Below are 46,532 nucleotides of genomic sequence, written 5' to 3' on the forward strand. Positions count from 1 at the left end.
CGGTGGTGGGGCGGGGCGGCGAGCGGGGCGGCCAGGCCCCAGCGGCGGTACGCCTGGCTGACGGCGGGGCTGGAATGTCGTACGCCCTGGGCCGCCCGTTTGCCGAGGCGTTCGATGGGGTCGACCGACTGGGCGCAGCCCGTGAGGAGGAGGGCCGACGCGAGGACGACGGCCGGCCCGGACCGTGCTCCTCCCGGGCCGCGCCCCGGTCTCCCCCGGCGCCTCACAGGTAGTCCTCCAGGCGTGCCACGGCGTACCCCTCGCGCGTGACCTTGTTCAGGAACCGGCGCATGTCGTCGACCATCGTGCCGTCCCAGTCGTCGCGGCCCCGGAAGTGGGTGAGCACGATGTCGCCGGGGTGCAGGCTCTTGTCGTCCTCGCGGTACTCCCAGTGGTCGACGAAGACCTCCTCGTCCCAGATCGGCGCGTACTTGATCCCGCAGGACTTGGCGGCGCGCAGGGTGTCGCCGTTGTAGTTGCCGTAGGGCGGGCGGAAGACGGTCGGCGCCTTTCCGAACTGCCGCTTCATGACGGCCTGCATGCCGCAGATCTCGTCCTTCTGCTCCTCGTAGGACAGTCCGGGCAGGTAAGGGTGGGTGAGGGTGTGGTTGTTGAGGGTGTGCCCCTCGGACTGCATCCGGCGGAAGTAGCCGTAGTCGTCCTTGACGAGGTAGTTGCTGAGGAAGGCCGTGTAGGGGATCTTCAGGTCGCTCATCATGCGCAGGAACGCCGGGTCCTTCTCGGCGCCGTCGTCGAGGGTGAGGAAGACGACCTTCTGCCTGGTGGGGACGGTGGTGAAGACCGGTGGGAGGTTCTCCTCCTCCTGGCCGTCCACCTCGAAGCCCGCGCGCGCGGTGATCTTCGGTTTCACGGTCGGTGGTGCCGGGGGTCTCAGGGGGACCTCGTCGAGGTTCCAGTGCCGGGCGGCGGCGACCAGGCGGGCGTGTTCGGCGGCGAGGCGGGCCTGCGCGTCCGCCGGGCCGCCGTGGCCGGGGGCGGGCCGGGCCGCGGAGTCCGAACCGAGGGCGGAGCAGCCGGCGACGAGGGCGGTCGAGGCCAGCGCGGCCGCCGCGCAGCGGAGGGCGGCCTTCGGGATCCGCGCCCGACTTTTGTCATTTTGTACTACTACTCGCATGGCGTCGGATCCTTCCAGCCCCGGGCCCCGAACCCGGGCCGACACCGCCGCCGGAGGCGCACCGTCCACCGACTGGCCCACAATGACCCGGTGAACGACCTCGCCCTTCTCCTCACCCCCGAAGGCCGCGCCCTCCTCGACGAGGTACGCGACACCGACCCCGCACAGGAGCTGGCCGTGGCCACCCGGCTGCGCCGCGAGCACCCCGCCGAGCTGGTGTCGGCAGCGCTGGGCCAGGCACGGTTGCGGCAGCGGGCGGTGGCGAAGTTCGGGGCCGAGGACGCCCGGCGGATGTTCTTCACGCCGAACGGGGTCGAGCAGTCGACCCGGGCGAGCGTGGCCGCGTACCGGGCAGGCCGCATGCGGGAGCTGGGCGTGACCTCGGTCGCCGACCTGTGCTGCGGGATCGGCGGCGACGCGATCGCGCTGGCCCGGGCCGGGATCCGGGTGCTGGCCGTGGACCGGGATCCGCAGACGGCGGCCACGGCACGGGCGAACGCCGAGGCGCTGGGGCTCGCCGGGCTGATCGAGGTCCGGGAGGCGGATGTCACCGAGGTGGACACGGCGGGCTACGACGCCGTGTTCGTGGACCCTGCGCGCCGGGGCGGGCGGGGCAGGATCTTCGACCCGGAGGCGTACTCGCCGCCCCTGTCCTGGGCGGTCGCCACGGCCCTCGGGGCGCCCCGCGCCGCCCTGAAGATCGCCCCGGGCATCCCGCACGAGGCGATTCCCGCCGAGGCCGAGGCCGAGTGGATCTCGGACGGCGGGGACGTGAAGGAGGCGGTGCTGTGGTTCGGCACCGAGGCGCCGGGGGCCGTACGGGCCACGCTGCTGCCGGGCCCGCGCACGCTCCTGGGCCGGGGTCTGCCCGATCCCCAGGTGCGCCCCGTCGGGCGGTACCTGTACGAACCCGACGGCGCCGTCATCCGCGCCCATCTGGTCGCGGAGATGGCCGAGGAGGTCGGCGGCGGCCTGGTCGACGAGACCATCGCGTACGTCACGGCCGACGAACTGCACCCGACGCCGTACGCCTCGGCCTACGAGATCACCGACCGACTCCCCTTCAACGTCAAGAAGTTGAAGGCCCTGCTGCGCGAGCGGGAGGTCGGCACGCTGACCGTGAAGAAGCGGGGGTCGGCGGTGGAGCCGGAGGAGCTGCGCAGGAAGGTCAAGCCGCACGGGCCGGGCTCGGCAACGGTGTTCCTCACCCGGGTCGCGGGGGCCCCGACCATGCTGATCGGCGCCCCCGCGCCCTCGCCGGCTACTGGCGGTGGAGCGTCCTGAGCGAGTCCAGGTGCGGGTCGGCACCGACCGGCCCGGAAGTGCTCGCGGCAGTGCTCGCGGCGAGGGGGCTCACCGGCAGGTCGCCGTTGTAGTACGGGTGGTACACGAACTGGTCGGCGCCCGCGCTGATCGCGGTGCCCGCCGTGTCCAGACCGGCGGGCGGGACCGAGGAGTTGCCGCCGAAGGCGATCACGGCCTGGGTGCCCGCGGCCTCGCGCACGAGGTAGCTCTTGACCTCGCTCGGCAGAACCGCGGGGTCGGTCCACAGGACGGGCCCGAAGACGTTCATCGCCGAGGCCGCGGAAACACCGCCCCGCCAGGAGGTGTCACCCGCGAGGGCCACCTGGTAGGGCGAGCCCCACCAGAACTTCGCGAGCGCCACGGACAGTGCCCCGCCCGGCTCGCGCCCGGACTTCATCGCCGTGATCGGGTAGTACGTGAACGTCGACGGCCAGTGCGAGAAGTACGTGTGCGTGAGCGCGTACTTGGCGCTGGAACCCACCGTGATGACCATCGTGCTCCTGGGGTCCAGGCTGTTCAGGTACGACTTCACCGACGACGTCAGCGTGCTGCCGTTGCTGAGGACGACGCTGCCCGCGCTGCTCGTGCCGTCCGCACCGGCTGCGGCCGCCGCCGGGAGGGCCGCGGTGTACACGGTGCCGTCGGCCAGGAACACGTACTTGGGGGTGCTGGTGACCGACTTGGCCACGGCGACCGAGGTCGCGTAGCGGTCCGTGCCCGACAACCGCTTCGGGGTGAAGCCGAGCGACGTCACCTGGGAGGAGACGGTGCTGCTGAGGACGGACGTGCCGCCGACGAGGTAGACGGTGGAGCCGGGCTTGAGAATCCGCTTCAGCTCCGACTTCACCGCCGAGGACAGCCCGCTCTTCGGGGTGCCGAGCACCGGGCCGTGCTTCTTGCCGGCCAGGGCGGGCGCGGTGAGCGAGTACGCCATGCTGTCCCGGTTGGTCAGCACCGCTGACTTGGCGTTCATCAGGCCCGGCACGCTGCCGCCGACCTTGTTCCAGGTCCAGCGCGAGGAGGCGATGTTGGTGGCGTAGGTGTCGGCGCCCCAGACCCGGCCGGTGAGGTTCTTGCGCAGCGGCTGCCAGGCGAGGTCCCACTTGGCGGTGGTGGGCGTGTCGTAGAGGACCTTCGTGGTGCCGCCGGCGAGGTCGAGGACCTGGTTCTGCAGCTCGTTCGAGGTCGTCGTCAGCTCGTACGCCAGCCTGGTGCCGTCGGGCGACCAGGCGGGCCTGCTGATCAAGCCGGTCTCGTCGGGCAGCCACGGCGTCACCGCGCCGGTGGCTACGTCGACCGTGTACAGCTTGCCGCCGAGGGTGTAGGCGACCTTGGTGCCGTCCGGGGAGATGGCCGGCGCGTTGGCCTTGCCCGCCACCAGCTGCTTGAAGGTGTCCTTCGCGCCGTCGTACAACCACACGGCGCCGTAGCGCCGGTCGCCGCTGCAGGTGGTGCCCGAGCGGATGAACGCGAGCTTGCCGTTCACGGCGCCGCTGGGCTGGCTGTCGCAGCCCTCCTCAGCGGTGGCGAACAGGTGCTGCTGGACGCGGCTGCCGTCGGAGGGGGCGACGCGCAGCCGCCCGCTGAGCGTGAAGACGACGTCGCTGCCGCCCCACCAGAAGGTCGGGTCGTCGGCGAGGATCGAGTTGGTGGTGTTGACCGGGAGTTCGACGGGGCTCTTGAAGTCGTGGCCTACGACGTTGACGCGTCCGGTCGACTGGTTGACGTAGGCCATGCGGCTGCCGTCGGGCGACCAGGCGGGCTTCATGGCGTTCGAGAGCCGGACCGCGGGCGCGGTGCCGTCCTCGTACAGCTGCGAGACGTAGCCGTCCATGTCAGCGGTGAGGATGCCGTTGGTGGCAGTCCACTCGGTGCCGGCCGAGGCGCCCGGGGCCAGCGCGGCCACGGTGCCGGCGGCCAGGGCCGCGGTGGCGCCGAGCGCGACGAGCCGGCGGCGGGCGGAAGATCTGTGTGCGGAAGATCTGGAAGAGCGCACGGTGCGTTGTACCCCCCACGGGTATCGGTGGTACTGCCCCGCCCGCGGAAGGTGTCACGCCGGTTGCGTGGCAGCCGCGCAACTGTAAACCCTCACTGACCAGGAAGGGAATGCTGTTTAGCGATCAACAGCTGGCGCTCGCGCTCGTTGCGCGTCAGCTCGGCCGCGCGGGCGAACTCCTCGCGGGCCTCCGCGGTGCGCCCGAGCCGCGCCAGCAGGTCGCCGCGCACGCTGGGCAGCAGGTGGTAGTCGCGCAGGGCGGGTTCGGCGGTCAGGGCGTCGACCAGCTTCAGCCCCTCGGCCGGGCCCTCGGCCATCGACACGGCGACGGCTCGGTTCAGCTCGACGACCGGGGACGGGGCGCGGGCCGCGAGCAGGCCGTACAGGGTGGCGATGGTCCGCCAGTCGGTCTCCTCGTAGGTGTACGCGTGCGCGTGGCAGGCGGCGATGGCCGCCTGGAGGGCGTACGGGCCGGGGGCGCCGGTGGCCGTGGCGTCGGCGCGGCCGAGGGCCCGGATGCCGCGGGCGATGAGCATGCGGCTCCAGCGGCGGCGGTTCTGGTCCTTCAGCAGCACCGGGGTGCCGTCGGGCCCTGTGCGGGCGGCGGTGCGGGAGGCCTGGAACTCCAGGAGCGAGGTCAGGGCGTGCACCTCGGGCTCCTTGGGCATCAGGGCCGAGAGCACGCGGGCCAGCCGGAGGGCGTCCTCGCACAGCCCGGGACGCAGCAGGTCGTCCCCGGCGGTGGCCGCGTATCCCTCGTTGAAGATCAGGTAGATGACGTCCAGGACGGAGCCGAGGCGGGCCTCGCGGTCGGGGCCGTACGGCACCTCGAAGGCGACGTTCTGCGTGGCCAGGGTGCGCTTGGCGCGGACGATGCGCTGGGCGATCGTCGGCTCCGGTACGAGGTAGGCACGGGCGATCTCGGCGGTGGTCAGGCCGCCGAGCAGGCGCAGGGTCAGCGCGGTGCGGGCCTCCGTCGACAGCACCGGGTGACAGGTGGTGAAGACGAGCCGCAGCAGGTCGTCGTCGATGTCCTCCGGGTCGGCGGGTTCCTCCGGCGGGGCCGTGGTGTCCAGGTCCCGGCCCATCTCGGCGAGCTTGCGGGAGTAGGTCTCGCGGCGCCGGACCAGGTCGACGGCGCGGCGCCGGGCGGTGGCCATGAGCCAGGCGCCGGGGTTGTCGGGCACGCCGTCACGGGGCCATCGCTCCAGGGCCGCGACCAGCGCGTCCTGCGCCAGTTCCTCGGCTATGCCGACGTCTCGCACGATGCGCGCCACGCCGGCGACGACGCGCGGGGACTCCAGCCTGAAGACGGTCTCGATCGCGTGCGCCGCGGTGGGCTGTGCTTCCACAGCCCACCATGCAACACCCCCGGGCGGTCCGAGGCCAAGAAAGGCTCAGCCCTCCGCGATCTCCCGGACCTCGCAGCTGACGGTCCAGTAGTCCTCGTGGACCTGCAGGAACCGCTTGGCCCACTCCAGGGCCTCGGCCTTGTCCTTGCACTGCATGATCGCGTAGCCGCCGACGACCTCCTTGGACTCGGTGAAGGGCCCGTCGGTGACCGAGATCTTCCCGCCCTCCCAGCGCACGGTGGTGCCCTGCGCGGAGGGGGTCAGGCCGGCGGTGTCGAGCATGACCCCGGCCTTGGTGACCTCCTCGATCAGCCGGCCCATCCGCTGCATCAGCTCCTCGCTGGGGCCCTCGGCGGGGGCGGAGGACTCGTCGATGTGCACGATCGACAGGTAGCGGGGCATGGTGACTCCTTCGGTCGGTGCGGCGGGGTCCGTCCCCGCCGCTCACCCATGCGTCGATCGGGAGACACCTGGATCGACACGCTCGCGGAAATTCCTCGAAGAAATTTTTTTCCGCGGGCGTGCGGCGCCGCTACTTCAGCTCGAACCCGAAGGCCGCCTTCGTGTACGGCGCCCCGACCCCCTTGCCGCCGAAGGCGAGGGCCGCGTCCGCGACCAGGCCCTCGGGCCGGCCACGCAGGGACCAGACCGCGCCGTTGCCCGCGTCCTCGTACAGCGCGGTGGCGGCCAGGTCGGCGTGGCGGTCGCGGTTGATGTCGAGCAGGGCGACCGTGGCGCCGAAGGAGTCGTTGCGCTCGGCGGCGCCGGGAACGCCCTTGGTGTTCTGGGTGAAGGCCTGCGCGCCGGTGCCCGAAAGGCCGGAGTTGCTGCCGCGCAGCACGTCGACCACGCCCTGGCCGTCGTTCTCGCCGGGCGCGCCGACCACCACGTCGTCGATGCCGTCACCGGTGATGTCACCGACGGCTATGGAGCTGCCGAACCTGTCGCTCAGCTCCATGGCGCCCGGGACGCCGGGGGTGTCCTGCGAGTACGACTTCCAGGTGTCCTGGGCGCTGAGGCCGGAGGGCGAGCCGTAGTCCACCCAGATCGTCTCGTCGTCCTTGACTCCCGTGATCAGGTCGTCGTAGCCGTCGCCGTTGACGTCGCCGAGCGCGGCCGCGCCGTCGCCGCCCGGGTACCAGTCGGTGACGCGGGTGAGGCCGGACGGGCCGCTCAGGTAGAGGCGGCTGCAGTAGCTGCCGTCACCGCAGTAGCCGGTCAGCAGCAGGTCGGCACGGCTGTCGCCGTTGACGTCTCCGGTGCCACCGTCGTGGATGTCGATCCACTGGAGGTAGTCGGGGTCGAGCGGGGTCTTGGCGGCCGGGGTGCCGGAGCGCTTGAGCGGGCCCTTCCAGAGGGTGGCGGTGGTGCCGGTCGGGTCGTCGCCGGTGGCGAAGCCGGTGCGGAACGCGGCGAGGTCGAGGCGTCCGTCGCCGTCGAAGTCGCCGGTCTGGGTGTCGGTGGCGGGGATCGACGTTCCGCCGGACAGGCCGTGCGGGCCGCCCCAGACCACGACCGCGGAGGCCGACATGGAACCGGTGCCGATGACGAGGTCGGCGTAGCCGTCGCCGTCCAGGTCGCCCTTGGATACCTGGAGGCCGAACTTCTGGCCCTTGGCCGGGCTGCCCGGGACGCCGGTCGTGGCACGGCTGATGATCGTGCGGTGGGTGGTGGACAGGCCCTGCGGACCGCCGTACATCACGGCCACATAGCCCGCCTGGGACTGCCCGCCGACTGTCGCGTTCGGGGCGCCGACGACCAGGTCCGCGTACCCGTCGCCGTTGAAGTCGTCGCGGACGGGCGCCGTCTTCGTGGCGGACGCCTGCGGTACGGCGACGGCGAGGGCGGTGAGGCCCAGGGTCAGCGGAAGCGCCCAGCGGGCGTGCGAACGCAACGAGAACACGGGAGGACCCCCAGATGTACGGCGACCAGATCACCGCAGGAGACTCGCGGGTCACACCGATGGTTGTGCTGGTCGGCCCAGCGTCCTGCGGTGCTGCTCAGCGCAGCGAGGCCCACAGTTCGCTCGCCGCCGGTTCCTTCGCCACCACCCGGTTGGCGTCGGAGGGTGCCGTGACGACCGGCATCGTCACCGTCTTCACCCGGTCGGCCGTCAGGCCCTTCAGGCTCTGGCCGAGCTTCGTCAGCTCGCCCAGGGAGTCGAGGCCGGTGTCCGTGGTGAGGCTGGCGGTGACCGCGTCGGCGACCTGGTAGAGCTTGGCCGGGTCGGTGAGGAGGTCGGTGCCGGCCATCTGCTCCAGCAGGGCCTTCACCAGCTTCTGTTGCAGGCCTATGCGGCCGAGGTCGCTGCCGTCGCCTATGCCGTGCCGGGTGCGGGCGAGGGCCAGGGCCCGGGTGCCGTTCAGGTGGTGGGTGCCGGAGGCGAGGTGCAGATGGCTCCGGTCGTCGTCGATGTCCTGGTCGGTCGTGACCGTGACCCCGCCCAGCGCGTCCACGAGCTTGGCGAAGCCGGAGAAGTCGATCTCGATGTAGTGGTCCATGCGGACGCCGGTGATCGACTCGACGGTCTTGACCGCGCACACCGGACCGCCCACCGAGTAGGCGCTGTTGAACATCGCGTTGTACGCCGGCGCCGTGGAGCCGCCGGAGGACGCCGGGCAGGACGGGCGGGTGACGAGGGTGTCGCGCGGAATGCTGACGACGGTCGCCTTCGTGCGGCCGGCGTCGATGTGCACGACCATCGCCGTGTCGGAGCGGGCGCCGGAGCTGTCGCCGCCGCCCAGCTCCTGGTTGGCCTTGCCGCTGCGCGAGTCGGAGCCGAGGACCAGGATGTTCAGGGCCTCGGTGGGCAGCGGGGAGGCACTGGCCGAGGCGGTCGCGGCCGGGGTGACCACCGCCTTCGCCGGGCGGTTGTCACCGAGCGCGCTGTTGATGTCGACGCTCTTGATGTTGTTGTTGAGGTGCCAGTACGCGTAGCCGGCCGTGGCCACGCCCAGCACCAGGAATCCCGCCAGAGTGAGGCCGGCGGCCCTCAGCACTCTCGACCGCCGGCCCACCCGTCTGCCCGCGTCGCCCTGCTCCTCGTGTCGCGTCACGGGCAGGAACGTAGGTCGGAATTATTAGCAGACTGTTAGCGGAAGCTTTGAGAGACGGTTTTCTCGGGAAATTCTCATCCCACCGTCACCGTGGGCAGCGGATTGCTCCCGCTCCACGACGCGTTGAAACCGAACGTCACCGAACCGCCGTCCGGCACCGACCCGTTGTACGAGGCGTTCACGCAGGACACCGCGGCGCCCGACTGGGTGCAGCCGGCGTTCCAGGCCTGCGTGATCCGCTGGCCCGCGCCGAACGTCCAGTTCGCCTTCCACGAGGACAGCGAGGCCCCGGAGCAGGAGATCGTCACCTGGCCCGTGAAGCCGGTGTTCCACTGGCTGGTCACGCTGTAGGCCGCGGTGCAGGCGCCGGTCGGGGGCGGGGTGGTGGTGGAACCGCCGAGGGCCTCGGCGATGCCGTAGTACGCCGGTTTCGGCGCGTAGTTCTCGTCGTACGGCGTCGCCGCCCCGTACCCCGGGAATGTGCTCGGCACCCAGGAGTCGGAGTCGGTGAAGCCCCACACGGTGACGTTGACGCAGCGGGTCACGGCCGCGCAGGCGGCCACCACGGACTTGAAGTCGGCCGCCTGCTGGGCGAGTTTAGTGTTGTCGGCGGGCAGCGCCATCCGTATGTCCAGCTCGGTGATCGCCACGTCCACGCCGAGGTCGGCGAAGCGCTGGATGTTCTGCTGGAGCGTGGCCGGCACCTGGCCGAGGATCAGGTGGGCCTGCAGGCCGACGCCGTCGATCGGGACGCCCTGCTGCTTGAGGGATTTGACCAGGTTGTACAGGGCGGTGGACTTCGCGTCGACGCCCTCGACGTTGTAGTCGTTGATGTACAGCTTGGCGTCCGGGTCGGCCGCGTGTGCCCAGGTCAGGGCGTTCGCGATGTAGCCGGAGCCGAGGCCGTTGTACCAGAGCGTCGAGCGGTAGCTGCCGTCCTCGTTGAACGGCTCGTTGACCACGTCCCAGGCGGCGATCTTGCCCTTGTAGCGGCCGACCTCGGTGCCGATGTGGTTCTGCAGCAGGCTGCTCAGCTGGGCGGCGGTCCAGCTGCCGTTGGTCAGCCAACTGGGGTTCTGGCTGTGCCAGACCAGGGTGTGGCCGCGCACCTGCTGGTGGTGGGCCTGGGCGAAGGCCACGATCTGGTCGGCCTCGCTCCAGTTGAAGCTGCCCCGGGTGGGCTCGACCGTGCCCCACTTCATGGCGTTGCCCGGGGTCAGCGAGCTGAACTGCGCCCCGGCCAGGTCGCCGTAGGTGCCGGTGAGCTTGGAGCCGGTGACGGCGGTGCCGATGACCTTGTTCTTCGCCGCGGCGAGGTCGCGCAGCGGGGTGTCGGTGGCGTGCGCCGCGGGCGCCGTGAGCAGGAGCGCGGCGCCGGTCATCAGGGAAGCGAGGGATAAGCCTGTTCTCAGAGATCTCATCGCGGGTGCCTCCGAAAGTTTCGGTTGGACTACCGACTGACTTCGGAGCAGTGTGGGGTGGCCCTCGGCACCCGTCAATACACGAACCGCTAAACGGCCGGAGGCACTCCCGTACTGGAACGCACCACCAGGCTGGTCGCCAGCTCCACCCGGGTCGCCGCCCGCTCGTCCTCGGCGCGGCCCAGCTCCAGCACCAGCCGGGCCGCGGCCTCGGCCATCTCGGTCAGCGGCTGCCGTACGGTCGTCAGCGGCGGGCCCACCCAGCGGGCCACCGGCAGATCGTCGAAGCCGACCACGCTCAGGTCCTCCGGGATGCGCAGTCCCAGCTCGCGCGCGGCCTCGTACAGACCGAGCGCCTGCAGGTCGTTGCCCGCGAAGACCGCGGTGGGCCGGCCGGGGCCGCGCAGCAGCTCCAGACCCAGGCGGTAGCCGGAGTCGTGGTGGAAGTCGCCGGTCCTGATCAGGCCAGCATCGACGGGGAGCCCGGCGGTCTCCAGGGCGGCGCGGTAGCCATCCAGGCGGGCGCGGCTGCACATCATCCGGGAGGGTCCGCTGATCGCGCCGATGCGGGTGTGGCCCAACTCCACCAGGTGACGGGTGGCGGCGAGGCCACCCTGCCAGTTGGTGGCGCCGATGGAGGGGACGTCCGGGCCGGGGTCGCCGGCCGGGTCCATCACCACGAACGGGATGGAGCGGCTGGTCAGCAGTGCCTGCTGGGACTCGTCAAGGCCGGACAGCACAAGGACGACCCCATGCGGGCGGCGGGCGGCGACCTGGTCGGCCCAGGTCCGGCCCGGGGTGAGCCGCCCGGCGGACTCGGACAGCACGACGCTCAGGCCCGCGTCCCGGGCCACGTTCTCCACGCCCCGGATGACCTCCATCGCCCAGGCGCTCTCCAGTTCGTGGAAGACCAGGTCGATCAGCGGCGAACGGGATGCCTCGGCGCGGCGGCGCCGGTAGCCGTAGGCGCGCAGCAGCTCCTCGACCCGGGTGCGGGTCGCCGGGGCGACATCGGCGCGGCCGTTGAGGACCTTCGAAACAGTCGGAGCGGACACCCCGGCTTCCCGGGCGATTTCGGCGAGGGTCGCCGTCTGCGTTTCTGCGGGCTTCGAAGGCTTCATGCCCGGGATCGTATCCCTGCGGGCCCTCTTGACGAAGGCCTTCGCGCGCCATAGGTTCCCGGAACATTCGAGGTATTGCCCGAAACATTCGCAGCATCGACGAGCCCAATGACGAGCATCCCGACCCATCCGACGGGAGTTCCATGACCACCGCTCCTTGGCGCGACCCCGCCCTGCCCGCCGCCGACCGCGTCGACGACCTCCTCTCCCGGATGACCCTGGAAGAGAAGAGCGCCCAGCTGTACGGCGTGTGGGTGGGCGCCGCCACGGACGGCGACGGAGTCGCCCCGCTGCAGCACGAGATGACCGCCGCTTACGACTGGGACGAGCTGATCACCCGCGGCCTCGGCCAGCTGACCCGCTCCTTCGGCACTGCACCCGTGGACCCGGCGCTCGGCGCCCGGGCCCTGGCCCGTGCCCAGCGGCGGATCGCGGCGGCGGGCCGCTTCGGGATTCCGGCCGTCGCCCACGAGGAGTGTCTGGCGGGCTTCACGGCCTGGGGCGCGACGGCGTACCCGGTGCCGCTGGCCTGGGGCGCGGCCTTCGATCCGGCGCTGGCCGAGGAGCTGGGCCGGCACATCGGCCGCGATCTGCGCTCGGTCGGTGTCCACCAGGGTCTCGCCCCCGTCCTGGACGTGGTCCGCGATCCGCGCTGGGGCCGGGTGGAGGAGACGATCGGCGAGGACCCGTACCTGGTCGGCACCATCGGCGCGGCCTATGTTCGGGGCCTGGAGTCGGCCGGGGTCGTCGCCACGCTCAAGCACTTCGCCGGGTACGCGTCCTCGGCCGGCGCCCGCAACCTCGCGCCGGTCCGGGCGGGGGTGCGCGAGTTCGCGGATGTGACCCTGCCGCCGTTCGAGATGGCGCTGCGCGAGGGCGGGGCGCGCTCGGTGATGGCCTCGTACACCGAGACGGACGGCGTGCCGGTCTCCGCCGACCCCCACCTGCTCACCGGCCTCCTGCGCGACGAGTGGGGCTTCACCGGCACGGTGGTCGCCGACTACTTCGGCATCGGTTTTCTGCAGACCCAGCACCGAGTCGCCGAGGACGAGGCGGGCGCCGCGCACCTGGCCCTCGCGGCGGGCGTCGACGTCGAGCTGCCGACCCTGAAGTGCTACGGCACCCCGCTCGTGACCGCCGTACGAGAGGGCCGCGTCCCGGAGTCCCTGGTGGACCGGGCGGCCCGCCGCGTCCTGCTCCAGAAGTGCGAACTGGGCCTGCTGGACGCGGACTGGCAGCCGGAACCGGACGGCCCGGTCGACCTCGACTCGGCGGACAACCGGGCGCTGGCCCGGCAACTGGCCCAGGAGTCGGTGGTCCTGCTGGACAACCCCGACGGTCTGCTCCCCCTGGCCCCCGACACCCGGGTCGCGGTCGTGGGCCCCCGGGCGGCGGACGCGCTCGCGATGCTCGGCTGCTACTCCTTCCCGTCCCACGTCCTCACCCACCACCCCGAGGTCCCCCTCGGCATCTCCGTCCCGACCGTCCTGGACTCCCTGCGTGCCGAACTCCCGGACGCCAAGGTCACGTTCGCCGAGGGCTGCGGGGTCTCGGACCCGGACACCGCGGGCTTCGCGGAGGCGGTTGCCCGGGCTGCCGAGGCGGACGTGTGCGTGGCGGTCCTCGGGGACCGCGCGGGCCTGTTCGGCCGGGGCACGTCGGGCGAGGGCTGCGATGTGGCGGACCTGCGACTGCCGGGCGTGCAGGGCGAGTTGCTGGACGCGCTGATCGCCACGGGCGTCCCGGTCGTCCTCGTGCTGCTGACCGGCCGCCCGTACGCCCTGGGCCGCTGGCACGGCCGGCTCGGCGCGGTCGTGCAGGCCTTCTTCCCCGGCGAGGAGGGCGGCCCGGCACTCGCCGGGGTCCTCTCCGGCCGCGTGAACCCCTCCGGCCGTCTCCCGGTGAGCGTCCCGCGCGTGCCCGGCGGGCAGCCCTGGACCTATCTCCAGCCCCCGCTGGGCCTGGCCGGCGAGGTCAGCAGCCTGGACCCCACCCCGCTGTACCCGTTCGGCCACGGCCGCTCGTACACGTCGTTCGCCTGGGAGGACGGCACGGGCAGCGAGGTCACCGAGATCGGCACGGACGGCTCGTACGACCTCTCGCTCACCGTCCGCAACACGGGCGGGAGCGCGGGCACGGAGGTCGTCCAGCTGTACCTGCACGATCCGGTGGCGTCGGTGACCCGCCCGGACGTCCGGCTGATCGGCTACCAGCGGGTGGAACTGGCCCCCGGCGAGGCCCGCCGGGTGACCTTCCGCTTCCACGCGGACCTGTCGTCCTTCACCGACCGCACGGGCGCGCGGGTGGTGGAGCCGGGGGCGCTGGAGCTGCGGCTGGGGCCGTCGAGCGCGGAGGTACGGCGCACGGCACGGCTGCGGCTGACCGGGCCGGTACGGATGGTCGGGGCGGATCGGCGGCTGCGCTGCGAGGTGGAGGTCTCCGAGGGAACCGATTGAGCGGAAGGGGTCGAGGGGACGTATTGAGCCACAGCGGGGCCACCGAGAACCCGGTTCCGCAAGACCTCTGACACGGGCGTTCAGGACGGGTTCAGGTTGCGCCTGGCAGGGTCGGGCCGAAGTTGATCACCCCCCACCCCGACAGGAGCACCCTTGACGACCACGAAATCCGTGATGAAGAAACTGCCCGAGGTCACGCTGGCGTTCTGGATCATGAAGATCGCCGCGACGACCCTGGGCGAGACGGCCGGCGACCTGTTCGCGCAGACGCTGAAGCTCGGCTACTTCCTCACCACCATCGCCCTGTTCCTGGTCTTCGTGGTGACGCTGGTGATCCAGCTGCGCTCGTCCCGCTACAACCCGTTCTTCTACTGGACCGTGATTCTGTCGACCTCCATGGCCGGCACCACGATGTCCGACTTCATGAACCGGGACGCCAGCGCCAAGTACCTCTCGGGCGGTGCCACGAAGCTGGGCTGGGGCCCGCAGGGCCTCGGCCTCGGCTACCCGGAGGGCGCGGCGATCCTGGTCTCGATCCTGCTGTTGATCTTCCTCGGCTGGAAGCTGAGCGGGATGACGTTCCAGATCACCGAGATCGTCTCCTTCAGGGGCGAGGCCCTCTTCTGGTCGGCCATCCTGGTCTCCAACACGCTGGGCACCTCGATGGGCGACTTCCTCTCCGACAGCTCGGGCCTCGGCTACCTGGGCGGCGCCGCGCTGGTGACCGGTGTGCTGCTGGTCCTGGTCGTGCTGATGAAGGTACCGGCCGTCCCGAACGTCCTGCTTTTCTGGATCGCCTTCGTCCTGACCCGCCCGCTGGGCGCCACGGCCGGCGACTTCCTGACCAAGCCGGTCGCCAAGGGCGGCCTGGACCTGGGTACGGCCGGTTCGTCGGCGGTGCTGCTCGCGATCCTGCTCGGCCTGATGGCGTACGCGCATCTGCAGGAGCGGCGGGCCGGGACAGACGGGCCCGAAGGCCCGGAGGCGGAGGCGGCCAGCCCCGAGAAGGCCGGCCGCCGGTAACGGAAAAACCCCGCCCCGGAGAACCGGGGCGGGGTTTTCGTCGAGCGCCGGGCAGGCCTTGCACCTGCATTTCCCCGCAGGAAGCGGGGCGTCTTTCCTTGGACCACCAACGCACTGCGTTCGTACCGGAGTTCCGGCCGTTCGCTGTGTGATGATCATAGCGCGCCGAGGGCCGTCCGCGCCACTTCAGCGTTCCGGTTCCCCGTCCACCGACTCGAACCGCCACCGGTGCACCGCACGCGTCACCAACTCCGCTTCCGGCTCCGGGAGTTCGGGCAGCGATGCGTCGTACGGGGCGTCCCACCACGTGATGACCAGCACCCGGTCCTGCGGGGCACGGAAGGTCTCGCGGCGCAGCGGCTCGGGGGCGAGCCGCTGTTCCCGCGCCCAGGCGAGCAGTTCCCCGCCCCGGCCCTCGGCCGCCCGGGCCTCCCACATCAGCGCGACCGTCACGAGTACAGGTTCTCCTTGCTGACCTCGTGCACATGGTCGTGGTCGTGGTCGTGCCCGTGGCCCGGGACGTGCGGGTCCGTCACCGGCAGGGAGGAGTCGGCGGACAGGTCCCAGTCGGAGGCGGCCCGGTTGCGGGCGACCATCTCGGCGCCGAGGGCCGCGACCATCGCGCCGTTGTCCGTGCACAGCTTGGGGCGCGGGACGCGCAGCCGGATACCGGCGGCCTCGCAGCGCTCCTGGGCGAGGGCGCGCAGCCGGGAGTTGGCCGCGACACCGCCGCCGATCATCAGGTGGTCGACGCCCTCGTCCTTGCAGGCGCGGACGGCCTTGCGGGTGAGGACGTCCACCACGGCCTCCTGGAAGGAGGCGGCCACGTCACGGACCGGGACCTCCTCGCCGGCCGCGCGCTTGGCCTCGATCCAGCGGGCCACGGCCGTCTTCAGACCGGAGAAGGAGAAGTCGTACGCCGGGTCGCGCGGGCCGGTCAGACCGCGCGGGAAGGCGATCGCCTCCGGGTCGCCCTCGCGGGCGTAGCGGTCGATGACCGGGCCGCCGGGGAAGCCCAGATTGAGCACGCGGGCGATCTTGTCGAAGGCCTCGCCGGCCGCGTCGTCGATGGTCGCGCCCATCGGCCGTACGTCGGAGGTGATGTCCTCGGACAGCAGCAGCGAGGAGTGGCCGCCGGACACCAGCAGGGCCATGGTCGGCTCGGGCAGCGGGCCGTGCTCCAGCTGGTCCACGCAGATGTGGGAGGCGAGGTGGTTGACGCCGTAGAGGGGCTTGCCGAGCGCGTAGGCGTACGCCTTGGCGGCCGAGACGCCGACCAGCAGGGCGCCGGCGAGACCGGGCCCGGCGGTGACCGCGATGCCGTCGAGGTCCCTCGCCGAGACGCCGGCCTCCTTCAGGGCGCGGTCGATGGTCGGGACCATCGCCTCCAGGTGGGCCCGGGACGCCACCTCGGGCACGACACCGCCGAAGCGGGCGTGCTCGTCGACGCTGGAGGCGACGGCGTCGGCCAGCAGGGTGGTGCCGCGGACGATGCCGACGCCGGTCTCGTCACAGGAGGTCTCGATGCCGAGGACGAGAGGTTCGTCAGTCATTGGTCTCGGTTTCTCGTACGGAGGGGGAACCCGTGGCGGAGCCGCCGCCGGATTCCGTGGTCAGGCGCATCACCAGGGCGTCGACGTTCCCCGGCTGGTAGTAGCCGCGCCTGAAGCCGATGGGCTCGAAGCCGAAGCGCTCGTACAGCTTCTGGGCGCGGACGTTGTCGACCCGGCACTCGAGCATGACCTCGGAGCACTCGAAATCGGTGGCGGCCTTCAGCAGCTCGGCGAGCAGGCGCGCGCCGAGCCCGGTGCCCTGCTGGTCGCGGGCCACCGCGATGGTCTGGACGTCGGCCAGCTCGCCGGCGGAGGCCAGGCCCGCGTAGCCGACGATGCGGCCGGCGTCCTCGGCCACGAGGTAGCGCCGGGTCGCCTCGTCGCCCCGGGAGTGGGCCAGCTCGGACCAGAACATGCCGCGGGACCAGGCGTCCTCGGGGAAGAGGTCCTTCTCCAGCTCGAGGACCGGGTCGATGTCCCACCAGCGCATCTCGCGCAACTGTGCGATCACTTGGGCGTGACCACCTTGTAGTTCTTGGGGACCTGGGCGTCGGGACGCCGCAGGTACAGCGGGCGCGGTGCCGGGAGTTCCTCGCCCGCGGCCAGCTTCTCGGCGGCCAGTGAGGCGAGGGCGGCGGCGGACACGTGCTCGGGCTCGTGGGCGCTCGGGAACGTGTCCGGGTAGAGCAGCGCGCCCGCTCCGACCGCGGGGAGTCCGGCGACCTGCTCGGCGATGTCGGCGGGGCGGTCGACGGCCGGGCCGGTCAGGCGGGTGCGGGAGTCGGCGTACTTCGCCCAGTAGACCTCCTTGCGCCGGGCGTCGGTCGCCACGACGAAGGGGCCCTTCTCGATGTCGGCGGCGTAGGCGAGGGCGTCCAGCGTGCACAGGCCGTACACGGGGACGCCGAGCGCGAGGCCGAAGGTGTCGGCCGTCATCAGGCCGACGCGCAGGCCGGTGTAGGGGCCGGGACCGATGCCGACGACGACCCCGGTGACGGCCTCCAGTTCGAGTCCCGCCTCGGCGAGCACACGGTCGACGGCCGGCAGCAGCAGCTCCCCGTGCCGGCGCGCGTCCACCTGACTCGACGAGGCGATGACGTCCGCCCCGTCGTGCAGTGCGACGGTGACGGCGGGAGTGGCGGTATCCAGAGCGAGCAAGAGCACGCGAACAGCCTACGGCGCTTTGGGGCCCGTGTCGGAAATCCCGGCGTCCGCCCGGAGGGCGGGCCCCGCGCCCGCCGCGCAGCGGCTGATGTCGCTGTCGGTGCGTGCGTGCGAGCGTGCGTGCCGGGCGGCGCGGGGCAGGCGGGATTTCCGACACGGGCCCCAGACCGCGTGCATGGCCGTCCGGGGCAGACGGTGACTGACTGCTACGGTCTGTACGAAGTACGACATATGGCGCGAGGCAGAGGTGGCGGACGTGGCAGGGACCAGCTCGGGGATCGTGGCCGGCCTCACCGCGGCCGCCGTGGGCACCGTCGGCTTCCTCGCCTACCAGGCACAGGCGACCGTACCGGCGAGCCTCGGGGGCGTGGCCGGCGCGGGCGCGTCGCCCTCGGTGAGCGCCAGCAAGGCGCCGCGCGACCTGCGCAACCCGGGCGCCCTGCCGGGCGGCTCCGGCACGGGTGAACGGGTCGTGTACTCGGTGGAAGACGACCGGGTCTGGCTGGTCGACGAGAAGAACGTGGTGCAACGCAGCTTCGGGGTGCGCCCGGGCGCCGTCGACCCGCCGGTGGGCAGGTACTGGGTCACTTCCCGCTCCAACGCGGTCACCGGCACCGACGGCGTGCCCATCGAGCACGTGGTGCGCTTCACCAGCGTGGACGGGGTGGTGATCGGCTTCAGCGCGGCGGTGGGCAGCAGCGTGGGCACGACCACCGACGGCGTGAAGACGGGCGGCATCCGGGAGCGGCGCGAGGACGGCGACGCGATGTGGAAGTTCGCGACGATCGGCGTACCGGTCGTCGTCATCCGCTAGGGCCTGTCCGACAATTCCCGTCGTCCGCCCGGAGGGCGAGCCCCGCGGCGCCTGGTGCGTGCGATCGCAAGGCGCCGGAGCGTCCTCGTGGCGGAGCCACGCGGGCGGTTCGGCAACGCGGCGAGCGTGCGTGCCAGGCGCCGCGGGGCAGGCGGGAATTGTCGGACAGGCCCTTAGCGGCGGCTACGCGGCAGCGGCGGCCACGCGGCAGCAGCGGCCACGCGGCAGCAGCGGCTACGCGGCCCGGCGGTGCCCCTGGCCCCTGTCGGTCTTCTCGGGCTCGGGCCGGCGTGGTGGTGTGGAGATCGCGTCCGCGGCCGCGCACGACGCGAGCAGGTCGCGCATGGACACCCCGGAGACCGCGGCCGGCTCGGTCGGCTGGGCCGTGGGTCGAGAAGCGGGCATGGACGCCTCCTGACGTGCGGGGGCGGGGCGCAGTTAGGTACGCCTAACCACGGGCTGGCTACCATGTGACCATGCCCGGTACGTCCGGCGCAACAGGTTGCCGACGGCTTGTCGGGAAGTACCGCGGATCAGGCGTCGAGCGCGTCCAGACCGGCCTCGGTCCACCGCCGGCCGAGCCCGGTCAGCGTCACGTGCCGCACCTCGTCCTTGGTGTCACCGACCGCTCGGTGGATGACGACCTGCAACCGGTCCTCGGTCAGCTCCTCGACCTTGCCCTCGCCCCACTCCACGACGATCACCGAGTCGGTCAGCGAGACATCGAGGTCCAGGTCCTCCATCTCGTCGAGGCCGCCGCCGAGCCGGTAGGCGTCGACGTGGACGAGCGGCGGGCCGCCGCCGAGGGAGGGGTGCACCCGGGCGATCACGAAGGTCGGCGAGGTGACCGCGCCACGGACCCCCAGCCCCTCGCCGAGCCCTCGGGTCAGCGTCGTCTTGCCCGCGCCCAGCTCCCCGGAGAGCATCACCAGGTCGCCCGCGCGCAGCAGCTTGGCCAGCCGGCGGCCCAGCTCCCGCATCTGCTCGGGGGACGTGACGGTCAGCCGGGTCTCAGCGGGGTTGTGCGGTGCTGCTGGTGCTTCCATAGCCACTTACGGTAGCTCCTGCGGGCACGGCACCCGCGCGGGTGAGCAGGTCGGCGAGCCGGTCGGTGACCACTTCCGGGTGTTCCAGCATGACCAGGTGCCCGGCGTCCGGCACGAGCACCAGCTCGGCCTCCGGGAGCAGGTCGGCGATGGCCTCGCTGTGCTCGCTGGGCGTGACCAGGTCCTGCACCCCGGCCAGCACCAGCACCGGGACGTCCCGGAAGCAGGCGAGCGCCTCGGTCTTGTCGTGGTCGGTGAAGGCCGGGTAGAACTCGGCGACCACGTCGATCGGCGTGGACTCGATCATCCGCTCGGCGAACCGCTCGACGGCCGGGTCGACGTCCCGGGTCGCGAACGAGTACCGCTTGATGATCCCGGCGAACAGGTCGGCGGTGGCCCGGCGGCCCTTCTCCACCAGCTCCGCCTGCTGGCCGAGCGCCTTCAGCACTCCGGGGAGGATCCGGCGCACCGCGTTGACGCCGGCCAGGGGCAGCCCGAAGTTGACCTCGCCGAGCCGCCCGGACGACGTACCGACGAAGGCGGTGGCGACCACCCGGTCCCGGATCAGCTCCGGGAACTGGTCGGCCAGCGCCATCATCGTCATCCCGCCCATGGAGTGGCCGACCAGCACGATCGGCCCGTTCGGCACGGCCGCGTCCAGGACCGCCTTCAGATCGCGGCCGAGCTGCTCGATGGCGACGGGAACGCCGTCCTGGGTCTGGACGACGCCCCGCGCGGACCGCCCGTGGCTGCGCTGGTCCCAGTGCACGGTGCGCACGACCCCGCGCAGGGCCGCGCGCTGGAAGTGCCAGGAGTCCTGGTTGAGGCAGTAGCCGTGGCTGAAGACGACGGTGACCGGGGCGGGTGCCTTGCGGCCGAAGAGCCGGCGGCGGCGCGGGGAGACGTTCGGGCCGAGGTCGGGTTCGACGTCGTCGACCTCGTAGTACAGCTCGGTGCCGTCGTCGGCGTACGCCTTGCCCGGGGTGCCGCGCAGGGTGCCGTAGGGGCCCGCCGAGTCCAGCGCCAGCCTGGCCTTGCGGCGCATCCCGCGGCCGACGGTCATCCGCTCGATGGCGACACCGGCGGCCGCGCCCGCGGCGATCACGCCTATCGCGGCACCGGCGATGCCGGTCGCCCTGCGCCAGCTGCCGGCCGCCTCCGCGGCGGAGGCGGCGGTCGCCGCGGCGACGACGTCCGCCACGGCCTCCGCACTGCTCTCGCTCACGTACCGCTCCTCTTCGCCGTACTGCAGTTCGCTGGGTGAATGAAACTGGTGGTGCCGGGGTGGCTCGTGTGGTGCATGTGTGGTGCGTGGTGCCGGTCGTGACAGGAGCAACCGGGCGCGTGGCGCCGGCCTCAGAAGGGGCTACCCCTCTTCTTCCCCGTTCACATAGACGCGAGGAACGCGCGTTCCGATCCGCGTGACGATTTCGTACGCGATCGTGCCGCAGGCCTGCGCCCAGTCCTCGGCAGTCGGCTCGCCCCGGTCGCCGGGCCCGAACAGCACCGCCTCCGCGCCCACCGGGGGCTCGTCCCCGCCGAGGTCGACCACGAACTGGTCCATCGCGACCCGCCCGGCGACGGTCCGCCACTTGCCATCGACCAGCACCGGACCGGTGCCGGAGGCGTGCCGGGGAATGCCGTCCGCGTAGCCGACGGGCACGAGGCCGAGGGTGGTCTCGCCGGCGGTGACGTAGTGGTGGCCGTAACTGACGCCGTGCTCGCCGGGCACGTGCTTGACCAGCGCCAGCGACGCGCTCAGCGTCATCACCGGCCGCAGGCCGAAGTCGGCCGGGGTGCCGATCTCCGGGCTGGGCGAGACGCCGTACATGGCGATACCCGGACGGACCAGGTCGAAGTGGGTCTCCGGGAGGGTCAGCGTGGCCGGGGAGTTGGCGAGGTGCCGCACCTCGGGGCGCACGCCCTGCTCCTCGGCGTACGCCACCAACTCCCGGAACAGGGCGAGCTGGGCGGCGATGGACGGGTGCCCGGGTTCGTCGGCGCACGCGAAGTGGGACCACAGACCGGTCACCCGGACCAGCCCCTCGCGCTCGGCGCGCAGGGCCTCGCGGACCAGCTCGGGCCAGTCGGCGGGCTGGCAGCCGTTGCGGCCGAGCCCGGTGTCGGCCTTCAGCTGCACCCGCGCGGGCCGTCCCGCCTGCCGGGCGGCCTCCGTCACCTCCCGCAGCGCCCACATCCCGCTGAGCGAGACGTCGATGTCGGCCTCGACGGCCTGCCGCCAGGGCCCGCCCGGCACCCACAGCCAGCACAGGACACGCGTGTCCAGGCCGGCGGCGCGCAGGGCGAGTGCCTCCTCGGGCGTGGCCGTGCCGAGCCAGGTGGCCCCCGCCTCGACGGCCGCGCGGGCGCACGGCACGGCCCCGTGGCCGTAGGCGTCGGACTTGACGACGGCCATCAGGGCAGCGCCCTTCGCCCGGGCACGCAGGGCCCGCACGTTGGCGCGCAGGGCGGCCAGATCGATCTCGGCCCGGGCGCGCAGGGGCGCGGTCGGCACAGCTGCAGTCTCACTCATGGCGCCCCCAGTGTCTCAGAGGCCCGTGCGGGCCCCGGGTGCAGCATCAGGTACCGGGCCGCCGCCCGGTTTCCCCGGCCTCCTCCGCCTTGTGGGGCTCGCGGTGGCGAGCGGCACCGTGACGCCTCTGTGCGCGATTCGTCTGCTGATCATGCGATCAGCCAAACGTGCGGCCCCGGCGGATCCCGGATGCCGCGCGGCCGGGTCACCCGGGAGGTGCACCTGGGTACACCCCGGTTCGGCAAGCAGGTGCAGTCCGCGCGCACCGTCGCCCCGGCATCGTCGAGGTCATGCAGACAACGCAGACGACGCAGACGACGCAGACGACGCAGACGACGCAGACGACAGAGACGACACAGACGAGACAGCGGTGGAAGGTCCGGTCGGGGGTCTATCTGGTGGTCGCCTTCCTGGCGGCCGGGGCGCTGGGAGCCGCGCAGCCGGCCACCGGGATTCCCACGGAGGTCGTCCAACTGACCCAGTTCGGCCCGGCGCTGGGCGTGGCCCTGGCGGCTCTGCTGTGGCCGTCCCGGACGCGCGGACTCCTCGCCGGTCCCCCGGGGCACCCGGCCTCCCCCTGGCGGCAGTTGCTGGTCACGCCCCTCCTGATCACCCTGCTCGCGGCAGGCCCGTACGCCCTCCTCACCGGCACCGCCCACACCACCGACCCAAGCAGCCTGCACCACCCCTTCCTTCTCATCGCCCTCGCCCAACTGGTCGGCGCCTGCGGCGAGGAGATCGGCTGGCGCTGCTTCCTGCAGCCCCTGCTGCGCACCCGCTTCGGCCCGCTCACCGCGTCGGTGACGGTCGGGGCGGTGTGGGGCCTGTGGCACGTCCAGGCGCTGGCGCAGGGCCCGGCCTACGCGGCGGGCTTCCTGCTCGCCACGATCGCGATGTCCGTCGTCCTGGGGCTGGCCATGGAGGAGGTCGGGGGCCTGCGGCGCCTGCTCCTCGCGGGCGGCTTCCACGCCCTGGTCAACCTCGGAATGCTGCTGTTCATGGACGAGGAGACGGGCAGCGCGCTGCCCATGGTCCTGTTCGGGCTGGCCTGCGCGGTGACGGCGGTGCCGTGGGTGTGGCGCAGGCGGGAGGTTACGATCCCGGCGGCCGTGGGGTGAGGGGGCGTGGGGTGGGGGGTTTGCGGCGCGCGGACTGGGTCGCGCTCTGGCGGTGCCAGTCGGTCGGGCTGGCCGGGTTTCTCGCGATCGGGGCCGGGCTGTTGGCCGGCGGGGCGTTGACGCTGCTGCCGCTCGGGATCGGCTTCCAGGTGCTGCCCGCGACCGCCGGGCTGCTGCGCCGCGTCTCCGACACGTACCGGGCCCGCGCGGCCCGCTGGACCGGCCGTCCCCTCAGCGCTCCCGACCCCCTCCCCCACGGCACGTCGGCCCGCCGCAGCAGCGCCGCGATCCTCGGGGACGACGGATTCTGGTACGACCTGCGCTGGGCCTGGCTGGAGCCGTGGACGGGCGGGGTGCTCGCGGCGGTTCCGCTCGCGCTGGTCGAGTACGGAGTGTTCGGCGCGCTGGTCCAGCCCTTCGTCTGGCGCCTGCTGGGCGACGGCAACTGGTACGCCTTCGTACCGGTCACCTCCACGGCCACCATGCTCATGGCCCTGCTGCTCGGCCTGGCCTTCATCGTGGCGGGCCTGCGCCTCGCGCCGGTCATGGCGACCCTGCACGCCCGTCTCACCCGCCGCCTCCTCTCCGCCCCGCGCACCACCGAACTGGCCCGCCGCGTGACCCGGCTGACGGACACCCGGGCCGCCGCCCTGGACGTGCACGCGGCCGAACTCACCCGTATCGAACGGGATCTGCACGACGGCGCCCAGGCACGCCTGGTGGCCCTGGGCCTCACCCTGGACGAGGCGGCCCGCCTGCTGGACACCGACCCCGGGACCGCGCGCACCCTCCTCCTGGACGTCCGCGCCCTCTCCGCACGGGCGTTGCAGGACCTGCGCGACCTGGTCCACGGCATCCACCCGCCGATCCTGGCGGACCGGGGTCTCGGCGACGCGGTCCGCTCCCTGGCCCTGGACAGCCACCTGGACGTCGACGTGGCCGTGCACCTGCCCCCGGAACGCGTGCCCGCGCCCGTCGAGTCGGCGGCCTACTTCGCGGTGTCCGAACTCCTCACGAACGCGGCCAAGCACGCGGCGGCGACCCGGGTCGACATCACCCTCGCCCACGACGGCACCCACCTGCGGGTGACGGTGACCGACGACGGCCACGGCGGTGCCGACCCGTCGAGTGGGACCGGACTGCTCGGCGTACGGCGCCGGTTGGATACCTTCGACGGCACGCTCGCCCTGCACAGCCCGCCGGGCGGACCGACCACCGCGACCCTGGAGATCCCGTGCGCGTCGTCCTCGCCGAAGACCTCTTCCTCCTCCGCGACGGCCTGACCCGCACCCTGCGCGAGCACGGCTGCGAGGTCGTGGCCTCGGTGGACAACGGCCCCGCGCTGGTACGAGCGCTGCGCGAGACGGACCTGGACGTCGCCGTGATCGACATCCGCCTGCCGCCCACGCACACGGACGAGGGCCTGAAGGCGGCTCTGGAGGCCCGTCGCACCCGCCCGCGGCTGCCGGTCCTGATCCTCTCCCAGTACGTCGACCAGCTCTACGCCCAGGAACTCCTCGCCTCCGGCGAGGGCGCCGTCGGCTACCTCCTCAAGGACCGCGTCACCCACACGGCGCAGTTCGTCGACGCCCTGCACACGGTCGCCGCCGGCGGCACGGTGATGGACCCCCAGGTCATCGCCAAGCTCCTGACGCGCAGCGAGAAACGGGGCCGCACGGACTCGCTGACCCCCCGCGAGCGCGAGGTCCTCACCCTCATGGCCGAGGGCCGCTCCAACACGGCCGTCGCCGGCACCCTCCACATCAGCGAGAGCGCTGTGGCCAAACACATCGCGTCGATCTTCAGCAAGCTGGGGATAGAGCAGTCACCGGAGGACAATCGGCGGGTGTTGGCGGTGTTGGCGTACTTGAAGGGCTGACGCGCGCGTAGCTGCGCAACTGCGGGCAGTCGTGCCGCTTGGGGCAGCACGGGTGGGCGCAGCGGCACCCCGTAAGCGCCGGGCTGCGCGACCCACCCCCGCCCAGCCCTCACTCCGGGCAACAGGTCAACCCAGTACGTCCCGCCACGCCTCCGGGATCCTCTCCGCGACGTCGTGTGCCCCGGCCGGCGCCCCGTCCGCGGCGAAGCGGCCCGCCAGCCCATGCAGATACGCCGCCACACTCCCCGCGTCCAGCGCGGACAGCCCCGCCGCCAGCAGTGACCCGGCCAGACCCGACAGCACGTCACCGCTCCCGGCCGTGGCCAGCCACCCCGTCCCCGTGGCGTTCACCCGCACCGCCCCGCCCCCGGAGTCCGCCACCAACGTGGTGGACCCCTTCAGCAGCACGGTCGCCCGGTACACCGCCGCCAACTCCCGCACCGAGGCCAGTCGAGCCCCCTCGACCTCCTCCCGCGGCACCCCGAGCAACGCCGCCGCCTCCCCGGCATGCGGAGTCATCAGCGTCGGCGCCATGCGCCCGCGCACGGCGTTCCGCTCGGCCAGCCGCAGCCCGTCGGCGTCGAGCAGCACCGGCACCTCGGCGGACAGCACCTCCGCCACGGTCGTCGCGTCGTCCCCGGCACCCGGCCCGACCACCCAGGCCTGCACCCGCCCGGCCTTGGCGGGCCCCTGGTCGGACACGAGGGTCTCCGGGAAGCGGGCGATGACCGCCTGTGTCGCGGGCCCGACGTACCGCACGGCCCCCGCCCCACCCCGCAGCGCCCCGGAGACGGCCAGCACGGCGGCCCCCGGATAGCGCGCGGAACCTGCCGCGATCCCGACCACGCCCCGCCGGTACTTGTCGCTCTCCGCCGCGGGCAGCGGCAACAGCCGGGCCACATCCGCGTGCTGCAACGCCTCCAGGTCGGCGTCCGGCGGCAGTTCGAGCCCGATGTCGACGAGGCGCACCGACCCGGCGTACTCCCGCGCGGGGTCCACCAGCAGCCCCGGCTTGTGCGTCCCGAAGGTGACGGTGAGGTCGGCCCGCAGCGCCGCACCCCGCACCTCTCCCGTGTCCGCCTCGACTCCGCTCGGCAGGTCCACGGCGACGACAGCGGCCCGCGACCGCTCGACGGCACCGGCCAGCGCCTCCGCGTCCGGCCGCAGCCCGCCCTTGCCCCCGATCCCGACGATGCCGTCCACGACCAGGTCGGCCCGCTCGACGGCCTCCTCGGCGCCGCCGTCGGCCGCCACGCGCCCACCCGCCCGGAGCAACGCCGTGAGCCCCTCGGAGTGGGTCCGCTCGGGCCGCGCCAGCAGTACGGCCGTGACCCCGGCGCCCCGCCGCGCCAGCCGCGCCCCCGCATACAGCGCGTCGCCGCCGTTGTCCCCGCTCCCGACGAGCAGCACCACCCGGCTGCCGTAGACCCGCCCGAGCAGGTCCGCACAGGCAGCGGCCAGCCCCGCGGCGGCCCGCTGCATCAGCGCACCCTCCGGGAGCCGCGCCATCAGCTCCCGCTCGGCCGCCCTCACCGTCTCCACGCTGTACGCAGTACGCATGGCATCGAGTCTGCCCCGGAAACCCCTGCCGCCACACCCGGGGGCGTCACCCCTCGGCGACCACCACGGCCGACGCGATCCCCGCGTCATGGCTGAGCGACACATGCCAGGACCGCACCCCGAGTTCCGCGGCCCGCGCGGCCACGGTGCCCTTCACCCGCAGCCGGGGCTGCCCGCTGTCCTCGACGAACACCTCGGCGTCGGTCCAGTGCAGCCCGGGCGGCGCGCCCAGCGCCTTGGCCAGAGCCTCCTTGGCGGCGAACCGCGCCGCGAGCGACGCGATGCCCCTCCGCTCCCCGCTGGGCAGCAGCAACTCACGCTCGACGAACAGCCGATCGGCCAGCCCAGGCGTCCGATCCAGCGACGCCCGGAACCGGTCGATCTCGGCGACGTCGATACCAACCCCGATGATGCTCATCCGGGCACTCTACGGCGCGTCCGGCGACCGCAGGCTCGGCTCCCCGGCGACCAGATCGGCCTGGTGTACAGCGGTGACGGCCCGGTCCAGGAAGCGGGTGAGCGCATCCGAACAGGAAGTCACCGGCCACCCTGTCCTCGGGGATGCCCAACGCGAGACCCGTCCACGAGAAACGGATCAGGTCGAGCAACTCCGGCGGATCGACCTGTCGGCTGTCTTACTGACCATCCTGCTGGTCGGCCAACGCTCAGGCCTGTTCAGGGCTGGTTCCCGGAACGTCCGTGTCCTCGGCGAACAGGTCCTCGGCCCGCTCGACCGTGCGGGAGCGCTCCAGCCAGGCGTCCATGCGGTCGAGATCGGTACAGGTGGTGATGCGCTCGCGCACACTGTCCGGTACGGGGATGCCACGCACCTCCAACACCGACAGGATGCCCTTGGCCTCGCCCTCTGTCTTGCCTTCGGCCCTGCCCTCCAAGTAGGCGGTTTCGCGGACCGTCCCCCGGCCGGGGAAGTAGCTGACGAACGACATGATTTCCCTCAATTTCTGTCCGGCCGGGGTGTTACCCAGGCTGATTTCCAGGAAGTCGAAGAAGTAGTCGGCGGTCTCGGGGTCCGTTTCCCAGATCTCCTGAAGGGCGGTTGTGATTGCCCTCAGTATGGCCTCGCAGTCCGCGCTGCGGGCGTGTGCCAGGGCGGAGAGCACCGCCAGTGCGGGGTTCTTCGTCGCGGTCCTGACGTCGGTGATCTTCGGCAGGTTGTCCGGCCCGGCGACCAGTGGAAAGGTCCGCTGAGCCGTCCAGCCGCGCGTACCGCAGTCGAAGGGGCCTGTCGCCCACTTGGCCGTGGACCTGTCCTGGCAGACCACGAGAAGCAGCACGGGCAGGCGGTACTTCGCCTGAAGGTAGGCGAAGTAATACGCCCAACTCGACGCTTTGCCCTCGTCTTTGCCCGACTGCGACTCGATGGCGAGCAGGAAGTCCTCGCCGTCGGACGGACCGACACACAGCACGGTGTCCACGCGTCGCTCCAGTGGGAGGCGTTCACTCTTGCGAGTAGCGAAAAAACGATCAGGCCGCCGCGGTCGGTTCGCACACGGAGCCGAGGGGTTGAGTCTGCTGCTGCCGGGCGGCCCGGTCACCGTGCGGTACGACGCCTGCGCCGCGATGACCGCCCGCCCCGACGGGGCCCGCTTCCTGACCGGCCTCGACGGCTTCCGCGTGGCTGTCGAGCCGACCCTGTTCCGGGACGTCACGGCCGAGCGGATCGCCGTGCTGGACGCGGCCGTCCCCGCCGCCGCGGTCGTCGCGCTGCCGGCCCGTGACCCGGAACGGATTCCGCAGCCGCGCGAGCGGGAGACGCGAGAGGCGGCCTCCGTGCCGCAGGGCGGGGGCGACGAGGCCAGGAAGTCGGCGTCTCCCGGCCTGCTGCACCTGCCGGTCTGGTTCGTGCTCCTGGTGGTGGCGGAGGTGGTGTTCGGCCTGGGCCTTCTGATCGCCATCCTCCAGACGTCCGACTCGGCCCACGCGGCGTTGATTCACCTGACCCGCGCGATGCTGCCGACCGCCCTGGTGATCGCCTACACCCGCAAGGCGTACCGCCACGCCCGGCGCGACCGCGGCTGACTCCCGGGAACGCCCGCTACTCCACCGTCACCGACTTCGCCAGGTTGCGGGGCTGGTCCACCTCGTTGCCGCGGGCGGTGGCCAGTTCGCAGGCGAACACCTGCAGTGGCACCGTCGCCACCATCGGCTGCAGCAGCGTCGGCGTGGCCGGGATCCGGATCAGGTGGTCGGCGTACGGAACCACCGCCTCGTCCCCCTCCTCCGCGATCACGATCGTCCGCGCGCCCCGCGCCCGGATCTCCTGCATGTTGGAGACGATCTTGTCGTGCAGGACGGACCGGCCGCGCGGCGACGGAACGACGACCACCACCGGCACGTCCTCCTCGATCAGCGCGATCGGACCGTGCTTCAGCTCGCCCGCCGCGAAGCCCTCGGCGTGCATGTAGGCGAGTTCCTTGAGCTTGAGGGCTCCTTCGAGGGCGACCGGATAGCCCACGTGCCGGCCCAGGAACAACACCGTGTTCTTGTCGGCCAGGGACCGGGCGAGGGTCCGTACCGGCTCCATCGTGTCCAGCACACGCTCGACCTCGCCCGAGATCTGCGACAGGTCCCGGATCACGGCACGGATCTCGTCGCCCCACTTGGTGCCCCGCACCTGGCCCAGGTACAGGGCGACCAGGTAGCACGCCACCAGCTGCGTCAGGAACGCCTTGGTGGAGGCGACGGCCACCTCGGGCCCGGCGTGCGTGTACAGCACCGCGTCCGACTCGCGGGGGATCGTAGAGCCGTTGGTGTTGCAGATGGCCAGGACCTTGGAGCCCTGTTCCCGCGCGTGCCGGAGCGCCATCAGGGTGTCCATGGTCTCGCCGGACTGGGAGATGGCGATCACCAGGGAGCGGCCGTCCAGGATCGGGTCCCGGTAGCGGAACTCGCTGGCCAGTTCCACCTCGCACGGGATCCGCGTCCAGTGCTCGATGGCGTACTTGGCGATCAGGCCGGCGTGGAAGGCCGTACCGCACGCGACGATGACGACCTTGTCCACCTCGCGCAGCTCGGACGGCGAGATACGGACCTCGTCCAGGGTGAGGGAACCGGCCGCGTCGATACGGCCCAGGAGCGTGTCGGCGACCGCCTTCGGCTGCTCGGCGATCTCCTTGAGCATGAAGTAGTCGTAGCCGCCCTTCTCGGCGGCCGAGGCGTCCCAGTCGACGTGGTAGGAGCGCACGTCCGCGTCGCGGCCGTCGAAGCCGGTCACCTTCACGCCGTCCCGGCGCAGCTCCACCACCTGGTCCTGGCCCAGCTCGATGGCCGAGCGGGTGTGGGCGATGAACGCGGCGACGTCGGAGGCCAGGAACGCCTCGCCCTCCCCCACGCCCACCACGAGCGGGGAGTTGCGGCGCGCGCCCACGACCACGTCCGGCTCGTCGGCGTGCACCGCGACCAGCGTGAACGCGCCCTCCAGACGCCGGCACACCAGCCGCATGGCCTCGGCGAGATCGGCGCACGACGAGAACTCCTCGGCCAGCAGGTGCGCGACCACCTCGGTGTCCGTCTCGGACGACAGCGCGTGTCCCCGCTCGGCCAACTCGGCCCGCAGCAACGCGAAGTTCTCGATGATGCCGTTGTGGACGACCGCCACCCGGCCGGCGTTGTCGAGATGCGGGTGCGCGTTCGCGTCCGTCGGGCCGCCGTGGGTGGCCCAGCGTGTATGGCCGATGCCCGTCGAGCCCGCCGGAAGCGGCCGCTCGACCAGTTCCTTCTCCAGGTTGACCAGCTTCCCGGCCTTTTTCGCTGCGGCCAGCCCGCCGTCCGCCAGCACGGCGACGCCCGCCGAGTCGTAACCCCGGTACTCCAGCCGCTTCAGCCCGGCCATCACGACCTCGAGCGCCGACTGCGACCCCACGTATCCCACGATTCCGCACATGAGCGGCAGCCTACGGGCCGACGAGCGCCTGAAGTGGCCTTCCCCTGCCCGAATTCGGAAATTCCCACCGGGGTACGAAGGTCTACGACGATCCGGATCATCAACTCGGCGGGTGTCACATGCGCGGGCCCGGCGGTGTCTTCATGTCAGACCGGCCGACAGGCCACCGGACAAGGAGAACCGCATGACACCGCGTATTCCGAAGGCGGAGCTTCCCACCGAGCTGAGGGAGAACCTGACCAAGCAGCTCGGCGCCGTGCCCGAGCCCGTCGAGGTGGTGTTCAACAACCCCGACGTCGCCCTGGCCAACATGGATTTCTCGGCCAGGGTGGCCGCCTGGAACGCGGCCGACGCGAGCCTGAAGTCGTTCGCGCACATGGCCGTCTCGGCGCAGGTCGGCTGCAGCTGGTGCCTCGACATCGGCTACTTCCAGGCGCAGAACCAGAACCTGGACCTGGCCAAGGCGAGCCAGGTGCCGCGCTGGCGGGAGTCGGACGTGTTCACGCCGCTGGAGCGGGACGTGATGGAGTACGCCGAGGCCATGACGAACACGCCGACGACCGTCACCGACGAGCTGTCCGCGAGCCTGCTCGACCGGCTGGGCCCGGCGGCGCTGGTCGAGCTCACCGTGTTCATCGCCTTCGCCAACTTCGCGACCAGGTCCAACACGGCGCACGGGATCACGTCGCAGGGCTACTCCGACGCGTGCGAGATTCCGCTGGCCGCGCGGCCCGCCGAATCCGGCGCGGCGTCCGGCGCATGACCGAGGACCCGTTCGTCGCCCATCGCAGCCTGCTGTTCACGGTCGCCTACGAGATGCTCGGGTCGGCGGCCGACGCGGAGGACGTGCTGCAGGAGTCCTGGCTGCGGTGGGCCGGCGTCGACCGGACGCAGGTGCGTGACCCGCGGGGCTACCTCGTCCGGACGGTCACCCGGCAGGCGCTCAACCGGCTGCGGACGCTGTCGCGCAGTCGCGAGGACTATGTGGGCCAGTGGCTGCCGGAACCCCTGCTGACCAGCCCCGATGTCGCCGAGGACGTGGAACTCGCGGAGAGCGTCTCGATCGCGGTGCTGACCGTGCTCGAAACGCTCGCGCCGACCGAGCGGGCGGTCTTCGTGCTCCGCGAGGTCTTCGAGCTGCCGTACGGCGAGATCGCCGAGGCCGTCGGGAAGTCCGCGGCCGCGGTGCGGCAGATCGCGCGCCGGGCCCGCGAGCACGTGGCGGCCCGGCGGCCGCGGGTGCGGGTGAGCCGGTCGGAGCAGCAGGCGGTGGTGGAGCGGTTCCTGGCCGCGCTGCGCACCGGACACCTGCGGGAGCTGATGGAGGTCATGGCGCCGGACGTGGTCATGATCGCCGACGGTGGCGGGCTCGCGGCCGCCGCGCTGACCCCGGTCCATGGCGCCGAGCTCGTGGTGCCGTTGCTCGCGCGCGTGAACCAGGTGGTGACCGCGTTCGAGGTGACGGACGTGTGGCTCAACGGCGCCCCCGCGGGCCGGCTCGCGTTCGACGGCGAGCCGGCCACGGTGAGCCTGTCGGTGGAGGGCGGGCGCATCACCCGGATCTACGTGGTGCGCAACCCGCGGAAGCTGACGCGGCTGGACGAACCGTCCGAACTCACCAGGTAGGCCCGCTGCGGTGCGACGTCCAGGGCCGGAGCTTCTCGGGGTTCCGTACGGCCCAGATGCGGTGGATCCGGTCGCCCACGACGTCGAAGGCCAGCACCGCCGCGGTGACGCCGTCCTGCTGGACGACCATTCCGGGCTGACCGTTGACCGTTCGCTCCAGGACGGTCATGCCGGCCGCCCGGCCGGCGAGGTCGACGAGGTACCGCGCGACCTGCTCGCCGCCGTCGATGGGGAGCAGCGCGGCCTCGGCGAGGCCACCGCCGTCGGCGATCGCCGTGGCGTCGGGGTCGAGGAGGCCGATGAGTGCGTCGATGTCCTGGGCCTCCCACGCCCGCTTGAAGTCCCTGACGACGTCGGCGCGCCGGGCCGCGGAGGTCGCGGGGGTCGCGGGCGCGTGTGAGGCACGCATGCGACGGCGGGCCGACACGGCCAGTTGGCGGCATGCCGCCGGGGTACGCCCTACGATCTCGGCCACTTCGGGGAAGGGGTAGCGGAAGACGTCGTGAAGGATGAACGCGACGCGCTCGGCCGGGGTCATCGCTTCGAGCACGACGAGGAAGGCCATGTTGACCGACTCGTCGAGGGTGACGCGGTCGGCCGGGTCGACCGCGGTGCCGCCCGACCGCCCGCTGATCCACTCCGTCCGGTCGGGCAGCGGCTCCGGTATCCACGCGCCCACATAGCGCTCCCGCCGGACCCGTGCCGAGCGCAGCAGGTCCAGGCAGATACGGCCGGCGATTTTCGTGAGCCAGGCGCCCGGGGAGTCGATGGCGTCCCGCTGCTCCGGGGACATGGCGTACCAGCGGGCGTACGTCTCCTGCACGACGTCCTCGGCGTCGGCCAGGGAGCCGAGGAGTCGGTACCCGAGATTGATCAGCTGCCGCCGCTCGCTGGTGATCGCGCTCAGGCCCGGATCGAGCGGGCCCTCTGCCGGCCCGGACTGGGTGCTCATGTGTCGCCGTCTCCCTTGGTCGTATCGGCACTCACCAGTACGACGGGACAGCGCACCGGACTGTGACGTAGGCGCGGCACCTCACATCCCGAGGGGCCGTGTCGTCGTACCGCTGAGACGATCACATCCACTCCGCGAGGAGAACCCTCATGAACATCACTCTGTGGATCACTGCGGGACTGCTGGCCGTGGGCTCCCTGGCCGGCGGCGCCATGCTGCTGGTCCAGCCCAGGCAGAAGCTGGCCGCCTCCGGCTGGGCCTGGGTCGAGGACTTCGGCGACGGCACCGTCAAAGCCATCGGCGCCCTCAAGGTGCTGGCCGCGGCGGGCCTGATCCTGCCCGGCGCGCTCCACATCGCGCCGGTCCTGGTGCCACTGGCCGCCGTCGGCTGGGTGCTGCTGATGATCGGCGCGGTGATCACGCACCTGCGCCGCCAGGAGACCCAGGCCCTCCCGGTGAACCTGGTCCTGCTCGCCCTGGCCGCCTTCGTGGCGTGGGGCCGCTTCGGCCCCCATTCCTTCAGCGGCTGACCCGGTTCGATGCGAGCAAGAGGAAGAGAAAACTGATGAGCGACCTTCAGTCCCTCGCGGACCGCGTCGAGATCGAGGCCCTGCGCGGCGAGTTCACCGACGCGGGGATGATGCGTGACTACGACCGTTTCGCGTCGCTGTTCACCGAGGACGGCGTCTGGCGGATCCCCGGCGTCGCCGAGTTCACCGGCCGAGCCGACATCCGCGCCGGGATCGAACGGCTGCAGGGCTTCTGGGACTACTTCGTGCAGAACGTGCACCCGGGCACGATCCGGCTCACGGGCGACACCGCGGAAGGCCGTGCGTACGTCTCGGAGTTCGGGCGCATGCGCGACGGCACGTCACACGCCAACCACTCCCTCTACCACGACCGCTACCGGCGCACCCCGGACGGCTGGCGGTTCACGGAGCGCGTCTACGAGGTCAGGTACGCCGACAACTCCCCGCTGACCGGCTCGGCACCCGGCCCGGCGGCCACATGACAACCTTGTGCGGTTCGGCGTGTCCATGACTATGCTGTCGCCGCGCATAGACGGAACCTGACCATTCCGCCTTCACGCACATCAACCAGCGACCGGGGGAACGCCGTCGCTCACGGGGAGGGGTCGCATCGCCATGCCGCCATACCGGCCGAATGCACGCCACAAGTCGCAGGGAATCGTGAATTCCTGAGCGCACCTCAGGACCAGATCCCTGCTGCCTGCTCCTCGGCCGGCCTTCCGGCCCGCACCCCCGACTGAACGCAGAAAGGGATGCCTCCTTGCACCCCAGACCCTGGTTCCGCCTGCGCGGAACCCTAAAACCACGAAAACTGGCATCCGCCGTCACCTCGGTGGCCGCGCTCTCCGTGCTGGCCGGTCTGGCCGTCCAGCCCGGCTCGATCCGGCTGAACGCCGAGCCCGTGAGCGACTCGGACCCGTGGTACGAGGACACGGCCGCCGAGCAACTGCGGCAGGACCAGTGCCTGATGAGCGACGTCCTGCGACTGGGTGGCCCGTCGATGGCCGCAACCGCGCGGGACGGACTGAACCAGCCGGCGGACAAACTCCACGTCCTCGCCAACCGCAACCACTGGGAGCAGACGCCGCTGGCCGACGCCTACAAGAGCGACCGCGACGCCGCAGGCAAGCAGTTGGACGACCTCGCCGCCGCCCGGGACGGGTGGCAGAAGCCCCTGTCGGGCCTGAACACCCCGGTCGGCTTCACGGACGCGGACTTCCACTGGCCGCCCGGGTCGCCGGGCGACGGCAAACAGACCTTCTACGAGCAGACGGGTCTGTCCACCTGGGTCGCCGACCGGTTCTGGAAGAACGACGACGACTTCTACAAGGACTCCACCCCCAAGGCCGACGCCAAGACCGTCAAGGCCGTCGACGATCTCGGCAACCCGCTGTACGCACAGCACCCGGACCCGCAACAGCCCGACTGGAACCGGGCGCTCGACGAGCACAACGCCTTCGAGTGGATGCACGGCTTCAGCAACGCCAACATGGGCGCCGACGACGCCCGTATCTTCCTGTCCTCGGGTGGCTTCCCGCGCACCGCCCCGCAGCCGGGCACGCCGGAGTACCGCATCGCGGTCGAGGACCTGAAGACCCGCTTCGCCTCGTGTGCGTGGCGTGACCCGCTCGACCCGGACCGGGTTCTCGACGACGTCACGGCGACCGCGGCCGGCGAGTGGCAGCAGGAGATCTCCTCGCAGGCCACGCAACGCAACCAGATCGTCAACGCGAACAAGGACGCCACCGACGCCCTGGCCAAGGGTGCGAAGGCCCTCTCCGACATGCTGGGGCAGTCCTGGGTCGCCGACCACATCACCCGCTGGCAGGACTACTGGTCCGCCGGCGGCATCGGTTACATCGGTGACGCTCCGCTGGTCATCCAGGTGCCGGGCGCTGCCGGCAAGTGCCTCGACGTCCAGGGCGCCGGCAAGACCAACGGCACCCCGGTCCAGGTCTATACCTGCAACGGCGGCAATGGCCAGAAGTGGCAGCTGTGGGGCGCCTACGACGGCGGCTACACCCTGCGCAACATCAACTCGGGCAAGTGTCTGGAGGTGCTGAACGGCAACAACACCGACGGCACGAAGATCCAGATCCGGGACTGCGGCAACGCCAAGGCCCAGCAGTGGAAGTTCGACGTCCGCTCGGCGGGCGAGCTGCGCAACGCGGCCACCGGCAAGTGCCTGCACCTGCCGACGTTCGACAACAGCAAAGACGCCGTGCTGTCGACCTGCAACGGCTCCGCCGCGCAGAAGTTCCGCCTCGTCCCCGAGGGGCACACCGGCGACGACAGCACGAACTACCCGGACAAGGCCCAGTTCACCAAGGCCAAGTCCGGTCTCACGGCCGCCCAGAGCGCCGCGAAGAGCCAGCTGACCGTACTCAAGGCGCAGCTGGCGGCCGCGCAGAAGGCCGCGACCACGTCGGACACCGCCCTCCAGGCCGCCTATGGCATCGCCGACGCGGCCGGTGCGCCGCGGGGTCGTGGTCTGCTGGTCGGTCTGCAGAAGGCCCAGGTCACCAAGGGTGCGGCTGCCGCACTTCAGGCCCTGGAGAAGGCCGGTGAGACCGCCGAGGCCGCGACCCGTGCCGCGGCCGGGGACAGCGCGACGATCGCGCAGCGCGCCCTCGCCCAGGCCGCCCAGTCGAAGGCGGAGTTCCGCAAGAAGGCAGCCGAGGCAGCGGAGTTGCAGGCCAAGGCCGCGGCGGACGCGGCCAAGGTGCACCGGGACAACGCCAAGAAGGACAAGGAGACCGCGGAGGCCAAGCTCTCCGACGCGCTGAAGGCCGAGGGCGACGCGAAGGCGGCCGCCGCCGACGCGCACGCCAAGCGGCTCGCGGCGGAGGCCGAGGAGAAGACGGCCAAGGCGGAGAAGGAGAACGCCGCCGCCAGCCGGGCCGAGGCCGCCGAGCACCGCAAGAACGCCGAGTCCGAGGCGACGAAGGCGAAGGACGCCAAGGACAAGGCCGAGGCCGCCGAGAAGACCGCCGAGGACCGGCGCGACGACGCCGTCGCGGCCAAGGACCACGCCAAGGACATGCGCGACGACGCGTGGGACGCCGAGCAGAAGGCCGACGCCGCACGCGCCAAGGCCGATGCCAAGGACGCCTACGCCGACTCCCTGGACTCCGGGGACGCCGCCGACGCCGCTCGCGCCGCCGCCAACGAGGCGGACAAGCACGCCGACGACGCCGAGGCCGCGGCCGGCCGGGCCCGCTCCGAGGCCGACGCCGCGACCCAGGCGGCCGCCGACGCGGACGCCGCCGCCACCCGCGCCGAGGCGGCCGCCAAACGCGCCCGCTCCGACGCCGACGCCGCCCAGGCCGACAAGCTCAAGGCCGACGCCGCGGTGAAGACCGCGACCAGCGCCGTCGCCGACGCCATCAAGGCCTCCCAGGACGCCTCCGCCGAGGCCAAGACCGCGGTCAAGCTCGCCGACGAGGCCGAACAGCACGCCAAGGACGCCAAGACCCAGGCGGACGGGGCCAACGCGGAGGCCGGCAAGGCCCTCGCGGCCGCCGCGAAGGCCGCCGGCTACGCCCATGTCACCGCCCAGGCGGCCGTGGACGCAGGCGAAGCCGCCAAACAGGTCGCCAGCCCGGCCAACGACGCCATCCAGCTCGGCTCTGCCTACGTCGACACCGACTCCGCCGCCGGCCTCGTCGTCCTGACCGGGCAGAACTCCAAGACGATCGCCGAGCAGCAGCAGGCGGTCGCCGACGCGCACGCCAAGAACGCAGCCGCCGAGGCGGAAGCGGCCAAGAACCTCGCCGACCAGGCCAAGGGCGATGCGAAGGAGGCCTACCAGCACGCGGCCAACGCCGCCCAGTACGCGGCCGACGCCCGCACCTACTCCAAGGAAGCCCTCGGCTACGCGGCCGACGCGGCCAAGGCGGCATCCGCGGCCTCCGCGTCACTGGCCCGCACCATCGAGTACGACAAGCAGGCAGCGGACGACGCGGCAGCCGCCGACAAGGCGGCCGGCAACGCGGAGGGCTACGCCAAGGACGCCCGCGACTCGGCGGACGCGGCGGAACTCGACGCGGCCGCGGCCCGCTCGGCAGCCTCCCAGGCCGAACAGGACGCCAAGGACGCCCGCGCGGCGGCCACCCGCGCCGACGCAGCCGCCACCGAAGCCGAACAGGCCGCCAAGGACGCCGCCAAGTACGCCAAGGAGGCACAGGAGGCGGCGGACAGGGCGGAAAGGGCGGAGGCCAACAAGGAGGCGTCCAAGGGGTCCGGTACGGGCATTCCCGGTGTGTTCGCCGTCCCGGACGAGTCCACCGTGGAGATCGTCAGCTCCAAGCAGCACGGAACGTGCCCCGGGATGCCGGAAGCAGCCATCAAGGGCTGCGACGCCACGTACGACCTGGTCGTCACCTACAAGGCCGACTTCTACCTGTGCACGGATGAAAACGCGCAGGCCACCGCGGACGGCTGCCCGAAGTCGGCGTGGCAGTTCCTTCAGCGGACGACGCTGAAGAACGTCAAGATCGACAACTGGCAGCACCACTTCTCCGGCAAGGACATCGTCCGCGCCGGATGGCAGAGCCTCTTCGGTGACGTGGCCGGAACGATCCTGTTCTCCTTCTTCGCGGAAGACATGATGGACTGCTTCCACGGCAGCGCCAGCGGCTGTGCCTGGGCCTACGCGACCTACGTCCCGGTAGAGAACGCACTCGGCGACATCACCAAGGCGATCAAGGCGCTCAACACCTCCTTGCGGTCCGGCGTCGGAGTCGCCGACGCGCTGAAGGCGCTGCGCGCGCTGCCCATCGACGCGGAGGCGATGGCAGAGATCGAGCGAACGGCCCGGCTCTCCGAGGAGATGCGGACCGCCTGCGAAACCAACAGTTTCCCGGGCACCACCGAGGTGCTCATGGCGGACGGCTCACAACGGCCCATCAGCCAGGTGGGCGTGGGGGACCTCGTCGAGGCCATGGATCCGGCCACCGGCCAGTTGCGCACCCGGCAGGTCACCGACACCTTCAAGCACGAAACCCAGCGGCTGGTGGACATCACCGTTGCCGGCGGGGGGAAGCTGACCAGCACCGTCGGCCACAGGTTCTACGTGGTGCAGCGCGGATGGACGCTGGTTTCCGACCTGCACGTCGGTGACCGCCTGCGCACCCCGGACGGTTCCGTCCACCCGGTGACCGCCCTCCTCGACCGCCCGGGCCTGTCTCCGCGTACGGTTTACGACTTCACGGTCGGCGATCTGCACACCTTCTTCGTGCTCGCGGGCGCCACCCCGATCCTTGTTCACAACTGCAAGGTCGCCTTGGGGTGGCAGAGAGATGGGGCGCTCGACGCGTGGGCTCGGCTTCCCGAGAACAAGTTCACCACCTTCTCCATCGCGCGCCCGCAGGATTTCGCTGCGCTGGCGAGGAAGGCCATCTCCGACCCGGGCGTGGAGCTGCACGTCAACATGACGGGACTGGAACGGTACGGAGACTTCATGGACGCTGCCAAGCGCGGCCTGCTGGGCGGTGAGACCGGGGCAAAGGCCACGGACTACGAGATGTCCTTGATCGCGCAAGCCGTCGCCAATGGTCAGCGCACATGGAATTCGGTGAGGTTCTATTATCCGGCGGCCGATGGCACCATGCAGCTCAAAAAGATAGATATGCCGGATCTGTCGAAGTTGGGGAAACTTGATCCCGTAGACGGGGGCAAATTCCCGTACTGCTACTGCTGAGGAATCCGATGAATATGGATACCCACCGGAAAGACCTGTACCCGGACGTGACCGCTTCGGGTGGCCTTGGACCAGCCATACGAGAGGCAGCACAGCTGCGCGGATGCGACACCGGGCTGGGGCCGTGGGCCGTCGACGTCGTCAGCATCCAAACGGCGAGGGGTTACCTGTTGGTCGATCCTGCGCCCGAGGAACGTCTTTTCCGGTTGAGTGTCGGCATTCCCGGGTTCGAATGGGAGATCGGCTCCACGGGAGACCTCGGACTGCTTGTGGAAGCGGTCGCCGCATGGCGGGAAGGCATACCGCTCGACGAGCTGGCGGAGAGGTTCGGGTTCTTGGAGCTCGACGAATTCGCCAGGGCGCTCGAAAGTGGAGAGCCGACCTCTTCGCAGTGGTCCGACCTCCTGTCGTCCGAGTTCCACCGGCGACAATGGAACCTTCTGCGCCGCCTCCGTGCGGATGAGGTACTGCGGAACATGTTCCCGACGATCACGCACGGTGCGGTGCGCCTGCAGGTTGCTCCGTTGGACTCAACGAGCCGTCAGGTTCTGGTGGACGAGTCGGACGGTGAACGCTATGAGGTCATGCGCGTCGGGGTGCCCGGGGCCACCTGGACCGAGGTTCCGACCGGTGATCTGATCGCCTACCTGCGAGCTGCCTTGACCGAAGAGTGATCTCGGCAGATCGATGCGGGGGCGGGCGGACAGAGAATCCGCCCGCCCCTGCGGCGTGTCACGGGTCCAGTGCCCACGTGACGCACCCCACCCCGCACCCCCGTTCAAACTCCGTTAACAATGGACTGTGATCTCACCGGTCTCCTCGATGCCCCGGAGCGCCCACCGGCCCAAGCCGGAGGCGACTCCCTACGTCGACCTCACCCGTACCGAGTGGAGCGCGCTGCGCGACAAGACTCCGCTGCCGCTCACCGCCGAAGAGGTCGAGAAGGTCCGCGGCCTCGGCGACGTCATCGACCTCGACGAGGTGCGGGACATCTACCTCCCGCTCTCCCGGCTCCTCAACCTCTACGTCGGCGCCACGGACGGGCTCAGAAACGCCCTGAACACGTTCCTGGGCGAAGGGGGCTCCCAGTCCGGCACGCCCTTCGTGATAGGGATCGCCGGATCCGTGGCATGCGGCAAGTCGACCGTGGCCCGTCTGCTCCAGGCCCTGCTGTCCCGCTGGCCCGAGCACCCGCGCGTGGAGCGGGTCACGACCGACGGCTTCCTGCTGCCGACCAAGGAGCTGCAGGCCCGCGGACTGATGTCGCGGAAGGGGTTCCCCGAGTCGTACGACCGCCGGGCGCTGACCCGGTTCGTCGCCGACATCAAGGCGGGCAAGGACGAGGTCACCGCGCCCGTCTACTCCCACCTCATCTACGACATCGTCCCGGGCGAGAAGCTCGTCGTACGCCGGCCCGACATCCTGATCGTCGAGGGCCTGAACGTCCTGCAGCCCGCCCTCCCCGGCAAGGACGGCCGCACCCGCGTCGGCCTCGCCGACTACTTCGACTTCAGCGTGTACGTCGACGCGAGCGCCGACGACGTCGAGAGCTGGTACCTCAACCGCTTCAAGAAGCTGCGCCAGACGGCCTTCCAGGACCCGTCCTCGTACTTCCGCAAGTGGACCCAGGTCTCCGAGGAGGAGGCCCTCGACTACGCGCGCACCCAGTGGCGCACCATCAACAAGCCCAACCTGGTCGAGAACATCGCCCCGACCCGCGGCCGCGCCACCCTCGTCGTACGCAAGGGCCCGGACCACAAGGTCCAGCGGCTGCGCCTGCGCAAGCTGTGACCCGTTGTCCCTGCCGGCCCGGAAGTGGTTCCGGGCCGGCGGGGGAAAGCGGTAAGTGACCTAGCCGAGGGCCGACTTCACGGCATCGGCCAGCCGGCCGGCGACCGCGCGGGCCTGTTCGATGTCCGCCGCCTCGACCATCACGCGGACCAGCGGCTCCGTGCCCGAGGGACGCAGCAGCACCCGCCCGGTGGAGCCCAGCTCCCGCTCCGCCTCGGCGACGGCGGCTGCCAGGTCGGCGGACGTCTTCACGCGGGACCTGTCCACGTCCGGCACGTTGATGAGGACCTGTGGCAGCCGCTCCATGACGGCGGCCAGCTCCCGCAGCGTACGACCGGTCTGCGCCACCCGCGCCGCCAGCAGCAGCCCGGTCAGCGTGCCGTCACCGGTGGTCGCGTGGTCGAGGATGATCACGTGCCCGGACTGCTCACCGCCCAGGGCGTACCCGTGCTCCTTCATCTCCTCCAGCACGTACCGGTCGCCCACGGCGGTCTGCACCAGGCGGATCCCCGCCCGCTCCATCGCCAGCTTGAAGCCCAGGTTGGACATCACGGTCGCGACCACGGTGTCGGAGCGCAGCTCGGCGCGCTCCTGCAGCGCCAGCGCGAGCACGGCGAGGATCTGGTCGCCGTCCACCTCCTCGCCGGTGTGGTCCACGGCCAGGCAGCGGTCGGCGTCACCGTCGTGCGCGATGCCGAAGTCCGCGCCGTGCTCGCGCACCGCGGCCTTCAGCTTGTCCAGGTGGGTGGAGCCGCAGCCGTCGTTGATGTTGAGCCCGTCCGGCTCGGCGCCGATCGTGACGACCTGGGCGCCGGCCCGCGAGAACACCTCCGGCGAGACCCCCGCGGCCGCACCGTGCGCCTCGTCCAGGACGATCTTCAGGCCGTCGAGACGGTTCGGCAGCGCCGCCTGCAGATGGCCGATGTACTGCTCGAAGCCTTCGTCGTACGACCGCACGCGGCCGACCCCGGCACCAGTGGGCCGCTCCCAGGGCTCGCCGTGCCGGTGGGAGTCGTACACGGCCTCGATCCGGTCCTCGAGGTCGTCGGCGAGTTTGTGGCCGCCGCGGGCGAAGAACTTGATGCCGTTGTCCGGCATGGCGTTGTGGCTGGCGGAGAGCATCACGCCCAGGTCCGCGCCGAGCGCGCCGGTCAGGTACGCCACCGCCGGCGTCGGCAGGACGCCCACCGTCAGCACGTCGACGCCGGCGCTGGCCAGGCCCGCGACCACCGCGGCCTGCAGGAACTCTCCGGACGCACGCGGGTCCCGTCCGACCACCGCCGTCGGCCTGTGGCCCTCGAAGGTGCCCGCCTCGGCCAGCACATGCGCCGCCGCCACGGACAGGCCGAGCGCCATCTCGGCCGTCAGGTCCGCGTTGGCGACACCGCGCACGCCGTCCGTACCGAAGAGTCGTCCCACGTGTCCTCCAAGGGAAGCGTCATTGCTGCCGGGAATGATGGCAGACGGCTGAACATCCGATCACACCAGCCTTTGAGCGTCTTGTGTCGTTATACGCCCTTGGCCGGGATAAACGAACGCCCCGACGGCACATGTGGCGTGCCGCCGGGGCGTTCGGAGTACGAGCAGGCAGCTGCTGATTAGCGCTTGCTGTACTGCGGAGCCTTGCGGGCCTTCTTCAGACCGGCCTTCTTGCGCTCGACCGCACGGTCGTCGCGGCGGAGGAAGCCGGCCTTCTTGAGCGGGCCGCGGTTGTTGTCGACGTCGGCCTCGTTCAGCGCACGGGCGACACCGAGACGGAGCGCACCGGCCTGACCGGAGACACCGCCACCCGCGATGCGGGCGATGACGTCGTAGCGGCCCTCGAGCTCGAGCACCTTGAAGGGCTCGTTGACTTCCTGCTGGTGCACCTTGTTCGGGAAGTAGTCCTCGAGGGTGCGACCGTTGATCTTCCACTTGCCGGTGCCCGGAACGATCCGGACGCGGGCGATGGCGTTCTTGCGACGGCCCAGGCCGGCAGCCGGCTGGGGCTCACCGAAGCGCGAGGCGAGGGACTCGGAGGTGTACTCGCCCTCCACCGGAACCTCGGACTCGGTGGTGTAGCTGTCGATGTCAAGCTCTTCGAGCGGCTGCTCGGCAGTGGTCTCGGCCACGATTCTCCTCAGATTCTGTTCAGTCTTAGGGGGTGGCCGGACTTACTGCGCGACCTGGGTGATCTCGAACGGCACCGGCTGCTGGGCAGCGTGCGGGTGCTGCTCACCCTTGTAGACCTTCAGCTTCGACAGCATCTGACGGCCGAGGGTGTTCTTCGGGAGCATGCCCTTGACGGCCTTCTCGATGGCCTTCTCGGGGTTCTTGTCGAGCAGCTCGTCGTAACGGACGGAGCGCAGACCACCCGGGTAGCCGGAGTGGCGGTACGCCATCTTCTGGGTCCGCTTGTTGCCGGACAGGTGCACCTTGTCGGCGTTGATGATGATGACGAAGTCACCGGTGTCGACGTGGGGCGCGTAGATCGGCTTGTGCTTGCCCCGCAGGATGGAGGCGGCGGTGCTGGCGAGACGACCCAGGACAACGTCCTGAGCGTCGATGACGTGCCACTGGCGCGTCACATCGCCGGGCTTGGGGCTGTACGTACGCACGGTTCGTAGCCTTCGCTTCGAGTGAATGGTCCTGAACAGGTCACCGAAACGATCACGACAGCCTGGACCGCACCACGGTGACGCAAACCGCGTGCTGATCGCTGGTCATCGGCCCGGTGGACCGGTGTAAGGGCCCGTCCCGTGAGAATGAGCAAGCCAATACACAACGAAGAGGCAGAATACCTGGGCGCCCCCGGCAGGGTCAAAACGAGGCTCTTCCCCCTCATGTCGACGGACAAACAAGGCATGCCGACCGAGGCACTCCAGCACCCCCCGCCCCCCGTCTAAGATGCGCCCCATGAGTTACGGGCAGGGGGGACCCCAGTCTCAGTGGGATCCCTGGAAACCTAATTCCCAGCAGCCGTGGAGCAGCGGGGGCGACGACGGGACTCCGGACTGGGCCGCGCTGGCGGAGGCCTCGGAGACCCGGAACAAGCGTCGCAGGCTGCTGTTCATCGGCGGCGGCGCGCTCGCCACGATCGCGGTCGGCACCGCCGTCGCGATGGCCGTCGTGTCCGCGAACGGCGACAACAAGGCCTCGGGCAACCCCACCAACCTGCCCGCCAGCGCCTCGCTGCCGAGCGGCACGGCCACGGCACCGTCCTTCGCCCCCACCAGCGCCCCGCCGCCGCTGGACCCGAAGGACTTCATATCCAGCGCGAAGAAGGACACCGCGCCGCTGAGCCCCGAGACGCTGTTCCCGGGCACCCAGCTGACCATGGGCAGCGCGGTGTACAAGAAGGGCGCCACCGCGGACACCAAGAACTGTGCCTCCGCCGCCGACGCGACCCTGCCCAAGATCCTCACCGCGAACGGCTGCACCCGCCTGATCCGCGCCACCTACACCAAGGACGGCATCGCGGTCACCGTCGGCGTCGCCGTCTTCGACACCGCGGCTCAGACCGCGAAGGCCAAGTCCCAGACCGACGACAAGAGCATTGTGCGCTCGCTGTCCGGCAAGGGCGTCAAGTCCTTCTGCGACGGCGCGATCTGCTTCTCGACCCGCAACGCCGTCGGCCGCTACGGCTACTTCACGATCACCGGCTTCACGAACGGCAAGAACGTCACCAAGAAGGACACCAAGGCCTTCGCGGTCAGCGACGACCTGCAGGAGTTCACCTTCCGCCAGATCTGGCGCCGCGGTGAGGCCCAGGCCTCGGCCGCAGCGAACCAGTAGGTCTCAGCAGCGCAGGTCTCAGCAGCACCCCGCCGACGGAAGCGAGCGCTTGTTCCGGGCCTCCTTGTTCCGGGCCGCCAGCAGCTCGTCGGCGGGGTAACCGACCTCCTCCAGGGTCAGCCCGTGCGGTCGTACGACGTGCACGGCGGAGTCGCGCACCTGCGCGGCCAGCACCTTCCCGGGCCACTCGGGGCCCCGGTGGCCGTCGCCGACGAACAGCAGCGCGCCGATCAGCGAGCGCACCATGTTGTGGCAGAACGCGTCGGCCCGCACGGTCGCGGTGATGATCCCGTCCGCACCCCGCGCAAGGCTCAGCTCCTGGAGCGTACGGATCGTCGTCGCACCCTCCCGCTTCTTGCAGTACGCGGCGAAGTCGTGCTCGCCGAGCAGCGCCCGCGCGGCCTCGTTCATGGCCTCGACGTCGAGCGGCCAGTCGTGCCACAGGACGTGGTTGCGCAGGAGCGGGTCGACGCCTCCGGGGTTGTCCGTCACCCGGTATGCATAACGCCGCCAGACGGCCGAGAAACGGGCGTTGAAGCCGCTGGGCGCCTCCCTGAGGGCCCACACCCGCACATCCTTGGACAGGCGCCCGGCGAGCCGCTTGAGCAGCTTCTCGTGGTGCTCGCGCCACACCCCCTCGGGCAGGTCCACGTGCGCCACCTGGCCGCGCGCGTGCACCCCGGCGTCGGTACGTCCCGCGACGGTCAGCTCGTACGTCTCCCGCGACCGCGTCACCGTGCGCAGTGCGTCCTCGATCTCGCCCTGTACGGTCCGCCGGCCACCGGCCTGCTTGGCCCACCCGGAGAAGTCGGTGCCGTCGTAGGACAGGTCGAGGCGGACACGGACGTACCCGGGCTGTACTTCGTCACTCACGCGGGAATCCTCTCAGGACACATCCCTTTCAAAAAAACGCGAAAGCGGGCCCGCCCCGAAGGGCGAACCCGCTTCCAGCGTCAGGCAGAGCCTCAGGCGTCCTTCGACTCCTCGGCCGGAGCCTCGGTCTCCTCGACCTGGGTCTCCTTGGCCTCCTCGGCCTCCTTGACCGCACGCTTGGTGGCGGCCTCGGCCTCACCGGTCGCCTGCTGGGCAACCGTCAGCGCCTCGACCAGCTCGATGACAGCCATGGGCGCGTTGTCGCCACGGCGGTTACCGATCTTGGTGATGCGGGTGTAGCCACCGGGACGGTTCTCGTACCGCGGGCCGATCTCGGTGAAGAGCGTGTGGACGACGCTCTTGTCCGTGATGACCTGGAGCACCTGACGGCGGTTGTGAAGGTCGCCCTTCTTCGCCTTGGTGACCAGACGCTCGGCGTACGGACGCAGCTTGCGCGCCTTCGCCTCGGTGGTGGTGATACGACCGTGCTCGAACAGCGACTTCGCGAGGTTCGCGAGGAGCAGCTTCTCGTGCGCGGCACTGCCGCCCAGACGGGCACCCTTGGTGGGCCTCGGCATTGTTCTTCTCCTGTGTGTCTGCCCCGGCCGTGTCAGGTACCGGGGTCAGTATCCGAGCAGACGGTTGTCTGTCGGAGATCCGGGGGTCTCGGTGAGACCCCCGGAGGAGGAACCGATCAGTACTGCTCGGTCTCCACGAAACCCGCGTCCGCGTCGTCGTCGGCGCCGAAGGCGTCGGCAGCGGCGGTCGGGTCGAATCCGGGCGGGCTGTCCTTGAGGGCCAGGCCCATGCCGGCCAGCTTCGCCTTGACCTCGTCGATGGACTTCGCAC

General features: G+C 71.3%; 43 protein-coding genes and 1 pseudogene (1 of these 44 running past the window's edge). 16 read left to right on the top strand and 28 right to left on the bottom strand.

What is annotated here, in order from left to right; all coding sequences use genetic code 11:
* Positions 1 to 227: the start of a polysaccharide deacetylase family protein gene (locus tag ACFYZZ_RS39135; protein ID WP_389186903.1), read on the bottom strand. Its footprint begins 619 nt before the window's first position; 227 of the gene's 846 nt are visible here — the first part of the coding sequence; the start codon lies at positions 225 to 227; the stop codon falls past the left edge of the window.
* The gene (locus ACFYZZ_RS39140; RefSeq protein WP_389186906.1) at positions 224 to 1,135 is read right to left on the bottom strand and encodes a polysaccharide deacetylase family protein; all 912 of its coding nucleotides are present in this window, start codon (positions 1,133 to 1,135) and stop codon (positions 224 to 226) included. The genes ACFYZZ_RS39135 and ACFYZZ_RS39140 overlap by 4 nt, the downstream gene beginning before the upstream one ends.
* Positions 1,136 to 1,225: 90 nt before the next feature.
* On the opposite strand from ACFYZZ_RS39140, the gene ACFYZZ_RS39145 reads away from it, so the two are divergent.
* Positions 1,226 to 2,419: a methyltransferase domain-containing protein gene (locus tag ACFYZZ_RS39145; protein WP_389186909.1), complete on the top strand. Its 1,194-nt coding sequence runs from the start codon at positions 1,226 to 1,228 to the stop codon at positions 2,417 to 2,419.
* On the opposite strand, the gene ACFYZZ_RS39150 is transcribed toward ACFYZZ_RS39145, so the two are convergent.
* From ACFYZZ_RS39150 to ACFYZZ_RS39180, 7 genes are all read right to left on the bottom strand, one after another.
* Positions 2,397 to 4,436: a cell wall-binding repeat-containing protein gene (locus ACFYZZ_RS39150; RefSeq protein ID WP_389186911.1), complete on the bottom strand. Its 2,040-nt coding sequence runs from the start codon at positions 4,434 to 4,436 to the stop codon at positions 2,397 to 2,399. The genes ACFYZZ_RS39145 and ACFYZZ_RS39150 overlap by 23 nt on opposite strands.
* A 92-nt stretch (positions 4,437 to 4,528) precedes the next feature.
* On the bottom strand, positions 4,529 to 5,788 hold the full coding sequence (locus tag ACFYZZ_RS39155; protein ID WP_389186914.1) for an RNA polymerase sigma factor: 1,260 nt from the start codon (positions 5,786 to 5,788) through the stop codon (positions 4,529 to 4,531).
* 45 nt (positions 5,789 to 5,833) lie between these two features.
* Positions 5,834 to 6,190: a YciI family protein gene (locus ACFYZZ_RS39160; RefSeq protein WP_389186917.1), complete on the bottom strand. Its 357-nt coding sequence runs from the start codon at positions 6,188 to 6,190 to the stop codon at positions 5,834 to 5,836.
* A gap of 130 nt (positions 6,191 to 6,320) precedes the next feature.
* Positions 6,321 to 7,691: an FG-GAP-like repeat-containing protein gene (locus tag ACFYZZ_RS39165; RefSeq protein WP_389186920.1), complete on the bottom strand. Its 1,371-nt coding sequence runs from the start codon at positions 7,689 to 7,691 to the stop codon at positions 6,321 to 6,323.
* A 97-nt stretch (positions 7,692 to 7,788) separates the two neighbouring features.
* A complete protein-coding gene (locus ACFYZZ_RS39170) occupies positions 7,789 to 8,844 on the bottom strand; it encodes an LCP family protein (protein WP_389186923.1) in 1,056 nt (351 codons plus the stop codon).
* A gap of 74 nt (positions 8,845 to 8,918) precedes the next feature.
* Positions 8,919 to 10,265, bottom strand: coding sequence for an endo-1,4-beta-xylanase (locus tag ACFYZZ_RS39175; protein ID WP_389186927.1), 1,347 nt, complete (start codon positions 10,263 to 10,265; stop codon positions 8,919 to 8,921).
* Positions 10,266 to 10,354: 89 nt separating this feature from the next.
* A complete protein-coding gene (locus tag ACFYZZ_RS39180; RefSeq protein WP_389186930.1) occupies positions 10,355 to 11,386 on the bottom strand; it encodes a LacI family DNA-binding transcriptional regulator in 1,032 nt (343 codons plus the stop codon).
* A 143-nt stretch (positions 11,387 to 11,529) separates the two neighbouring features.
* Here ACFYZZ_RS39180 and ACFYZZ_RS39185 point away from each other — a divergent pair, with 143 nt between their 5' ends.
* Both ACFYZZ_RS39185 and ACFYZZ_RS39190 read left to right on the top strand, forming a co-directional pair.
* Positions 11,530 to 13,842, top strand: a complete 2,313-nt coding sequence (locus ACFYZZ_RS39185; RefSeq protein WP_389186933.1) for a glycoside hydrolase family 3 N-terminal domain-containing protein — start codon at positions 11,530 to 11,532, stop codon at positions 13,840 to 13,842.
* Between the two features lie 153 nt (positions 13,843 to 13,995).
* The gene (locus tag ACFYZZ_RS39190; RefSeq protein WP_389186935.1) at positions 13,996 to 14,865 is read left to right on the top strand and encodes a hypothetical protein; all 870 of its coding nucleotides are present in this window, start codon (positions 13,996 to 13,998) and stop codon (positions 14,863 to 14,865) included.
* A gap of 186 nt (positions 14,866 to 15,051) precedes the next feature.
* On the opposite strand, the gene ACFYZZ_RS39195 is transcribed toward ACFYZZ_RS39190, so the two are convergent.
* The 4 genes from ACFYZZ_RS39195 to tsaB are packed head-to-tail and all read right to left on the bottom strand — an operon-like array spanning position 15,052 to position 17,582.
* A complete protein-coding gene (locus tag ACFYZZ_RS39195; RefSeq protein ID WP_389186938.1) occupies positions 15,052 to 15,318 on the bottom strand; it encodes a hypothetical protein in 267 nt (88 codons plus the stop codon).
* On the bottom strand, positions 15,315 to 16,418 hold the full coding sequence (gene tsaD / locus ACFYZZ_RS39200) for a tRNA (adenosine(37)-N6)-threonylcarbamoyltransferase complex transferase subunit TsaD (RefSeq protein ID WP_389186941.1): 1,104 nt from the start codon (positions 16,416 to 16,418) through the stop codon (positions 15,315 to 15,317). Before tsaD ends, ACFYZZ_RS39195 begins: the two co-directional genes overlap by 4 nt.
* Positions 16,411 to 16,908, bottom strand: coding sequence for a ribosomal protein S18-alanine N-acetyltransferase (gene rimI, locus ACFYZZ_RS39205; protein ID WP_389187046.1), 498 nt, complete (start codon positions 16,906 to 16,908; stop codon positions 16,411 to 16,413). The genes tsaD and rimI overlap by 8 nt, the downstream gene beginning before the upstream one ends.
* 17 nt (positions 16,909 to 16,925) lie before the next feature.
* Positions 16,926 to 17,582 (bottom strand): tRNA (adenosine(37)-N6)-threonylcarbamoyltransferase complex dimerization subunit type 1 TsaB, encoded by a 657-nt coding sequence (gene tsaB, locus ACFYZZ_RS39210; protein ID WP_386578340.1) that lies wholly within the window; start codon positions 17,580 to 17,582, stop codon positions 16,926 to 16,928.
* Between the two features lie 256 nt (positions 17,583 to 17,838).
* On the opposite strand from tsaB, the gene ACFYZZ_RS39215 reads away from it, so the two are divergent.
* A complete protein-coding gene (locus ACFYZZ_RS39215; RefSeq protein ID WP_389186944.1) occupies positions 17,839 to 18,396 on the top strand; it encodes a hypothetical protein in 558 nt (185 codons plus the stop codon).
* Between the two features lie 234 nt (positions 18,397 to 18,630).
* Here the strand turns inward: ACFYZZ_RS39215 and ACFYZZ_RS39220 are convergent, their stop codons facing one another.
* The 4 genes from ACFYZZ_RS39220 to alr all read right to left on the bottom strand — a co-directional run bounded on the left by ACFYZZ_RS39220 (position 18,631) and on the right by alr (position 21,975).
* On the bottom strand, positions 18,631 to 18,801 hold the full coding sequence (locus ACFYZZ_RS39220) for a hypothetical protein (RefSeq protein ID WP_389186947.1): 171 nt from the start codon (positions 18,799 to 18,801) through the stop codon (positions 18,631 to 18,633).
* Between the two features lie 128 nt (positions 18,802 to 18,929).
* The gene (tsaE, locus tag ACFYZZ_RS39225; protein WP_389186950.1) at positions 18,930 to 19,442 is read right to left on the bottom strand and encodes a tRNA (adenosine(37)-N6)-threonylcarbamoyltransferase complex ATPase subunit type 1 TsaE; all 513 of its coding nucleotides are present in this window, start codon (positions 19,440 to 19,442) and stop codon (positions 18,930 to 18,932) included.
* Positions 19,408 to 20,667: an alpha/beta fold hydrolase gene (locus tag ACFYZZ_RS39230; RefSeq protein ID WP_389186953.1), complete on the bottom strand. Its 1,260-nt coding sequence runs from the start codon at positions 20,665 to 20,667 to the stop codon at positions 19,408 to 19,410. Before ACFYZZ_RS39230 ends, tsaE begins: the two co-directional genes overlap by 35 nt.
* Before the next feature lie 141 nt (positions 20,668 to 20,808).
* Positions 20,809 to 21,975 carry an alanine racemase gene (alr, locus tag ACFYZZ_RS39235; protein WP_389186957.1) on the bottom strand — a complete coding sequence of 389 codons (1,167 nt, stop codon included), beginning with the start codon at positions 21,973 to 21,975 and terminating at the stop codon, positions 20,809 to 20,811.
* Between the two features lie 290 nt (positions 21,976 to 22,265).
* Here alr and ACFYZZ_RS39240 point away from each other — a divergent pair, with 290 nt between their 5' ends.
* The 3 genes from ACFYZZ_RS39240 to ACFYZZ_RS39250 are packed head-to-tail and all read left to right on the top strand — an operon-like array spanning position 22,266 to position 24,972.
* Positions 22,266 to 23,093, top strand: coding sequence for a CPBP family intramembrane glutamic endopeptidase (locus tag ACFYZZ_RS39240; RefSeq protein ID WP_389186960.1), 828 nt, complete (start codon positions 22,266 to 22,268; stop codon positions 23,091 to 23,093).
* Positions 23,094 to 23,104: 11 nt separating this feature from the next.
* Complete coding sequence (locus ACFYZZ_RS39245; RefSeq protein ID WP_389186963.1) at positions 23,105 to 24,376, top strand: sensor histidine kinase; 1,272 nt, start codon at positions 23,105 to 23,107, stop codon at positions 24,374 to 24,376.
* Complete coding sequence (locus ACFYZZ_RS39250; RefSeq protein WP_389186966.1) at positions 24,328 to 24,972, top strand: response regulator; 645 nt, start codon at positions 24,328 to 24,330, stop codon at positions 24,970 to 24,972. Before ACFYZZ_RS39245 ends, ACFYZZ_RS39250 begins: the two co-directional genes overlap by 49 nt.
* A gap of 126 nt (positions 24,973 to 25,098) precedes the next feature.
* On the opposite strand, the gene ACFYZZ_RS39255 is transcribed toward ACFYZZ_RS39250, so the two are convergent.
* The 3 genes from ACFYZZ_RS39255 to ACFYZZ_RS39265 all read right to left on the bottom strand — a co-directional run bounded on the left by ACFYZZ_RS39255 (position 25,099) and on the right by ACFYZZ_RS39265 (position 27,968).
* Positions 25,099 to 26,532 carry an NAD(P)H-hydrate dehydratase gene (locus ACFYZZ_RS39255; RefSeq protein ID WP_389186969.1) on the bottom strand — a complete coding sequence of 478 codons (1,434 nt, stop codon included), beginning with the start codon at positions 26,530 to 26,532 and terminating at the stop codon, positions 25,099 to 25,101.
* A 46-nt stretch (positions 26,533 to 26,578) separates the two neighbouring features.
* Entirely contained in the window at positions 26,579 to 26,950 is a 372-nt protein-coding gene (locus ACFYZZ_RS39260) for a holo-ACP synthase (protein WP_094215750.1), read from the bottom strand.
* A gap of 247 nt (positions 26,951 to 27,197) precedes the next feature.
* Entirely contained in the window at positions 27,198 to 27,968 is a 771-nt protein-coding gene (locus tag ACFYZZ_RS39265; RefSeq protein ID WP_389186971.1) for a hypothetical protein, read from the bottom strand.
* An 88-nt stretch (positions 27,969 to 28,056) separates the two neighbouring features.
* Here ACFYZZ_RS39265 and ACFYZZ_RS39270 point away from each other — a divergent pair, with 88 nt between their 5' ends.
* Positions 28,057 to 28,572, top strand: coding sequence for a hypothetical protein (locus ACFYZZ_RS39270; protein WP_389186973.1), 516 nt, complete (start codon positions 28,057 to 28,059; stop codon positions 28,570 to 28,572).
* A gap of 16 nt (positions 28,573 to 28,588) precedes the next feature.
* Here ACFYZZ_RS39270 and glmS read toward each other — a convergent pair whose 3' ends face one another.
* Positions 28,589 to 30,436 (bottom strand): glutamine--fructose-6-phosphate transaminase (isomerizing), encoded by a 1,848-nt coding sequence (gene glmS, locus ACFYZZ_RS39275; protein WP_389186975.1) that lies wholly within the window; start codon positions 30,434 to 30,436, stop codon positions 28,589 to 28,591.
* A gap of 184 nt (positions 30,437 to 30,620) precedes the next feature.
* On the opposite strand from glmS, the gene ACFYZZ_RS39280 reads away from it, so the two are divergent.
* Together ACFYZZ_RS39280 and ACFYZZ_RS39285 are read left to right on the top strand one after the other, a co-directional pair.
* Positions 30,621 to 31,199: a carboxymuconolactone decarboxylase family protein gene (locus ACFYZZ_RS39280; RefSeq protein WP_389186978.1), complete on the top strand. Its 579-nt coding sequence runs from the start codon at positions 30,621 to 30,623 to the stop codon at positions 31,197 to 31,199.
* The gene (locus ACFYZZ_RS39285; RefSeq protein WP_389186981.1) at positions 31,196 to 32,062 is read left to right on the top strand and encodes an RNA polymerase sigma-70 factor; all 867 of its coding nucleotides are present in this window, start codon (positions 31,196 to 31,198) and stop codon (positions 32,060 to 32,062) included. The genes ACFYZZ_RS39280 and ACFYZZ_RS39285 overlap by 4 nt, the downstream gene beginning before the upstream one ends.
* Here ACFYZZ_RS39285 and sigJ read toward each other — a convergent pair.
* The gene (sigJ, locus tag ACFYZZ_RS39290) at positions 32,052 to 33,014 is read right to left on the bottom strand and encodes an RNA polymerase sigma factor SigJ (RefSeq protein ID WP_389186984.1); all 963 of its coding nucleotides are present in this window, start codon (positions 33,012 to 33,014) and stop codon (positions 32,052 to 32,054) included. The two genes, ACFYZZ_RS39285 and sigJ, sit on opposite strands and share 11 nt — an antisense overlap.
* Before the next feature lie 149 nt (positions 33,015 to 33,163).
* Between sigJ and ACFYZZ_RS39295 the strand changes: the two genes are divergently transcribed.
* The 5 genes from ACFYZZ_RS39295 to coaA all read left to right on the top strand — a co-directional run bounded on the left by ACFYZZ_RS39295 (position 33,164) and on the right by coaA (position 41,036).
* The gene (locus ACFYZZ_RS39295) at positions 33,164 to 33,544 is read left to right on the top strand and encodes a DoxX family protein (RefSeq protein WP_389186987.1); all 381 of its coding nucleotides are present in this window, start codon (positions 33,164 to 33,166) and stop codon (positions 33,542 to 33,544) included.
* 35 nt (positions 33,545 to 33,579) lie between these two features.
* Positions 33,580 to 34,026, top strand: coding sequence for a nuclear transport factor 2 family protein (locus ACFYZZ_RS39300; protein WP_389186990.1), 447 nt, complete (start codon positions 33,580 to 33,582; stop codon positions 34,024 to 34,026).
* Between the two features lie 350 nt (positions 34,027 to 34,376).
* The gene (locus ACFYZZ_RS39305) at positions 34,377 to 39,245 is read left to right on the top strand and encodes an RICIN domain-containing protein (protein ID WP_389186993.1); all 4,869 of its coding nucleotides are present in this window, start codon (positions 34,377 to 34,379) and stop codon (positions 39,243 to 39,245) included.
* 14 nt (positions 39,246 to 39,259) lie between these two features.
* Positions 39,260 to 39,919 (top strand): hypothetical protein, encoded by a 660-nt coding sequence (locus ACFYZZ_RS39310; protein ID WP_389186995.1) that lies wholly within the window; start codon positions 39,260 to 39,262, stop codon positions 39,917 to 39,919.
* A 148-nt stretch (positions 39,920 to 40,067) separates the two neighbouring features.
* Positions 40,068 to 41,036: a type I pantothenate kinase gene (gene coaA, locus ACFYZZ_RS39315; RefSeq protein ID WP_386578490.1), complete on the top strand. Its 969-nt coding sequence runs from the start codon at positions 40,068 to 40,070 to the stop codon at positions 41,034 to 41,036.
* A gap of 60 nt (positions 41,037 to 41,096) precedes the next feature.
* On the opposite strand, the gene glmM is transcribed toward coaA, so the two are convergent.
* From glmM to rplM, 3 genes are all read right to left on the bottom strand, one after another.
* Positions 41,097 to 42,455 carry a phosphoglucosamine mutase gene (gene glmM / locus ACFYZZ_RS39320; RefSeq protein WP_389186998.1) on the bottom strand — a complete coding sequence of 453 codons (1,359 nt, stop codon included), beginning with the start codon at positions 42,453 to 42,455 and terminating at the stop codon, positions 41,097 to 41,099.
* A gap of 179 nt (positions 42,456 to 42,634) precedes the next feature.
* Positions 42,635 to 43,147, bottom strand: coding sequence for a 30S ribosomal protein S9 (rpsI, locus tag ACFYZZ_RS39325; RefSeq protein WP_003998795.1), 513 nt, complete (start codon positions 43,145 to 43,147; stop codon positions 42,635 to 42,637).
* A 42-nt stretch (positions 43,148 to 43,189) separates the two neighbouring features.
* On the bottom strand, positions 43,190 to 43,633 hold the full coding sequence (gene rplM, locus ACFYZZ_RS39330) for a 50S ribosomal protein L13 (protein WP_389187001.1): 444 nt from the start codon (positions 43,631 to 43,633) through the stop codon (positions 43,190 to 43,192).
* A gap of 298 nt (positions 43,634 to 43,931) precedes the next feature.
* On the opposite strand from rplM, the gene ACFYZZ_RS39335 reads away from it, so the two are divergent.
* Complete coding sequence (locus tag ACFYZZ_RS39335) at positions 43,932 to 44,810, top strand: hypothetical protein (protein WP_389187003.1); 879 nt, start codon at positions 43,932 to 43,934, stop codon at positions 44,808 to 44,810.
* 18 nt (positions 44,811 to 44,828) lie between these two features.
* Here the strand turns inward: ACFYZZ_RS39335 and truA are convergent, their stop codons facing one another.
* The 3 genes and pseudogenes from truA to ACFYZZ_RS39350 all read right to left on the bottom strand — a co-directional run.
* Positions 44,829 to 45,683, bottom strand: coding sequence for a tRNA pseudouridine(38-40) synthase TruA (gene truA / locus ACFYZZ_RS39340; RefSeq protein ID WP_389187006.1), 855 nt, complete (start codon positions 45,681 to 45,683; stop codon positions 44,829 to 44,831).
* Positions 45,684 to 45,775: 92 nt separating this feature from the next.
* Positions 45,776 to 46,261, bottom strand: coding sequence for a 50S ribosomal protein L17 (gene rplQ / locus ACFYZZ_RS39345; RefSeq protein WP_389187009.1), 486 nt, complete (start codon positions 46,259 to 46,261; stop codon positions 45,776 to 45,778).
* Between the two features lie 116 nt (positions 46,262 to 46,377).
* Positions 46,378 to 46,532: pseudogene (locus ACFYZZ_RS39350) on the bottom strand (DNA-directed RNA polymerase subunit alpha); the annotation flags it as partial.

The sequence above is a fragment of the Streptomyces sp. NPDC001816 genome, assembly GCF_042892235.1.
In the GTDB taxonomy this organism is placed as follows: Bacteria; Actinomycetota; Actinomycetes; order Streptomycetales; family Streptomycetaceae; genus Streptomyces.

Excerpts from the sequence above, each read along its gene's own strand:
- ACFYZZ_RS39140 (WP_389186906.1), bottom strand. The coding sequence starts at position 1,135 with ATGCGAGTAGTAGTACAAAATGACAAAAGTCGGGCGCGGATCCCGAAG.
- ACFYZZ_RS39160 (WP_389186917.1), bottom strand. The coding sequence starts at position 6,190 with ATGCCCCGCTACCTGTCGATCGTGCACATCGACGAGTCCTCCGCCCCC.
- ACFYZZ_RS39175 (WP_389186927.1), bottom strand. The coding sequence starts at position 10,265 with ATGAGATCTCTGAGAACAGGCTTATCCCTCGCTTCCCTGATGACCGGC.
- ACFYZZ_RS39180 (WP_389186930.1), bottom strand. The coding sequence starts at position 11,386 with ATGAAGCCTTCGAAGCCCGCAGAAACGCAGACGGCGACCCTCGCCGAA.
- ACFYZZ_RS39185 (WP_389186933.1), top strand. The coding sequence starts at position 11,530 with ATGACCACCGCTCCTTGGCGCGACCCCGCCCTGCCCGCCGCCGACCGC.
- tsaD (WP_389186941.1), bottom strand. The coding sequence starts at position 16,418 with ATGACTGACGAACCTCTCGTCCTCGGCATCGAGACCTCCTGTGACGAG.
- rimI (WP_389187046.1), bottom strand. The coding sequence starts at position 16,908 with ATGCGCTGGTGGGACATCGACCCGGTCCTCGAGCTGGAGAAGGACCTC.
- ACFYZZ_RS39220 (WP_389186947.1), bottom strand. The coding sequence starts at position 18,801 with ATGCCCGCTTCTCGACCCACGGCCCAGCCGACCGAGCCGGCCGCGGTC.
- tsaE (WP_389186950.1), bottom strand. The coding sequence starts at position 19,442 with ATGGAAGCACCAGCAGCACCGCACAACCCCGCTGAGACCCGGCTGACC.
- alr (WP_389186957.1), bottom strand. The coding sequence starts at position 21,975 with ATGAGTGAGACTGCAGCTGTGCCGACCGCGCCCCTGCGCGCCCGGGCC.
- ACFYZZ_RS39240 (WP_389186960.1), top strand. The coding sequence starts at position 22,266 with ATGCAGACAACGCAGACGACGCAGACGACGCAGACGACGCAGACGACG.
- ACFYZZ_RS39255 (WP_389186969.1), bottom strand. The coding sequence starts at position 26,532 with ATGCGTACTGCGTACAGCGTGGAGACGGTGAGGGCGGCCGAGCGGGAG.
- ACFYZZ_RS39260 (WP_094215750.1), bottom strand. The coding sequence starts at position 26,950 with ATGAGCATCATCGGGGTTGGTATCGACGTCGCCGAGATCGACCGGTTC.
- glmS (WP_389186975.1), bottom strand. The coding sequence starts at position 30,436 with ATGTGCGGAATCGTGGGATACGTGGGGTCGCAGTCGGCGCTCGAGGTC.
- ACFYZZ_RS39280 (WP_389186978.1), top strand. The coding sequence starts at position 30,621 with ATGACACCGCGTATTCCGAAGGCGGAGCTTCCCACCGAGCTGAGGGAG.
- ACFYZZ_RS39285 (WP_389186981.1), top strand. The coding sequence starts at position 31,196 with ATGACCGAGGACCCGTTCGTCGCCCATCGCAGCCTGCTGTTCACGGTC.
- sigJ (WP_389186984.1), bottom strand. The coding sequence starts at position 33,014 with ATGAGCACCCAGTCCGGGCCGGCAGAGGGCCCGCTCGATCCGGGCCTG.
- ACFYZZ_RS39295 (WP_389186987.1), top strand. The coding sequence starts at position 33,164 with ATGAACATCACTCTGTGGATCACTGCGGGACTGCTGGCCGTGGGCTCC.
- ACFYZZ_RS39300 (WP_389186990.1), top strand. The coding sequence starts at position 33,580 with ATGAGCGACCTTCAGTCCCTCGCGGACCGCGTCGAGATCGAGGCCCTG.
- ACFYZZ_RS39310 (WP_389186995.1), top strand. The coding sequence starts at position 39,260 with ATGGATACCCACCGGAAAGACCTGTACCCGGACGTGACCGCTTCGGGT.
- coaA (WP_386578490.1), top strand. The coding sequence starts at position 40,068 with ATGCCCCGGAGCGCCCACCGGCCCAAGCCGGAGGCGACTCCCTACGTC.
- ACFYZZ_RS39335 (WP_389187003.1), top strand. The coding sequence starts at position 43,932 with ATGAGTTACGGGCAGGGGGGACCCCAGTCTCAGTGGGATCCCTGGAAA.
- rplQ (WP_389187009.1), bottom strand. The coding sequence starts at position 46,261 with ATGCCGAGGCCCACCAAGGGTGCCCGTCTGGGCGGCAGTGCCGCGCAC.